This is a genomic window from Frankia alni ACN14a (assembly GCF_000058485.1).
GTDB lineage: Bacteria > Actinomycetota > Actinomycetes > Frankiales > Frankiaceae > Frankia > Frankia alni.
Genome location: NC_008278.1, coordinates 7,124,156 through 7,181,826 on the forward strand (window position 1 = coordinate 7,124,156; position 57,671 = coordinate 7,181,826).

The 57,671-nt window shown below is 73.8% G+C and carries 45 protein-coding genes, 1 tRNA gene and 1 pseudogene (1 of these 47 cut by a window edge); 32 read left to right on the forward strand and 15 right to left on the reverse strand.

The genetic code is table 11. The features are described 5' to 3' along the window. Positions 1-912 carry the start of a penicillin-binding protein gene (locus tag FRAAL_RS28565; protein WP_011607586.1) on the reverse strand. It extends 1,827 nt beyond the left edge of the window, so 912 of the gene's 2,739 nt are visible here — the first part of the coding sequence; the start codon lies at positions 910-912; the stop codon falls past the left edge of the window. 552 nt (positions 913-1,464) lie between these two features. Between FRAAL_RS28565 and FRAAL_RS28570 the strand changes: the two genes are divergently transcribed. Beyond that, entirely contained in the window at positions 1,465-1,821 is a 357-nt protein-coding gene (locus tag FRAAL_RS28570) for a WhiB family transcriptional regulator (RefSeq protein WP_011607588.1), read from the forward strand. A 217-nt stretch (positions 1,822-2,038) separates the two neighbouring features. On the opposite strand, the gene bagB is transcribed toward FRAAL_RS28570, so the two are convergent. Then, positions 2,039-3,466, reverse strand: coding sequence for an ArsA family ATPase (bagB, locus tag FRAAL_RS28575; protein ID WP_193790321.1), 1,428 nt, complete (start codon positions 3,464-3,466; stop codon positions 2,039-2,041). A gap of 5 nt (positions 3,467-3,471) precedes the next feature. Next, a complete protein-coding gene (gene bagA / locus FRAAL_RS28580; RefSeq protein WP_011607590.1) occupies positions 3,472-4,539 on the reverse strand; it encodes an ATPase BagA in 1,068 nt (355 codons plus the stop codon). 108 nt (positions 4,540-4,647) lie between these two features. On the opposite strand from bagA, the gene sp36 reads away from it, so the two are divergent. The 5 genes from sp36 (at position 4,648) to FRAAL_RS28600 (ending at position 11,800) form a co-directional block, all read left to right on the forward strand. Further along, complete coding sequence (gene sp36, locus FRAAL_RS32560) at positions 4,648-4,812, forward strand: Sp36 family protein (protein ID WP_011607591.1); 165 nt, start codon at positions 4,648-4,650, stop codon at positions 4,810-4,812. Position 4,813: 1 nt separating this feature from the next. After that, positions 4,814-5,302, forward strand: a complete 489-nt coding sequence (locus FRAAL_RS28585) for a RidA family protein (protein ID WP_011607592.1) — start codon at positions 4,814-4,816, stop codon at positions 5,300-5,302. Positions 5,303-5,442: 140 nt separating this feature from the next. Further along, positions 5,443-6,465, forward strand: a complete 1,023-nt coding sequence (locus FRAAL_RS28590; protein WP_231861406.1) for an NUDIX hydrolase — start codon at positions 5,443-5,445, stop codon at positions 6,463-6,465. Positions 6,466-6,618: 153 nt separating this feature from the next. Next, positions 6,619-7,461 (forward strand): MBL fold metallo-hydrolase, encoded by an 843-nt coding sequence (locus tag FRAAL_RS28595; protein ID WP_011607594.1) that lies wholly within the window; start codon positions 6,619-6,621, stop codon positions 7,459-7,461. A gap of 490 nt (positions 7,462-7,951) precedes the next feature. Continuing rightward, positions 7,952-11,800 carry an AAA family ATPase gene (locus tag FRAAL_RS28600; RefSeq protein ID WP_011607595.1) on the forward strand — a complete coding sequence of 1,283 codons (3,849 nt, stop codon included), beginning with the start codon at positions 7,952-7,954 and terminating at the stop codon, positions 11,798-11,800. Positions 11,801-12,034: 234 nt separating this feature from the next. On the opposite strand, the gene FRAAL_RS28605 is transcribed toward FRAAL_RS28600, so the two are convergent. Next, complete coding sequence (locus FRAAL_RS28605; RefSeq protein ID WP_264761768.1) at positions 12,035-12,736, reverse strand: Crp/Fnr family transcriptional regulator; 702 nt, start codon at positions 12,734-12,736, stop codon at positions 12,035-12,037. A gap of 533 nt (positions 12,737-13,269) precedes the next feature. Beyond that, the gene (locus tag FRAAL_RS28610) at positions 13,270-13,506 is read right to left on the reverse strand and encodes a hypothetical protein (RefSeq protein WP_041939918.1); all 237 of its coding nucleotides are present in this window, start codon (positions 13,504-13,506) and stop codon (positions 13,270-13,272) included. A 146-nt stretch (positions 13,507-13,652) separates the two neighbouring features. On the opposite strand from FRAAL_RS28610, the gene nth reads away from it, so the two are divergent. The 4 genes from nth to FRAAL_RS28630 are packed head-to-tail and all read left to right on the forward strand — an operon-like array spanning position 13,653 to position 16,941. Next, positions 13,653-14,387 carry an endonuclease III gene (gene nth / locus FRAAL_RS28615; protein WP_041939919.1) on the forward strand — a complete coding sequence of 245 codons (735 nt, stop codon included), beginning with the start codon at positions 13,653-13,655 and terminating at the stop codon, positions 14,385-14,387. A 5-nt stretch (positions 14,388-14,392) separates the two neighbouring features. Next, the gene (locus FRAAL_RS28620) at positions 14,393-15,274 is read left to right on the forward strand and encodes an NUDIX hydrolase (protein WP_231861407.1); all 882 of its coding nucleotides are present in this window, start codon (positions 14,393-14,395) and stop codon (positions 15,272-15,274) included. Next, a complete protein-coding gene (locus FRAAL_RS28625) occupies positions 15,271-15,738 on the forward strand; it encodes a plastocyanin/azurin family copper-binding protein (RefSeq protein WP_083866954.1) in 468 nt (155 codons plus the stop codon). The genes FRAAL_RS28620 and FRAAL_RS28625 overlap by 4 nt, the downstream gene beginning before the upstream one ends. Before the next feature lie 18 nt (positions 15,739-15,756). Then, entirely contained in the window at positions 15,757-16,941 is a 1,185-nt protein-coding gene (locus FRAAL_RS28630; protein ID WP_011607601.1) for a MarP family serine protease, read from the forward strand. Between the two features lie 48 nt (positions 16,942-16,989). Here the strand turns inward: FRAAL_RS28630 and FRAAL_RS28635 are convergent, their stop codons facing one another. Both FRAAL_RS28635 and FRAAL_RS28640 read right to left on the reverse strand, forming a co-directional pair. Further along, a complete protein-coding gene (locus tag FRAAL_RS28635) occupies positions 16,990-17,904 on the reverse strand; it encodes an alpha/beta fold hydrolase (RefSeq protein ID WP_011607602.1) in 915 nt (304 codons plus the stop codon). A 197-nt stretch (positions 17,905-18,101) separates the two neighbouring features. Continuing rightward, positions 18,102-18,659 carry a phage holin family protein gene (locus FRAAL_RS28640; protein WP_041939920.1) on the reverse strand — a complete coding sequence of 186 codons (558 nt, stop codon included), beginning with the start codon at positions 18,657-18,659 and terminating at the stop codon, positions 18,102-18,104. Positions 18,660-18,942: 283 nt separating this feature from the next. On the opposite strand from FRAAL_RS28640, the gene FRAAL_RS28645 reads away from it, so the two are divergent. From FRAAL_RS28645 to FRAAL_RS36225, 8 genes and pseudogenes are all read left to right on the forward strand, one after another. Further along, positions 18,943-19,998, forward strand: coding sequence for a hypothetical protein (locus tag FRAAL_RS28645; protein WP_011607604.1), 1,056 nt, complete (start codon positions 18,943-18,945; stop codon positions 19,996-19,998). 460 nt (positions 19,999-20,458) lie between these two features. Next, positions 20,459-21,655 (forward strand): septum site-determining protein Ssd, encoded by a 1,197-nt coding sequence (gene ssd / locus FRAAL_RS28650; protein WP_011607605.1) that lies wholly within the window; start codon positions 20,459-20,461, stop codon positions 21,653-21,655. Next, positions 21,646-22,785, forward strand: a complete 1,140-nt coding sequence (locus tag FRAAL_RS28655) for a TadA family conjugal transfer-associated ATPase (protein WP_011607606.1) — start codon at positions 21,646-21,648, stop codon at positions 22,783-22,785. The genes ssd and FRAAL_RS28655 overlap by 10 nt, the downstream gene beginning before the upstream one ends. Further along, on the forward strand, positions 22,782-24,080 hold the full coding sequence (locus FRAAL_RS28660; RefSeq protein WP_011607607.1) for a type II secretion system F family protein: 1,299 nt from the start codon (positions 22,782-22,784) through the stop codon (positions 24,078-24,080). The genes FRAAL_RS28655 and FRAAL_RS28660 overlap by 4 nt, the downstream gene beginning before the upstream one ends. Positions 24,081-24,157: 77 nt before the next feature. Then, positions 24,158-24,424 (forward strand): DUF4244 domain-containing protein, encoded by a 267-nt coding sequence (locus FRAAL_RS35410; protein ID WP_050997290.1) that lies wholly within the window; start codon positions 24,158-24,160, stop codon positions 24,422-24,424. Between the two features lie 9 nt (positions 24,425-24,433). Continuing rightward, a complete protein-coding gene (locus FRAAL_RS28670) occupies positions 24,434-24,910 on the forward strand; it encodes a TadE family protein (protein ID WP_011607609.1) in 477 nt (158 codons plus the stop codon). Beyond that, on the forward strand, positions 24,907-25,380 hold the full coding sequence (locus FRAAL_RS28675) for an Rv3654c family TadE-like protein (protein ID WP_011607610.1): 474 nt from the start codon (positions 24,907-24,909) through the stop codon (positions 25,378-25,380). Before FRAAL_RS28670 ends, FRAAL_RS28675 begins: the two co-directional genes overlap by 4 nt. Positions 25,381-25,650: 270 nt before the next feature. Then, positions 25,651-25,818 (forward strand): annotated as a pseudogene (locus tag FRAAL_RS36225) (PASTA domain-containing protein); the annotation flags it as partial. Positions 25,819-25,916: 98 nt separating this feature from the next. Here FRAAL_RS36225 and FRAAL_RS28680 read toward each other — a convergent pair. Then, complete coding sequence (locus FRAAL_RS28680) at positions 25,917-26,795, reverse strand: hypothetical protein (RefSeq protein ID WP_157892249.1); 879 nt, start codon at positions 26,793-26,795, stop codon at positions 25,917-25,919. Positions 26,796-26,953: 158 nt separating this feature from the next. Continuing rightward, the gene (gene sftH, locus FRAAL_RS28685; RefSeq protein ID WP_083867062.1) at positions 26,954-29,332 is read right to left on the reverse strand and encodes a DEAD/DEAH box helicase; all 2,379 of its coding nucleotides are present in this window, start codon (positions 29,330-29,332) and stop codon (positions 26,954-26,956) included. A gap of 329 nt (positions 29,333-29,661) precedes the next feature. Between sftH and FRAAL_RS28690 the strand changes: the two genes are divergently transcribed. The 7 genes from FRAAL_RS28690 to FRAAL_RS28720 all read left to right on the forward strand — a co-directional run bounded on the left by FRAAL_RS28690 (position 29,662) and on the right by FRAAL_RS28720 (position 42,332). Continuing rightward, positions 29,662-30,003, forward strand: a complete 342-nt coding sequence (locus tag FRAAL_RS28690; protein WP_009741728.1) for an STAS domain-containing protein — start codon at positions 29,662-29,664, stop codon at positions 30,001-30,003. Positions 30,004-30,045: 42 nt separating this feature from the next. Next, positions 30,046-30,582, forward strand: coding sequence for an ATP-binding protein (locus FRAAL_RS28695; protein ID WP_041939922.1), 537 nt, complete (start codon positions 30,046-30,048; stop codon positions 30,580-30,582). A 567-nt stretch (positions 30,583-31,149) separates the two neighbouring features. Beyond that, positions 31,150-33,489 carry a sodium-translocating pyrophosphatase gene (locus FRAAL_RS28700; protein WP_041939923.1) on the forward strand — a complete coding sequence of 780 codons (2,340 nt, stop codon included), beginning with the start codon at positions 31,150-31,152 and terminating at the stop codon, positions 33,487-33,489. Between the two features lie 483 nt (positions 33,490-33,972). Further along, a complete protein-coding gene (topA, locus tag FRAAL_RS28705; protein WP_041939924.1) occupies positions 33,973-37,209 on the forward strand; it encodes a type I DNA topoisomerase in 3,237 nt (1,078 codons plus the stop codon). Continuing rightward, positions 37,209-39,650 carry a dTMP kinase gene (gene tmk / locus FRAAL_RS28710; protein ID WP_063822669.1) on the forward strand — a complete coding sequence of 814 codons (2,442 nt, stop codon included), beginning with the start codon at positions 37,209-37,211 and terminating at the stop codon, positions 39,648-39,650. The genes topA and tmk overlap by 1 nt, the downstream gene beginning before the upstream one ends. A 30-nt stretch (positions 39,651-39,680) precedes the next feature. Then, positions 39,681-40,934 (forward strand): DNA polymerase III subunit delta', encoded by a 1,254-nt coding sequence (locus FRAAL_RS28715; protein ID WP_011607618.1) that lies wholly within the window; start codon positions 39,681-39,683, stop codon positions 40,932-40,934. Between the two features lie 231 nt (positions 40,935-41,165). After that, positions 41,166-42,332: a PSP1 domain-containing protein gene (locus FRAAL_RS28720; protein ID WP_041939925.1), complete on the forward strand. Its 1,167-nt coding sequence runs from the start codon at positions 41,166-41,168 to the stop codon at positions 42,330-42,332. A 48-nt stretch (positions 42,333-42,380) separates the two neighbouring features. Here the strand turns inward: FRAAL_RS28720 and FRAAL_RS28725 are convergent, their stop codons facing one another. After that, positions 42,381-43,115 (reverse strand): response regulator transcription factor, encoded by a 735-nt coding sequence (locus tag FRAAL_RS28725; protein WP_041939926.1) that lies wholly within the window; start codon positions 43,113-43,115, stop codon positions 42,381-42,383. A gap of 372 nt (positions 43,116-43,487) precedes the next feature. On the opposite strand from FRAAL_RS28725, the gene FRAAL_RS28730 reads away from it, so the two are divergent. Beyond that, positions 43,488-43,559, forward strand: a tRNA-Thr gene (locus FRAAL_RS28730). Between the two features lie 315 nt (positions 43,560-43,874). On the opposite strand, the gene FRAAL_RS28735 is transcribed toward FRAAL_RS28730, so the two are convergent. Further along, positions 43,875-44,414, reverse strand: a complete 540-nt coding sequence (locus tag FRAAL_RS28735; protein WP_041939927.1) for an inorganic diphosphatase — start codon at positions 44,412-44,414, stop codon at positions 43,875-43,877. Positions 44,415-45,147: 733 nt separating this feature from the next. Between FRAAL_RS28735 and dacB the strand changes: the two genes are divergently transcribed. The 5 genes from dacB to folE all read left to right on the forward strand — a co-directional run bounded on the left by dacB (position 45,148) and on the right by folE (position 53,070). After that, a complete protein-coding gene (gene dacB / locus FRAAL_RS28740) occupies positions 45,148-46,629 on the forward strand; it encodes a D-alanyl-D-alanine carboxypeptidase/D-alanyl-D-alanine endopeptidase (RefSeq protein ID WP_011607622.1) in 1,482 nt (493 codons plus the stop codon). Between the two features lie 189 nt (positions 46,630-46,818). Continuing rightward, positions 46,819-47,931: an Rv3626c family coenzyme F420 biosynthesis-associated protein gene (locus FRAAL_RS28745; RefSeq protein ID WP_011607623.1), complete on the forward strand. Its 1,113-nt coding sequence runs from the start codon at positions 46,819-46,821 to the stop codon at positions 47,929-47,931. Between the two features lie 52 nt (positions 47,932-47,983). After that, positions 47,984-49,876, forward strand: a complete 1,893-nt coding sequence (gene hpt, locus FRAAL_RS28750; RefSeq protein ID WP_011607624.1) for a hypoxanthine phosphoribosyltransferase — start codon at positions 47,984-47,986, stop codon at positions 49,874-49,876. Positions 49,877-50,092: 216 nt separating this feature from the next. Continuing rightward, positions 50,093-52,312, forward strand: a complete 2,220-nt coding sequence (ftsH, locus tag FRAAL_RS28755) for an ATP-dependent zinc metalloprotease FtsH (RefSeq protein ID WP_011607625.1) — start codon at positions 50,093-50,095, stop codon at positions 52,310-52,312. Continuing rightward, positions 52,309-53,070, forward strand: a complete 762-nt coding sequence (gene folE, locus FRAAL_RS28760) for a GTP cyclohydrolase I FolE (protein ID WP_041941127.1) — start codon at positions 52,309-52,311, stop codon at positions 53,068-53,070. Before ftsH ends, folE begins: the two co-directional genes overlap by 4 nt. A gap of 110 nt (positions 53,071-53,180) precedes the next feature. Here the strand turns inward: folE and hisG are convergent, their stop codons facing one another. Both hisG and FRAAL_RS28770 read right to left on the reverse strand, forming a co-directional pair. After that, a complete protein-coding gene (gene hisG / locus FRAAL_RS28765) occupies positions 53,181-54,029 on the reverse strand; it encodes an ATP phosphoribosyltransferase (RefSeq protein WP_041939928.1) in 849 nt (282 codons plus the stop codon). A gap of 40 nt (positions 54,030-54,069) precedes the next feature. Beyond that, positions 54,070-54,534 carry a phosphoribosyl-ATP diphosphatase gene (locus FRAAL_RS28770; protein WP_256804488.1) on the reverse strand — a complete coding sequence of 155 codons (465 nt, stop codon included), beginning with the start codon at positions 54,532-54,534 and terminating at the stop codon, positions 54,070-54,072. 148 nt (positions 54,535-54,682) lie between these two features. On the opposite strand from FRAAL_RS28770, the gene FRAAL_RS28775 reads away from it, so the two are divergent. Next, the gene (locus tag FRAAL_RS28775) at positions 54,683-55,498 is read left to right on the forward strand and encodes an HAD family hydrolase (RefSeq protein WP_050997470.1); all 816 of its coding nucleotides are present in this window, start codon (positions 54,683-54,685) and stop codon (positions 55,496-55,498) included. On the opposite strand, the gene FRAAL_RS28780 is transcribed toward FRAAL_RS28775, so the two are convergent. Continuing rightward, positions 55,464-56,555, reverse strand: a complete 1,092-nt coding sequence (locus FRAAL_RS28780; RefSeq protein ID WP_041941130.1) for a helix-turn-helix domain-containing protein — start codon at positions 56,553-56,555, stop codon at positions 55,464-55,466. The genes FRAAL_RS28775 and FRAAL_RS28780 overlap by 35 nt on opposite strands. 53 nt (positions 56,556-56,608) lie before the next feature. After that, the gene (locus FRAAL_RS28785; protein WP_231861411.1) at positions 56,609-56,761 is read right to left on the reverse strand and encodes a hypothetical protein; all 153 of its coding nucleotides are present in this window, start codon (positions 56,759-56,761) and stop codon (positions 56,609-56,611) included. Positions 56,762-57,671: the final 910 nt, after the last annotated feature.

A 57,671-nucleotide genomic window follows, 5' to 3' on the forward strand; every position in this document is an offset into this window, starting at 1 on the left:
CACGTCGACGTTGAAGTAGTGGTTCGACGCGACCTCGATGCCGTAGGCGCCGTCGCCGAAGTAGGCGATGTTCAGATAGCGCTCGAGGATCTCGTCCTTGCTCAGGTGAGCCTCGAGGTAGAGCGCGTACCGCGCCTCCCGCAGCTTGCGCCGCACGGTCTGCTCGGTCGCGGCCTTCTTCTCCTCCGGCGTGTTGGCCGACATCAGCAGAACGTTCTTGACGTACTGCTGGGTCAGCGTGGACCCGCCCTGGGTCACCTCGCCGTTCTCCCGGTTGGTCAGATAGGCGCGGAGAAGGCCTTTGTAGTCCAGTCCGTCGTGTTCGTAGAAACGCGAGTCCTCGATGTCGACGACGGCCTGGCGCATCACCTGCGGAACCCGGCTCAGCGGGACGACCTCGCGGTTCTGCTCGCCGGAGAGGGTGGCGATCTGGTTGCCGCGCGCGTCGAGGATCCGCGACGCCTGCGCGGGCGGGGGAACCGTGAGATTCGCCGGCAGGTTCATGAAGTCGTCGGCGCTGTCCTTGACGGTCAGCCCCGCCGCGCCGACCACCGGCAGCGCGAGCATGCCGACCAGCACGCCGGCCACCACGCTGAGCACGCCCGCGAGGGCCAGCCCGCGAGCCGTCCGCCAGGCCCGGCGGCCTCCGGCTCCGCTCTGCCCGCCGGCACTGCTCTGCTCGCCGGAACCGCCCTGGCCGCCCGAACCGCCCTGGCCGCCCGAACCGCTCTGCCGACCGGAGCGGCCAAGGCCACCCGAACCGCCCTGGCCGCGCCCGGCGAAGCCCGGCCGGTAGAGGTCACCGACCTCGCGGTCCCGCACGGCAGCGGTGGATGCCGGGCCGGCCGGCGCCGGGCGGCGCCCGGGGGGTGGCTGCCCAGGGGGCACCGGGTACCCAGAGGGCGTGGTCATCGGCGGACCTCCGTCCAGCCAGGCTGGGACACCAGTCGGAGCATACGGGCCAACATCTGATCAACCCTCTCCGCCTTGGTGTGGCAGGCCGGTAGAACGACGGCCGGGTGGCCACCCAAGCGCGTCGAAAACGCCGTGACCTGGGACACCGCAATTCCGACGGCGGGTGGCGTGGCCGACCGCCGACGGCGAGCCCCGGACGAGCGTGACGACCTCCACATCACCACGCCCGAGGCGGTCCCGCCATGCCCACCAACGGGCTACCGGATCAGAGGGGGCCTGCGGCGGGAGTTCCCATGTCAGCCGGACGACGGGACCATGGAAGAACTACTCGACCTCCGTGGCGATACTGGAATGTCACGCAAGCGACATACGGTTGTCACAGACCGCACTACTGAGGCGATCCGGATCAATGGCCCGGACTAGTCATTTGGACAACCACCCGTGTGGGGTCTGTGCCGTGGCCACGCCACTCCGTACGGTTTCGGGTCAACGCCACGTCACCACCCGCACGGGCCCCCTGACCCGGACTCGAGAAGAAAGGCAGGTGGCATGACCAGAAGCCTGGCCCCCGCCGTCAGCACGACCCTGCGCGCCAACCCGACCCACCTCGTGGGTTCCACCGTCGACGGCGACTGGACGGCACACGCCGCCTGTCGCGACCTCGACCCGGATGAGCTGTTCGTCCAGGGCGCCGCCCAGAACCGGGTGAAGACCCGGTGCTTCGGCTGCGCCGTCCGCACCGAGTGCCTCGCCGACGCCCTCGACAACCATGTCGAGTTCGGCGTCTGGGGCGGCATGACCGAGCGGGAGCGCCGTGCGCTGCTGCGTCGCCGCCCGGACGTCACGTCCTGGCGCAAGCTGCTCGCCGACGCCCAGGCTGATCATCGATCAGCGTCCGCCGGATAACCCGGACGGGGACGCCCCGCCCACCGATCCGGCCCGGCCCACCGTCCGGCCCGACATCGCGCGGCAGCACACCCGCCCGACCACCGCATGACCGGCACGAGCCCGCCGGCCCGTGACCCGCACCCGATTCCGCCCGAGGACAGCGTCGTCCCGGTTCGGAACGCAGTCCCTGCCGCCGGCCCCGCGGTCCACCGACCCCGCGTCCACCGGCCCCGCGTCAGCCGGCCTGCTCCAGTCGCTCGACCCGAGCCAGCGCGTCACCGATCTCACGCAGACCCGCCAGGTCGTGCACATCCTCGGACAGCGCCTCCACCTCCACCAGCGGGGTGTCGGGATGGGCGCTGGTGAACCGCTCCCGCAGCCGAGCCTCCCGGCTGGCCAGCCGGGCCCGCTCGGCATGGATGCGCAGCACCGCCGCCGCGAGTGGATGCTCCCCGTGCTCGTCGAGGTTCTCGGCGGCCGCCAGGCTGCGTTCGACGGTGAGCGCCTTCGCGTCGCTGTGATGCATCCGGTTGACCACCAGCCCGGCCAGCGGCATCCCCTCCGCGTCGAGGCGGTCGACGAAGTACGACGCCTCGCGCAGCGCCGCCGCCTCGGGCGCGGCGACGACGACGAACGAGGTGCCGGGATCGCCGAGCAGGCGGTAGGTCTCCTCCGCCCGGGCCCGGAAGCCCCCGAACATCGTCTCCAGCGCGGCGACGAACTGGCTGACGTCCATGAGCAGCTGGGCGCCGAGCACCTTGGTGATCACTTTGGTGAACATGCCGAGACCGGCGCCGAGCACCTTCGCGTACGCCCGGCCGCCGGCCTTGGCCGGCGCGAGCAACAGGCGCAGCAGCCGCCCGTCGAGGAAGGTGCCCAGCCGCGTCGGCGCGTCGAGGAAGTCCAGGGCCGACCGGGTCGGCGGGGTGTCGACGACGATGAGGTCCCATTCGCCGCTCGCGTCGAGCTGGCCGAGCTTCTCCATCGCCATGTACTCCTGCGTCCCGGAGAACGACGACGACAGCGACTGGTAGAACGGGTTCGCCAGCAGCGCCTCCGCCCGCTCGGGCGTGCTGTGCGCCAGGACGATCTCGTCGAACGTCCGCTTCATGTCGAGCATCATCGCGTCGAGGCGACCGCCGGCGGCGCCATCGACCCCGGCCACCTCGCGCGGGGTGTTGTCGAGCGCGGTCAGCCCCAGCGACTGGGCGAGCCGGCGGGCGGGGTCGATGGTCAGGACCACCACGTCGCGTCCGCGTTCGGCGGCGCGCAGCGCCAGCGCCGCGGCCGTGGTGGTCTTGCCGACTCCACCCGAACCACAGCAGACGATGATGCGCTCGGTGTCGAGCATCGCGTCGACGTCGAGCAGCGGCGTCCCCACCGGATGCGGCCGAACCGGGCGGCTCGCGGTCCCGGCGGATCGGGCCGCGGCGCGCCCCGCCGACCCGCCGGAGCGGCGGCGCGTGCCCTCGCTCCCGGCTCCGTTCGCGCCGTCGCCCGCCTTGGCCCCGTTGCCGGCCTTCGCGGGGTTGGGCGCCTTCGCGGGGTTGGCCCCGTTGCCGGCCTTCGCGGCGCCGGGCGCCTTCGCCGGTCTCGCCGTGGCCCTGGTCGTCCGCGCACTCTTCTCCGGCTGCGGCCGGTCGTCGCCGGACGTCGAACCCACGGCGCTCACCCCACCATCTGCTGCGCGCGCAGCATCTCCGCAAACCGATAGATCGTGCCGACGTCGACCCCGTCGGCGACCAGCGGTACCTCGTACACCGGGCGGCCGAGCGCGGCGATCTCGGCCCGTTCGGCCGTCTCCAGCGCCACCCGGTCGGCGTGCTGGGCCGCCTCCCAGGCCAGCGCGTCGACCAGGTCACGGGTCGGCTCCAGGCCCGCCTCCTTGATCCCGGCGGCGAGCTCCTCCCGGTCGAGCTCGCCCCGGCGGGCCAGCCGCGACTGGCCGACCTTCAACATCGGTGCGCGGGCCATGTTGACGATCACCCCGCCGAGCGGCAGCCCGACCCGGGTGAGCTCGGCGACGCCGTCCACGGTCTCCTGGACGGGCATCTCCTCCAGCAGCGTCACCAGGTGCACGGCGGCACGCTCGGGCCGCAGCACCGCCATCACGCTGTCGGCCTGGGCGCGGATCGGACCCACCTTGGCCAGCCCGGCCACCTCGGCGGTCACGTTGAGGAAGCGGGAGATCCGCCCGGTGGGCGGCGCGTCGAGCACGACCGCGTCATAGGCGAGACCCCCCGGACGGGTGGCGTCGGGGCGGTTGACGGCCTCCTTGACCTTGCCGGTCAGCAGCACGTCGCGCACCCCGGGCGCCACCGTCGTCGCGAAGTCCACCGCGCCGATCTTGCTCAGCGCCTTGCCGGCCCGACGCAGGTTGTAGAACATCTCCAGGTATTCCAGCAGGGCCTCGTCCGCGTCGATCGCGAGCGCGTACACCTCGCCGCCGCCGGGCGCGCTGGCCACCTTGCGCTCCTGGTAGGGCAGCGGCGGAGTGTCGAACAACTGCGCGATCTGCTGGCGCCCCTCGACCTCGGTGAGAAGGATCCGCCGTCCGCCGGTCGCCAGTGCCACTGCCAGCGCGCCCGCCATCGTCGTCTTGCCGGTTCCGCCCTTGCCGGTGACGATGTGCAGCCGGCGATCCCACGGACCGCTCGCCTCGTCGTCGGAGTCCTCGGTCACCGTGCGCTTGCCGCTCACACGCTCGACCGTACCCGCGCGCCCGGCCCTCGCCATGTCGGAAGCCGTGAGCTCCCCCGCAGGGGGCGGCTGGCGGGCCGCGCGACCCCCGTCGTCCCCCGAGGTGTCCGGGGCGGCCGGACCGATGCTCTAAGGTCCGGTGTCATGCAGACGAAGTGGGAGTACTTCACGGCCCCGTTGCTGATCCACAACACCAAGCAGATCCTCGACACCTTCGGCGAGGACGGGTGGGAGCTGGTTCAGGTCATCCCCGCTCCGACGAACCCCGAGGGCCTCGTCGCCTACTTCAAGCGGCCCAAGGGCGCCTGAGATGCCCAGCCCGAGCGCCCGCCTGGCCGGGCTGGGACTGACGCTGCCGCCGGTGGCCAGTCCGGCGGGCGCCTACGTCCCCGCGGTCCGCGACGGCGATCTGGTCTGGACCGCCGGGCAGTTGCCGCTGGTCGACGGGCGGCTGGTCGCCACCGGCCTGGTCGGGGAGGCGGTCGACGCCGAGCGGGCGGCGCAGCTGGCACGCATCGCGGCGCTGAACGCGCTGGCGGCCGTCGCCGCGCAGGCCGGCGGCCTGGACGGGATCGTCCGGATCGTGAAGGTGGTCGGGTTCGTCGCGAGCGCCGCCGGGTTCACCGCCCAGCCCGCGGTCCTCAACGGGGCGAGCGAGCTGTTCGTCGACGTCTTCGGCGACGCCGGCCTGCACGCCCGGTCGGCGGTCGGGGTCGCCTCGCTGCCGCTGGGCGCGCCGGTGGAGGTCGAGGTGGTAGCCCGGGTGGCGGCCCCCGCCCGGGACCGAGCCGAGGCCTGAGCCACCCACCCGAGGCCTGAGCCACCCACCCGAGACCTGAGCCGACCCACCCGAGACCGAGCGGACCCGCCCCGGTCCGGGCGGCGAGGTCCGGCCTCGATCGGCAGCGGCCGCCGGTGGTGCTCACTAGCATCGGGCCCATGGTCGATCACAAGGCTGCCCTGCTCGCCCGGCTGCAACGGTCGCTGGTCGTCGTCCGCGATCCCGCTGGTCGCCCCGGCCCCGGCCCCGGTGGCGGGACGGGGTCGCCGCAGCCGGCGGCGGGCTCGTCGGCGCCCGTGCGCGACGCCGCCACGGTCGTCCTGCTGCGCGACGCGCCGGGCGGTCGCGGCATCGAGGCGTACCTGCTGCGGCGGGTGACGGGGATGGCGTTCGCCGGCGGGATGTACGCCTTCCCCGGCGGCCGGGTGGATCCCACCGACATGGGACCGGACGTGCCCTGGGCCGGGCCGCCGGTCACCGAGGTGATGCACGCGCTCGACGCGGACCCCGCGCTCGCCCGCGCGCTGGTCTGCGCCGCGGTGCGCGAGACCTTCGAGGAGTGCGGCGTGCTGCTGGCGGGCGCCGTTACCCCGGCCCCGGCTGGTGGGACGGCCGGGGCGGTCGGTGGGACGGCCGGCGCGCGCAACCTCGACGAGACGGGCCGCGCCGCGGCCCGCCGGGCCCTGGAGCGCCACGAGCTCGGACTGAGCGAGCTGCTGCGCCGGCACGACCTGGCGCTGCGGGCCGACCTGCTCGCGCCCTGGGCCCGCTGGGTCACCCCGGAGATCGAACCGCGGCGCTACGACACCCGGTTCTTCGTCGCGGCCCTGCCCGACGGGCAGTCCCCCGAGCAGCCCTCCCGGGAGGCCGACCGGATGGAGTGGATGCGGCCCGTCGACGCGCTCGAGCGTCACGCCGCCGGCTCGCTGGGCATGCTGCCGCCCACCGCGTTCACGCTGGCCGAGCTGTCCGAGCACGACGACGTCGCGTCGGTCCTCGCCGCCGCCCACGCCCGCGACCTGTCCCCGATCATGCCGAAGATCCTCGTCAGCGGTGGGGAGGCACACCTGCTGTTGCCGCACGACGAGGCCTATGACGGCCCGTCCGCCGACAGCCTGGCCGCCGACAGCCCAGCCGCCGACGGCCCGTCCGCCGAAAGCCCGGACGGCGGCGTCGGCTGAACCGTCCGACATACCGACATCCGCGGGTTGCGGCACGCTCGGCGCGATGTCCCGGTGCGGGACCGTGCGGAACGCACCGCGCAGACGGCAGGCGAGCCTGGTGGCGTACCGGAGCGCGCGACAGTGGGCGGGAACAGCGGTAAGGGTGCTTTCATGACGACTCCTCGACAGGTCACCCCGCTGGCCGCGGTGCTGCTCGCGCCGAACCCGGGTCCAATGACGCTGGACGGCACCAACACCTGGCTCCTGCGCGCCGCCGGCGAACAGGGATGCGTGGTGGTCGATCCCGGGCCCGACGACGCGGGGCACCTGGCCGCTGTGGCGGCGGCCGGGCGCGTCGAGCTGATCCTGCTCACCCACGGACATGCCGACCACAGCGCCGGCGCCGCCGCGTTGCACCGGCTCACCGGCGCCCCGGTCCGCGCGCTGGACCCGGCGCACCGCCTCGGCTCGGAGGGGCTCACCGCCGGCGACGTGATCGCGACCGCGGGGATCGAGCTGCGCGTGCTGCCCACCCCGGGCCACACCTCGGACTCGCTGTCGTTCCTGCTCAGCGGCGACGAACGCCCGGCGCCGGCCCTGCCCGCGGACGCCGCCGGCACCGCCGGCCTGCCGTCCGGGCCGGGGGTCCTGACCGGGGACACGATCCTCGGCCGCGGCACGACCGTCGTCGCCCACCCGGACGGGCGGCTCGGTGACTACCTCGACAGCCTGCGGCTGCTGCGCGAGCTGGGGGAGACCACGGTGTTGCCGGGACACGGCCCGGAGCTGCCCGCCGCCGGCCGTGCCGCGGAGCACTACCTGGCCCATCGGCGCGACCGGCTGGAGCAGGTCCGCCGCGCGCTGGTGGACGCCGGGGTCGACGCGGCCGAGGCCGATCCCGCCGACGTGGTCCGCCGGGTGTACGCGGACACCGACCGGGCGCTGTGGTTCGCGGCCGAACTTTCCGTCAGGGCCCAACTGGACTACTTGCGGGAACATCCCGACATCCCCTGAACGAGCCAGGCACTTCGGGTTGGTCCCCATGGTCGCGACCCGTGACATATCCTCACGGCGGCCGTGAGCCGGGCCACCCGTTCGCCACCCGCGGGCCAGCGGCCCCGGCCCGGTCTCCGCCAGCCCACTGCGGGCCGCTGACCAGGCAGAACAGGCGTCCGGCCGCGGCGGAACGGCAACCGACCGAGCCTCGCCGCGCCCGGCCACGCGGGGCTGGACAGCCCCGGTACCACCGGGAGGCACCCACGCGGCCGCGGTCGGTCACCCGACAGGAGGGGATGCCGGGAAGGAGACCCAGACCACTAAACTCTGGCGCGGAGGGAACCGATCGTGCGCAGGATGACGACTTCGACCAGCCGGCAGCCGAACGACCGGTCCGGGGCGGCCCAGGGCCACCCGGTCGGGCGAGACGCGGCGCCGATGATGCCCCTACCCCGGGAGGCCCGCAGATGAGGGTGCCCGCGCGATCCCCACGCCCCGGGCGGCGACCATGGTGATCACCGCACCGCACATCGGGCCGCTGCGCTGCCCCCGATGCGGCTCGGCGGCGGTCCCCGGCGGGCGGTTCTGCTACCACTGCGGCCTGGAGTTCACCCAGGCCGAGGCCCCGGCGTCCGAGGTCCCGGAACGGCGTGTGGTCACCGTACTGTTCGGCGACCTGTCCGACTTCACCGGCTGGGCCGACAACCGCGACCCGGAGCGCGTGGGCGAGATGACCGACCGGGTGCTCGCCGCGCTGGCCCACGAGATCGACGAGGTCGGCGGGCGTGTCGACAACCTCACCGGCGACGGCATCATGGCCGTGTTCGGCGCGCCCACCGCCCACGAGGACGACCCGGAGCGCGCCGTGCGGGCCGCCGCCGCGATGCAGGAGACCGTCCGCCGGCTCGTGCAGGACACCGCGGGCGACAGCGCGGAGGGCCGCCTCGGCCTGCGCGTCGGGATCAACACCGGCGAGGTCCTCGCCGGGGTGCAGGCGGCCATCTCGTACACGGTGATCGGCGACACGGTGAACACCGCGGCCCGGCTGTCGGCCGCGGCCACGATCGGCACCGTCTACGCGGGCCGTGAGACGGTGCTGGCGACCCGGTCGGTGGCGAGCTGGCGCGAGCTGCCCGACCTCACCCTCAAGGGCAAGCGGGAGCCGGTCCCGGCGTACGAGCTGATCAGCCTGCGCCCCTCCAACGTTGCCCGGCCGGGTCTCGCCGACGACGCGCCGTTCCTCGGCCGCGACGCGGAGCTGGCCGTCCTCGAGACGCTCTTCGCCGAGGTCGTCACCCGGCGCTCGCCGGAGGTCGCGCTGATCGTCGGCGAGGCCGGGATCGGCAAGACCCGGCTGGCCAGCGAGCTGGCCGACCGGGCCGAGCGGACGCCCGGCACGGTGGCGCTGTGGGGACGCACCGTCCGCCACGGCGACGGCCGGGGCCTCGCGCCCCTCGTCGACGTCGTGCGCAACGCCTGCGGCGTCACCGACGGCGACTCGCTCGACCGGGTGGCCGACCGGGTCCGGCGCACCGTGGCCGGGCTGTCCCACCCCCTCACCGGGGCGCGGCTGCCCGCCGGCATCGCCGACCGTTTACTCCTTCTGCTCGGTGTGCCCCTGGACCGGCGCGCCACCATCCCGGCCACCACCCCGGGCGACCCGGCGGCCCGCGCCTCCCACATCGAGGAGGCCGAGCAGCGTGCCGTGGAGGCGACGGTGGAGGCCGTTGCGCTGCTGCTCAGCGCGCTGGCGCGGTCCGGGCCCATCCTGGTGCTGATCGACGACCTGGAGTGGGCGACGAGCCAGCTCAGCGACGCGATCGGCCGGCTCGCCTCGCGCCTGTCCGGGCCGGTCCTGCTCGTCCTGCTCGACCGGGCCGGGCCGCGTCTGGCCACCCTGCCCCGGATCCGGCGCATCGACCTGCAGTCGCTGAGCACGGAGGCGTCCGGCCTGCTGCTGCAAAGCCACCTGCGGGGCAAGACGCTGGAGCCGCACACCCGCGACGACCTGCTCGCCCGGGTGCACGGCAACCCGTTCTTCCTCGTCGAGCTGCTCAACCTCCTCATCGACCGGCGGCTGCTGCACCCGGGCGACGGCACCGGCGACGGCGACCAGGCCGAGCTGGTGCTCGACGGATCGTTGGCGGAGACCCCGTTGCCGGCCGGCGTGCAGTCCGTGCTCGCCGCCCGCATCGACGATCTCGACCCGGTCGCCAAGGCGGTGCTGCGGGCCGCGGCGGTGCTCGGCCGGCGTTTCCCCGCGGAGGCGCTGCCGATGGTCGACGAGCGGCCGGCCGAGGAGGTCACCCGGGCGCTGGAGGTCCTGACCGAACGCCAGCTCGTCCGCCCGCCGCGAGCGGCCGAGACCCGCTGGCGCTTCGTCCACCCGATGGCCCGGGACGTCGCGTACGCCGGCCTGCCGAAGGTCGAGCGGGCCCGCCGGCACGCCACCGCCGCCCGCTGGGGCGTCACGGCGATGATCGGCAGCTCCCGCTCCGTGTCGACCTTCGTCGCCGGCCACGCCCTGCGCGCCTACGACCTGGCCGCCTCGATGGGCCTGCCGCCGAGCGACCCGGCCTGGTCGTCCCGGATGTCCGGGTTCCACGCGCATGTCCGGCTGGCCCGGGCGGCGCTCGCCCGCGACGACCACCGGACCGCGGCCGATCTGCTCGCCAGTGCCCGCCGGCTCGGCCGAGGCATGATCGACACGCAGGAGGACAACGTCGTCCGCGTGCTGCACGCCGAGGCCCTGGTGGGGCTGCGCCACCTCGAGGAGGCCGAGCGCACCCTGCGCCCGGCGCTGCGGGCCGGCGCCCCCGCCCGCCGGGCCGCCGCCTTCTCCGTGCTCGGGGAGCTGCGCCAGAAGCAGGGCCGGACCGAGGAGGCGGCCCAGTGCCTGCTCACCGCGCTGGAATCGGCCCGCCGGGCCGGGGACGAGCGGGCCACCGCCGCCGCGCTGCGCCGGCTAGGCATGCTGGAGTACAACGCCGGCCGGATTGGCGCGGCCGAGGACCGGTACCTCGAGGCCCTCACGATCGCCCGCCAGGTCGACGACCCCCGCGGCGTCGGCTGGGCGCTGCAGCACCTTGCCTGGAGCGCCACCACCCGCGGGGACTACCCCCGGGCCGAACGGACGCTGCGTGAGGCGTCGGCGGTGTTCGAACGGCTGGAGGACACCGGCGGACTCGGCTGGTGTCGGGGCACCGAGGCACTGGTGCTCCTGCTGTCCGGCCAGCTCACCCGCGCCCGCAAGCTCACCCGCGAGCTGATCGAGATCGCGGGTTCCGTCGGCGAGCAGTGGGGCATGGGTGTCTGCCTGACCGTGGACGCGATCGCCGCCGCGGAGCTGGGGGACATCGCCGCCGCAGAGTCCCACGCGCAGCGGGCCACGGAGCTGTTCGAGAATTCCGAGTACACGTGGGGATCGATGCTGGTGCTCGTCGCCCGGGGCCTCGCCGCCCGCGGCGCTGGCGAGCCGGCCCGCGGGGCGAGGTACCTCGAGCAGGCCTGCGACCAGGCCGCCGAGCGCGGCCACGTGGTCGTCGGCGCCCTGGCGCGGGTGCTGCTCGGGCTGACCCTGCTCGACGCCGGCGAGGTCGACCAGGCCGCGCAGGCCGCCGAGATCGCCCTCACCGACCTCGAGCATCTGGAGCTCCACCCGCACGCCCAGCTCGGAGCAAAGGTGCTCGTCGCCCAGATCGCCCGCGCCCGCGGGCGGACCAGCGCCGCGCTGGACCTGCTGCGGGAGGCGCTGTCGGCGAGCGAGCCGGCGACGCTGATGTTCCCCCGCCGGCAGGCGTACGCGCACCTCGCCGGCATCCTGCTGGACGCGGGCCAGCCGGCCGAGGCGCTCGAGGTCGCCCGGCGGGCGGTCGCCGTGGACGCCGAGGACGTGCGCGCCCAGGTGCTGGGCTACCGGGCGCTGGGCACAGCGCTCGTGGCCAACGGCGATCTCGAGGGCGGCCGCGGAGCCTACCTGCGGGCGCTCGCGGCGGCGACCGCCACCGGCGCCGTCAGCGAGGCGCCGCAGACCCGCCGGCTGCTGGCCAGCCTGCCGCCCAGCGGGGGCCCCGCCGGGGCCGGCAATCCCGCGGGCAGCGGTGGCGGTCCAGCGGGCAGCGGTGGCGGTCCGGCCGACGGCGCGGGACCCACCGTTGTCCCGGACGCGGGCGGCCCCGGCGCGGGCCTACCGGAGGCGGGTGTCCCCACCGCAGCGGACGCGCGGTCCCGGCGCGGGGCGCAGCCGGCAGCGGCACAGGCACAGGCACAGGACCTCACCCTGCCGGGGACGACCGGGGACGCCGATCACGCGCGGACAGCATCCTCGCCGGCCGCGGTCGCGGGCAGCGCCGGCTGACCCGCGCAGGGCCATGGGGTGACGTCAGGGGCCGGCGGGCGGGTCGTCCATCGGGGGCGACCCGCCCGCCGGCACGGTGTGCGGGCGTATCGCGGGGCGCGGATGTAGGGCTGTCGGGCTGGGCGCGGGCGTGCCGGTGGAGACGAGTGGCTGACTGCACGGGCAGGCGGCTGGGCGCACGGGGCTCCGGGCCGTCCGGGCGGATCCGGAACGGCGCGTGACGAGCGCCGGGAACTAGCGGGCTCGGCGGGACAGCCGTTCGCGGTCGAGCAGCACGACGGCACGGGAGTCCAGGCGAAGCCAACCGCGGGTGGCGAAGTCGGCAAGCGCCTTGTTCACCGTCTCCCGGGAGGCGCCGACCAGCTGGGCCAGCTCCTCCTGGGTGAGCCCGTGCTCGACCCGGACACCGGCCGCCTCGTTGCCCGGCTGCGCCGGCTCACCGAACCGCTCCGCCAGGTCGAGCAGGGCTTTCGCCACTCGACCCGGAACGTCCGTGAACACCATGTCCGCGACGTTGTCATTGGTGCGACGGAGCCGACGGGCGAGCACGCGCAGCAGCATTGCGCCCGCCTCGGGGCGGGAACGCAGCCAGGGCCGCAGCGCGGTGTGCTCCAGCGACAGCAACGACGCATCCGTGACCGCGGTCGCGGTAGCCGTGCGTGGGCCGGGGTCGAACAACGAAAGCTCCCCGAAGAGGTCACCAGGACCCATTACGGACAGCAGGTTCTCCCGGCCGTCGGCCGACTGACGCCCTATCTTCACCTTTCCGGACAGGACCACGAAGACCCGGTCACCGACGTCTCCCTCTCGGAACAGCACGTCCCCGCGGGTGACGTCCTGCCGATCAAGATGGTCGGAGAGGGCCAGCCGATCCTGCTCGGAGAGCCCGACGAACAGCGGTACGCGGGCAAGCAGATCCTCCACGGTCCTGAGCATGCCAGGACTATCGGTGGAGGGCACGGGCAGGGACCCCCAGCAATCAAATTGCTCCACGGAGGTGAACGTGGAGCGACCAACCGTGTGCCGTTCGCGAGAATCCGCCCTTGATCAGGCACTTCCGGATGCCACGTCCGGGTGTTTTAATCCCCACCACCGCGCCCCGCCACGGGCGGCGGGAGCCGTCTCGCCCGGACGGGCCAGATGTGTACCGGGTCGATCGGCCCGGTCGCCGATGGGCCGATGGACCCGGTGCAGGCGCCTGGACGGATGGCCGGGGGCCGCCAGGGCCTTCGGCCCGGGGCCCGGGGGGCTCCCCGCCCGGCGCCGCTCCCCCACTGTGCCCGCCGTCCGAACCCGCCACCTGCGGCAATGCCCGCGGGCGCCGAAACCGACAGAAAAGCAATCGGATGCGCCACCCGCCGCGCACCTGTACCCGGACCGTTGTTGGCGCGCGGCGGGCGACATGTGATATACGCCAGGACCGGCCATCCACCCGACACCGAGAGAACGGCGGCAGGCGTGCCGGGGCATCAGGCCGCCCGATGCTTGCCGGGCGAGCCTCGGCGCAGCCGGCGCCGGTACCGCTCGAGCGCGGCGGGCAGGCCCTGCTGGACGAAGGTGTCGACCTCGTCAGGTTGGGCGTTGTCGAGGAAGCCCTCCAGTCCCTTGCCCGTGTCGGCGGCGTTCAACGGGCGTTCCACCCGTTCCATCGCCAGCAGAAGTCCGAGAAGCACCAGAGGAAAGAAGATCGCGGCAATGACAAACATGACTCCTCCATGGTGGCCGACGAGCGATCGGCAGCCGCACCGGGGGTGGGTGTGTCGCGGATCGGGTTGCCGGCATCGGTCATGACCACACGGCACGCCCACCGGTGCCACCAGGGCCGGATCGGCCGGCGGATACGCTGCGGGACATGCCCGCCGCCGTCGACACCGCGACCGAGACACCACTCGCGAGGACCCGGCGGGCCCGGCGGATCGTGCGTCTGCTGGGCGAGGTCCACCCGGATGCCCGCATCGCGTTGCACTTCGACAACGCTCTCGAGCTGCTGGTCGCCACGGTGCTCTCCGCCCAGTGCACCGACAAGAAAGTCAACGAGGTCACGCCGGCGGTGTTCGCCAGGTATCGGTCGGCAGCGGACTACGCGGCCGCCGACCGGGCCGAACTCGAGACGCTGCTGCGGCCGACCGGGTTCTTCCGCGCGAAGGCGAACTCGGTGATCGGCATCGGCGCGGCACTCACCGAGCGCTTTGGCGGCGAGGTCCCCCGCCGGCTCGACGAGCTGACCACCCTGCCCGGCGTGGGCCGCAAGACCGCCAACGTCGTCCTCGGCCACGCGTTCGACACCCCGGGCATCACCGTGGACACTCACGTCGGGCGCCTGGCACGCCGGTTCGGGCTGACCGGCGAGACCGATCCGGTCCGGGTCGAGGCCGACCTCGCCGGGCTCATCGAGCGGCGGGACTGGACGATCGCCTCCGACCGCATGATCTTTCACGGCCGGCGGTTCTGCCACTCCCGCCGGCCGGCGTGCGGCGCCTGCGCCCTGGCCCGCCTGTGCCCGTCGTTCGGACTCGGTCCCACGGAACCGGACGAGGCCGCCAAACTCGTGCGGGGAACACGCGGCGACGTCGAAGCCTTGCGGTGAGGGAGATGTCCACGCCTTCGCCCGCTTCCCCCGACGCACCCTTCCCCGGTCCCGCCAACGCCACCGCATCGCCCCCCCACATCGCCGCTCCGGCCGAGGTCGCCAGCCCGGTCGAGGTCGCCCGTCCCGGCGAGATCGCGCACCCCCCCGCGGTGCCGCGCCCGTCGGATCCCGTCGACACGGCGAGCCTGAGCGACACGGCGAGCCTGAGCGACACGGCGGCAGGCCGCTCCGCGGCACCGGCATGGTTGCGCAGCCTCGCCGGCCACCTGGGCGATGCGCTGGTGACCGGCCGAACCCGCCCGGGCCCGCGCGCCGCCGACGCCCGACCGGCGGCCGTCCTCATCCTGTTCGGCGACGGCCCGGACGGCCCGGACGTCCTGCTGCTCGAACGGGCGGCCGAGCTGCGCAGCCACGCGAGCCAGCCGGCGTTCCCCGGCGGCGCCGCCGACGCCACCGACGCCGACCGGGCGGCCACCGCGCTGCGAGAGGCCGCCGAGGAGGTCGGCCTCGACCCGGCGGGCGTCGAGGTGCTGGCCGTCGCCTCGCCGCTGTACCTGCAGGCCAGCCACTACCTCGTCACCCCGGTGCTCGCCTGGTGGCACACCCCGTGCGCGGTCGCACCCGTCGACCTCGCCGAGACGTCGTTCGTCTCCCGGGTCCCGCTGGCCGAACTCGCCGACCCGGTCAACCGGGTGATGCTGCGCTACGCCCAGGGTGGCCTGCTCAGTCCGGCGTTCCAGGTCCACGGCATGCTGGTCTGGGGCTTCACCGCCGGCATCCTCGACATCCTGCTGCGGCTGGGCGGATGGGAGCGCCCGTGGAACCACACGGCGGTGGTGGACTACCCGCCGAACGCGCCCCGAGACGAAAGGCACCACCGTTGACATCCTCCCCCGCGGACCGCGACCAGGCGGCCCGCCCGGCGGACCCGGGCTCACCCGGCCGGCGAGCGTCCCGCGCCGCGGCGCTGCTCGGGCTGGTCCTTGCCGTGCTGCTGGGCGTCGCGGGCTGCGGCGGCGACGGCGGCAGCAGTCCGTCCGCCGGCCCCACGCTCAGCGCCACCCAGGGGACGGACGGCGTCCAGGTGTTCGCGGTCACCGGCCTGCCAAGCATGAAATTCTCCGCCACGGAGCTGCTGGCGAAGCCCGGGAAGATCCGCGTCGACTTCTCCGTGGCGCAGGGCTCGGCGCCGCACAACTTCGTCGTCCCGCGCATCCCCGCCGCGCACACCAGCATCGTCTCCGCCGGAGAGTCGCAGAGCGTCACCTTCACCGTGACGGAGCCGGGCGACTATCCGGTGGTCTGTACCCTGCATCCCAACATGACGGCCACGCTGAAGATCACCTGAGTCCGGGTCGACCCCGCCGTGCCCAATGTGCTCGACGTCGTCCTGTTGGTGGTCGTCGTCCTCTTCGCGGTCTCCGGCTACCGGCAGGGCTTCCTGGTGGGTGCCCTGTCGTTCGTCGGCTTCCTGGGCAGCGGAGTGCTCGGCGCGAAGATCGCAAAACCGTTCACCGAGCTGATCGGTCAGCAGGGCCATGGTGCGCTGGTCGGCCTGCTCGTCGTGCTCGGGCTCGCCCTGGTCGGCCAGGTCGCCGGCACGGCGCTCGGCGTCGCGCTGCGTGAGCGGCTGACCTGGCGGCCCGGAAGGGCCGTCGACGCCGCCGCCGGGGCGGTGCTCTCCGGCGTCTCGGTGCTGCTCGTCGCCTGGCTGCTCGCGACCGCCGTCGACCGCTCCCCCTTCGAGTCCCTCGCCCGGTCGGTCCACGACTCCCACGTGCTCGCGGCGGTGGACGCCGGCATGCCCGACGGGGTCCGCGAGACCTTCGCCGACCTGCGCCAGATCGCCGACGACACGGCCTTCCCCGAGGTCTTCGCCGGCCTCGGGGGCGAGCGGATCATCGCGGCCGGCCCGCCGGACCCGGCCACCACCCAGGCCGCCGGGGTACAGGCCGCCGCGGCGAGCATCGTGAAGATCCGCGGCGTCGCCCGGTCCTGCGACCAGCGGGTCGAGGGCTCCGGCTTCGTGATCGCCCCCCAGCGGGTCATGACCAACGCGCACGTCGTGGCCGGCGTCCGTCACCCGACGGTCGTGCTGTCCACCGGCACCCTGCCGGCCGAGGTCGTGGTGTTCGATCCGGACCGGGACGTCGCCGTGCTGCGGGTGCCGGACCTGCAGCGCCCCCCGCTGCGGATGCGGGCCAGCCCGCCGGCCGCCGCCGAGGAGCCGGCGGTCATCGCCGGATATCCCCAGGACGGGCCGTACACCACCGTGGCTGCCCGCGTCCGCAACCACCAGCGGGCCCGCGCGGCGAACATCTACGAGCACGGCACCGTCGTGCGCGACATCTACTCCGTTCGTGGCCAGGTGCTGCCGGGGAACTCGGGCGGCCCGCTACTCGCCCCGGACGGGACCGTGCTCGGCGTGGTGTTCGCCGCGGCGATCGGCGACGACGACACCGGCTACGTGCTCAGCTCCGCCGAGGTTGCGCAGCCCGCCGAGGTCGGCAGCGTCGCGGTGACGCCGGTCAGCACGCAGGGCTGCGACTGACGGCCGGCCGGGATCGTCCGTGGGTCGTCCCGGACGTCATCCGGACGGTCAGGAGTCGAGCCAGGCCAGCAGCTCGGCGTTGACGAGGTCCGGGACCTCCTCGTGCGGGAAGTGTCCGACCCCGCCGTGCAGCTTCCAGGTGTAGGAACCGCTGACGTAGCGCCCGGACCCCTGGGCGGTGGACGGCAGGAAGCAGCGATCGGCCGCACCGTGGATCTGCAACGTGTCGACGTGCAGGGAGCGCCGCAGCACGCCGGCGAACCGCGCCCCGTCCGGCCGGAACAACGAGCGGAACACCCATCGGTGGTACTCCAGGGAGCTGTGCGCCACACCGGGGATACGCATCGCCGAGCGGTAGCGCCCCTCCGCCTCGGCGTCGGGATACCCGGGACCCCCCCACGCGCGCAGGAGGACCGCAACCCGGAGGGCATCCCTGGCGACCAGGGACCGTTCGGGGCGCCACGGCAGTTGGAAGCCCGCCAGGTAGCGGCTCGCGGCGCCCTGGCCCCGTGGGTCCGCCGCGATCTGGTGACGCAGCCGCAGCGGGTGGGGCATCGCCAGGACGGCGAGGCGGCGGACGACCATCGGATGGCGGGTCGCCGTCGTCCAGCCCAGCAGGCCGCCCCAGTCGTGGCCGACGATGACCGCGTCCTGCTCGCCGAGCGCCCGGATGAGGCCCGCGATGTCGTCGGACAGGGTGAACGCGTCATAGCCGCGCGGCGGCTTGTCACTCGCCCCGTATCCGCGCAGGTCCGGGGCCACGACGCGGTAGCCCGCCGCGGACAGCGCGGTGAGCTGGTGGCGCCAGGCCCACCAGAACTGCGGAAAGCCGTGCAGCAACAGGACCAGCGGGCCGCGGCCGAGCTCCGCGACGTGCAGCCGGGTGCCGTTGGCGGACACGTCCCGGTGCCGCCACGGCCCGTCGATCAGGACGCTGGCGGGCTCGGGAACGGTGTCCTCCATCGCCTGCCAGAATGGCAGACCGCCCCCCGCAGTGGGCCGGCGGTGGGCCGGTCAGGACGGGGCGTGACCGGCCCGGCGGCCGCCGCGGCGCAGGGCCGCGGGGAGTCCTCGCCGGCGCCCCCGCGACCCGGCCAATCTGGCAGCACCGGCCGATCTGGCAGCCCCGGCCGGCCTGGCAGCCCCGGCCGACCCGGCGATCAGGGGTGGAGGCCGTGCGGGGCGAGCACCGCCCCGCCGGGCCCCGACGGAGCGGAACCCCGCGGATCACCTGGTGCGGCCGGCCCCGCGGAGGTCGTCCCGGATGCCGGGTTCGGCGGGGCGGCCGATGCCGGTGCCGGTGCCGGTGTGCCGGTCGGATTGCGCAGCCAGGAGATGTCGTCCCGGACGGTCTGGATGGTCCGTTCGGGCGGGGAGAGCCGCCGGAACCTGCGGATCGCGAACAACGCCAGCAGACCGGCGATCACCAGGTACCCCGCCGCGGTGAGCAGGTACGACCAGAACCGCTCGACGCCGGCCCAGGTGATCAGCTCTCCCAGGAAGATCGTGACGGCGATCAGGGCGCACAGCCCGAGCCCCGCCGCCACCGCCAGGAAGGCCACTCCGAGCGCGGCCGAGACGGCCTGTCGGGTCAGCTCTGCCTTGGCGAGGTCGATCTCCTGACGGACGAGCAGTGAGATGTCGCGGGTGGCCAGCGCCACCAGCTCGCCCAACGAGGGCTCTCGGCCGTTGCGGGCCTTTCCGGCAGTAGTCGACACCCTTCGTCCTCTCTCTGGCCCGCGACCGGACCGGTGTGGTCGGTCGCGAGGCCCATCGCCCCGACCAGGGTGGTCCGCGCCGGCGGCGGACCGCCAGACCCGGCCGCGGATCCCCGGCCCGGACCTCTCGCCAGCCGCCCCGCCGATGCTTCGGCGAACCGGCACGCGGTCCGCCGCTCCCTGTCCTGATGCGCAGTGTCCCCCGGGCGGACGCTCCCAGGGTGAGAACGACGCGGTTGTGCTCGTGTGACGCCTCCGACGGCCGGCCGCTCACCGACTCCGGATGGCGCGGACGGGTAGCGTGCCAACCGTGAACCCCCGCCCGTCCGGATCAGTCCTCGCCGCCGACCCGCTGGCCCGAGTGGCCGCCCTGCCCGGCGTGCGCGAGGCGGCGGACAGCGCCCGCGCGTCCGTCGACGCGCTGCTGCGGCACCGCATCCTGCGCCGGCAGAGCGCCGACGTGACCGCAGAGGCGTCCCTGCGGGCGGCCCGCGCCTCGGCCGCCCTGGAGGGTCACGAGATCAGCCTGGACGGGCTACGCGACTACCTCGCCGGCGCTGGCACCGACGCGCGCCGCACCCCGGCGGACGAGGACCTCGCGGCGCCGGACCCTGCGGCGCCGGACCCTGCGGCGCCGGAGGCGGCGGGCCTGACGTTCCCGCCGGCCGTCGACGTTCCGGCCGACCTTCACTCCGCCGGCTCACTCGGCTTCGCCTCCACCGATCCGCCCTCCCCCGTCGTCCTGGGAACGGTCCGCCTCTATGCCGAGCTCGGGGTGCTCGGGCCGGCCTGGGAACGGGCGCCCCGCCAGGCCCTCGCGCGGATGCACGTCCTGGTCGGGCGCGGTTGCCTGCCCGACGACCTGCTCGGCCGGCCGCGCGCCGACGCCGGCACCCGCGAGCTGCTCGACCCGCTCCGGCTCGGTCCGCCCCCGCATTCGGTCGAGACCTCCGTGCGGCTGGATGGCCTGACCGGGCTGCTCGTCGCGCCGACCACGGCACCGGCCGTCGTGGTGGCCGCCGTGGTGCACGGGGAGCTGTTGGCACTGCGGCCGTTCGGTGCGCTGGACGGCGTCATCGCCCGGGCCGCCGCCCGGCTGGTCCTCATCAGCCGCGGGCTGGACCCCAAGGCCCTGACCGCCACCGATGTCGGACATCTCGAGGTCGACCAGATCGACGGCCAGGAAGCGCCGGTCCTCGGTTACCGCGACGCCGCCGCCGCCTACGTCGGCGGTGGGGCGCAGGGGGTCGCGGCCTGGGTGCTGCACTGCGCGAAGGCCCTCGAACTGGCTGCCCGGGAGTCCCTGGCCGTCTGCGAGGCGCTCGCTCGCGCCACCTGATCGGGTCCCGCGGCCCGTCGCCCGGCTCCCCACTCGGGGGATGCGTTCCGCGATCGACGGGCACGCCCGGAATTCGCACGACGGACGGTTTCACTCTGGCGCTCTCGGGTATTTCCCGCCATGTCGGACCTGGTGGCCCTGAGGCCACGAGACCCGGCCCGAGACGGGCAGCCCCCATACGGGCCATGTCCCGAGGCGACCCCCGCACTCCCCCCTGTGGGGGTCGCCTCCCCCAGACCGTGCCTCTCCGGTTCTGACGTCGGCTCCCGTTCCGACGTCGGCTCCGTCGCGTCCCTGCGGTCGCCGACCGACGCGGCCTCGGGTAGCGGCGAGCCGCCGGCATCAGGCGAAATCTTCCATGACACCACGGCAAAGCCCTGTGGAGAGCGCTCCATCCACAGGCCGGCCGCGGCGCATGGTGGGCCACGTCCTCCCCACACGACCGGGAAACGAGCTCACCATGCCCCCCGCCCCGCCCCTGCTCACCCCCGCTGCCGGCCGCGACGCGAGACCGCTGATCGTGACCGGTGTCCCGGACCTGCTCGACGACCTCCTGCGTCTGGCCGCCGCCGCCGGCGTCACGACGACCGTCGCCACCGAGCCGGGCGCACTGCGCCGCGCCTGGGCGGCGGCGCCGCTGGTCGTCGTCGGCATGGACCGCGCCGAGGCGTGCATCGCCGCCGGCCTGCCGCTGCGCCCGCACGTGGTCCTGGTCGGCGGCCACGTCGAGGACGGCCGAGTCTGGTCCGCTGGCACCCGCATCGGCGCCGATCACGTGATCTTCCTGCCGGAGGCCGAGCTCTGGCTGATCGACGCCTTCCGCGATCTCGACAGGTCCGACCCGCGCGCATCGGTGACGATCGGGGTGGTCGCCGGCCGGCGCGGCAGCGGCGCGTCGACGCTCGCCGTCTCGCTGGCGTTGGCGGGCCTGCGCCACGGCCTGCGCACGATGCTGATCGATGCCGACCCGCGGGGCAGTGGGGTGGCGCCCGGCTTCGCCCGGCTCCTGCCCACCGCGGCTGATCCCCCGCCGGGGGACGTCGATCGACAGTCGACGGTTCCCCCCTCTTCGCCGGACGCGGTGTCCCGACGCAGGCTCGGTGCGGCGCCGCTCCCCTCCTGGCCGGGTCCGCCGGCGGGGCCCGGTGACCTGGCTGTGGTCTCCTGGGATCTCGAGGTCGGGCCCGAGGTGCCGGTGGGAACGATGGTCACGCTGCTCTCGACGGCCCAGGCCACCTCGGACCTGGTGGTCGTCGACCTGCCCTGGCAGCAGGACCCGGCCGCCGCCCTCGCGCTCGGCTCCTGCCGGACGGCGCTGGTGGTGCTGCGGGCGGATCTGGCGTCCGTCCTGGCGGCCGAACGTGTCTGCGCGATGGTCGGGCGACGCTGCCCGGACGTGCGAGCGGTCGTGCGGCAACGCCAGTCGGCCGGGCTCGCCCCCGTGGCGGTCAGCGAGATGCTCGGAGTGCCGCTGGCCGGGGTGATCGCCGATGCCCGCCAGCCAGGGGCCGCCACGTCGGCCGGCGCCGACGCCCCACGGGACGCCGATGCCCCGGGCCCGCTCGGCGACCGGCTGCTGGCCCGGCTGGGGCTGCGGCGGCCGAGCACCCCGCAGGAGCCGAACGGTCCGAGAGCGGATCCTCAGCCATGGGCGTGACGGCCCGGCGCAGTGGTGAACCACCGGCCACGGAGCCCCGCGGCGCCGCTCCGCCAGGCGCCGGCCCTCTTGAACCCTTCCTCGCCGATCCGGACGTCACCGACGTGCTGGTGAACGCCCCCGACGAGGTCTGGGTGGAGCGGCGGGGCCGGCTGACGAGGACGCCGGTCACCTTCGCCGACGAGGATGCGGTGCGCCGCCTCGCCGTCCGGCTCGCGGCGGCCAGCGGCCGGCGGTTGGACTCCGCCATGCCCTTCGCCGACGTCCTGCTCGGCGACGGCACTCGGATGCACGCCGTCCTCGCGCCCACCGCCGTACGCGGCACCTGTCTGTCCCTGCGGCGCCCTCGGCGCCGGCCGTTCACCTTCGACGAGCTCGTGGTCGCCGGCACGCTGAGTCCCGCGGTGGCGGCGGTGCTCCACGCGGTCCTGCACGCGCGGCTCGCGGTCGTCGTGACAGGCGGCACCGGCACGGGCAAGAGCACGCTGCTCGCCGCCCTGCTGGGCGCGGTGCGTCCAGGCGAACGCATCGTCCTCGTCGAGGACACCGCCGAGCTCGCGGTGAGCCGGCCCGGCCTGGTCCGGCTGGAGGCCCGGCCCCCCAACATCGAGGGCGCCGGCGAGGTGACCCAGCGCGAGCTCGTCCGGCAGGCGTTGCGGATGCGACCGGACCGACTCGTCGTCGGCGAGGTCCGCGGCCCGGAGGTGCTCGACCTTCTCGTCGCCCTCAACACCGGGCACGAGGGAGGCCTGAGCACCGTGCACGCCAACGACACCGGCGCGCTGCCCACCCGGCTGGAGGCGTTGGCCGCCCTCGCGGGGCTGTCCCGGGCAGCGGTGCACAGCCATGTCGCCGCGGCTCTGCACGCGGCCGTCCATCTGCACCGGGATGCCGACGGTCACCGGCGGGTCCGGGCGGTCGGCGTGTTCCGCCGGGCGCCCGACGGTCTGGTGCACGTTGTTCCCGCGCTGGTGGCGCCCCCGCTCACGGGCCGGCGGGCAGGGCCGTGGCGCGCGCAGGCGCCCGTGGCCGCGGAGGGGCTGCCGCTGCTGAGGAACCTGCTGGACGTCCGTGGGGTGAGCCTGCCGGGGTTCGTCGACGCCGCGCCGCCCGCGAGGAGTCGGCCTTGATCGCCGCGCTGGCCACCGCCGCACGGGCTGGCACCATGCTGGGCATCGTCGCGGTGGTGGCGGTCACCGCCGGGCCCGTCGCCGCGGCGACCGTCGGCGTGGCGCTCGGCTGCCTGGCACGAGCCGTCCGGCGGGAGCGCGCACGGCGGCGGCAGGCGAGGGTGCGGGCCTGCGCGGAGGACTTCCTTGCGGCCTTCGCGGCGGAACTCGACGCCGGCGGTCCGCACGGGCACGCCCTGCGCGCGGCCGCACGCGGCATCGACGATCTCGGTGCCGCCCCCGGGCAACACCCTGACTGGATCCCGTTGGACCGGCTGGCCGACACGCTCGCGGGACCGGAGGACCCCGCGGTCGCACTGTGCCGTAACGAGGCCGGCGGGGTCCGCCAGCTCGGCATCGCCTATCAGGTCTGCACGATGGTCGGTGCCCGGCTCGCTCCCGCCACGACCATGCTGGCCACGCTCGCCAGGGCCGATGCCGTGCGGGCGGGGGAACTGGCCGCGGCGCTGGCCGGTCCGAGGTCCTCCGGGCGGCTGGTGGCCGCCCTCCCGTTGGCCGGGATCGCGCTGGGCTCGCTGGCCGGCGCCCAGCCGCTGCACACGCTGCTCGCAACCCCCGCCGGCAACGCCTGCCTGCTCGCGGGGGGTTTGGCGGACCTGGCGGGACTGCGCTGGCTGCGGTCCTTCGCGGACCGTGTCGAACGGCGGGTGGCCCCGGTGGCGATGGACGCCGCCCGGACCGGTGGCCCGACCGGCGTCGCCGCCGGGCGCGAGCGGCTGCTCGCCGACCTGCCGCTGGCCCTCGACCTGATCGCGGCCTGCCTGCGGGGCGGCGGGACGGTTGTCTCGGCCATGGAGGCCGTCGGCGCCGCCAACGGTGGGGTGCTGGGCCGCGAGCTGCACCGCGCCGCCGAGGACCTGGCGGCGGGGGCCGACGCGACCGCCGCCTGCGACCGGCTGATCGCTGCCACCGTCGCGAACGGCCGCGCGGCGCGGCTGGCGCGGCTGCTGCGACTCGATCCGCGCGCGTCGCCGGGATCACGCTGGACCTCGATGATGCGGGCGGCCGTCGCCGCCTTCGACCGGGCCCAGACGTCCGGGGCGAAGCCGGCCGCCGCCCTCGTCCGACTCGCCCAACGGGCCCGGGACGAGGCCCACGCGGAAAGCATCGCCGCTGCCCGCCGGGCCGGCGTGCTGGCCGTCGCGCCGCTCGGGCTCTGCTTCCTACCGGCCTTCCTGCTGCTCGGCGTCGTTCCCGTCGTGCTCGGGTCCCTGCCGCATCTTCCGCCGGCATGACCGCGTCTGCTGTCGGCGCAACCGCCCAGGCACCCACCGAGAAAACCCACCCTGCCCCGTCTGCGGAGGTGTCCCCGATGTTCCCGTCGAGAATGTTCCTGTCCCAGCGCCGCCTGCCCCGTCTGGCCCGCGGTCCGTTCATCCGGGCCGCCTGCCACCGGCTCCTCGCCGGCCGCCGCGGCGGCGCGGGCGGCCGCGACCTGGGGATGTCCACCGCCGAGTACGCGGTCGGCACGCTCGCCGCAGTCGCGTTCGCCGGTGTCCTCTACGCGGTCGTGTCGAGTTCCGCGACCCGCTCGCTGGTCTCGTCGGTCGTGCAGCGCGCGCTGACCGTCTCGTTCTGAGGGGGTCCGGTGCGATGGTCCGGGACGGCGCCGCGCGGGCGCCGCGCACGTCCCACCTCCCACCCACCGGCTGTCGCCCGACGCCGGCGGGAGGTCACCGACGGGGCGGACAGCGGTCAGGCGACCGCCGAACTCGCCATGGGCCTTCCCTCCCTGTTCGTCGTCTTCTTCCTCGCGGCCTGGATGGTCTCGGCGGTCGGTGCGCAGGCCCGGTGCGCCGACGCGGCACGGGTCGGGGCCCGGCTCGCGGCCAGGGGCGAGGCACAGGCGACCGTCTCCGCCGCGGTGACCCGGGCGGCACCTCGTGGGGCGACCCTGCGGCTGCACCGCGATGCCGACCTGCTGGACGTCGAGGTCTCGGCGCCGGTCGGCGCCGCCGGCCTCGGGCGGCTGGTGCCGGCGCTCGTCGTGACGGCGCACGCCGTCACTCCCGTGGAACCGGCCGCCTGCACGGCGCCGGACTGCGCTGCGCCGGGGCCACCGTGACCGCGGGTGCTCGCCATCCACAGTCCGCGGGACTCGCCACCCCCGCGGCGACCGGGGAGCTGCGAGACGGCGGATCGGCGACGGTGTGGCTGCTGGCCGTCCTGTTCGCGCTGATGTCGCTGGCCGGCCTCGTCTTCACCGTGACGGTGATCGGCGCGTCGCGGCAACGGGCCGCAACGGCCGCCGATCTCGCGGCGCTCGCCGCGGCGGCCCTGCCCCCGACCGACGAGCAGGCCGTGTGCGCGCGGGCCCGGGAGATCAGCGCCGCCAACGGGACCCGCCTGGTGGACTGCCGCACCGTCGCCGACGCGGTGGAGATCGCCGTCAGCGTGCGGCTGCCGGCGGTGATCGGCATGCTGGGCGATCTGAGCGTCCACGCTCGAGCCGGCCCTTGGGGCGGCGCGGCCGGCGCCTACCTGCCGACGCTCCAGGAGGCGGACGGCCAGGAACGGGCCGCGGATCCGTCCTGAACGGTCTGGGCGGCGCCGTGCCGGAGGGTGTCACCTTCACGACAGGCCTGCCCCGTCTTCGCAACCGACGGGGATCGCCTCCCGTCGATGACTCCGGACGTCGTCGGACGCGGCGCCGATGCGGCGGAGGCGGAACTACGCGCCGCCGGGTTCACGAACATCACCAGAAACCCGTGGCCGTGGCGCGATCCTGACCGACCACGTCGGGCACCGCGACCTGGGGGCTCACCACCGTGATCGTGACCATCGTTCCCTAGGCGACTCGGTCTCGACGTCGTCGAGGGGCCCCGGCAGGGAAGCGAGGCACCGGGGACGGTCGTCTCCCAGCGGCCCCCGGGGGGCGTCGTCGCCCGCGGCTCGACGATCACCATCGTCGTCGCGCAGGCGAAGGCACCCGACCAGACCCCGGCCTCCACCCCGCCGGCGTCCCCCTCCTGACCGCAGTCCCCACCATGCACCAGCACGTCCCCGGCCGGGCCACCCCCGTGGCGCGGCCCGGCCGGCGCCCGGCCGCCGACGTCCCAGCAAGCGCATGGTCAGGAGCGGGCCCCCGCGCTGTCCTGGACGGTCTGGTCGGCCGAGTCGCGGTCGCCGGTCTCCCGCCGGCCCAGGTCCGCGACGCGAGCCACGATCCGGTCGCCGCGTCGCGGATGGGTGTTCGTCCGCACCGGCGCGCTGGAGCCGGCGGACGGCGGATCGGCCGGCGGGTTGTTCGAGGTCGGGGGGTTGTTCGAGGCCGGCGGCGTCGACGGGGTGGGGACGCGCACGGCGGACCGCACCGGCGCGGATTGCCGGCCGTCGCCGGACCAGGTGGGCGAGGTGTCCGCGCCGTGCGCGGGGACGGTCTCGGCGGCCGGACGGGGCTCGAAGACCGGGCGGGCATCAGCAGCCGGGCGGATCTCGGTAGCCGGGCGGGCCTCGGTAGCCGGGCGAGCGTCGGTAGCCGGGCGAGCGTCGGTGGCCGGGCGGGCGCCAGAAGCCGGGCGGGCCTCGGCGGCGGGCTGCTTCGCCAGCGTGGGGCGCTTGGCGAGGGTGGGGCGCGTCCGCCTGGGACCGCCCGGGGTCCGCTCGTCGGCCCCAGTCGGGCGCGTCGCCGCGGCCACGGGCGCGAGCGGCGCGGCGCCGGCGGGTACCGCCGCGGCAGGCGCCGGCGCGGTGCGGATCGCCGCCAGCTCACGGGCCCGCTGCCGCTCGACCCGCCGGCGGTGCCGGTCCCGCGCCAGGCCCTGCAAGGTCAGCTGCACTCCCGCGACGACCAGCACCCCGGCGGCGAGACCCAGCACGAACAGGCCCCAGATATCGAAGGAGAGGGACTGCCCCATGATCATTACATCTGTGTGGCCGCCGTTCTCCAGCACCAGATCGGCGGTGAAGACCCCCGCTACCAGCAACAACACGACACCGACGGTTACCACCGGTACCTCCAGAACCATGGACGTGGGCGAAACTGGCCGCGAAGAGCCGATGGGCTTCGGCCTACCCGTCTTTGGTCGAGGCGGAACCGTTCGGGCGCAGTGTGATCCGTGGAATCCACGGAGTTCACGGGATCCGTGTGATCCGTGTGATCCGTGGTTCAGCCGACGGCGGCGGTCACCGCGGCGAGAAGGCGCCAGGCGGCGGCCTTGTCGAGCGGCTCGTTGCCGTTGCCGCATTTCGGCGACTGCACGCAGGACGGGCAGCCTGCCGGGCATTCGCACGCGCCGATGGCGTCCCGGGTGGCGGCCAGCCAGTCCCCGATGCGCAGGAACCCCCGTTCGGCGAATCCCGCGCCGCCGGCGTGGCCGTCGTAGACGAAGACGCTGGTCCGGCCCGTGTCCGCATGCAGGGCGGTCGACACCCCGCCGATGTCCCAACGGTCGCAGGTGGCGAACAGCGGAAGCAGGCCGATGGCCGCGTGCTCGGCCGCGTGCACCGCGCCGGGCACATCCGCGGACTCGACGTCGGCGCCCGCGAGCAGGGCGTCGGTGACGGTGTACCAGACGGCGCGGGTCCGCAACTGTCTCGGCGGCAGATCCAGCGGCTCCTGGCCGAGCACCTCGCCGGTCGCGACGAGCCGACGCTGGTAGCCGACGACCTGGCTGGTGACCTCGACCACCCCGAGGTGCACCTCGACGTCGGGCAGGACGCGCGAGCGCGTCGACTCGACGATCCGGATGTCGGTGTGCTCGCGCGCGACCGTCGTCCACTCCGGGGACTCCTCGTGCACGAACGCCACGGCTTCGGGCAGGTCCAGGTCGTCCACGACGAAGCTCGAGCCCTGATGGAGGTAGACCGCACCGGGGTGTACCGCGGAGTGCGCGGCGGCCGCGTCGACCGTGCCCAGCAGGCGCCCGGTGGCCGTCTCGACGATGCGGACCGGCGGGCCGCCGGCCCCCCGGATGTCCACCTCCGGACGACCCCGCTGGGTCCAGAACCAGCCGGTGGGCCGGCGGCGCAACCGCCCGCGGCGCACCAGGTCGTCGACGACGCGCGCCGCCGCCGGGCCGAACAGGCCCAGGTCGGCCTCGGTGAGCGGCAGCTCGGCGGCGGCGCACTCCAGCTGCGGGGCGAGCACATAGGGGTTGTCCGGGTCGAACACGCAGGCCTCCACCGACCGGCCAAACACCGCCTCCGGATGGTGAACGAGGTAGGTGTCCAGCGGGTCGTCCCGCGCGACCAGCACCGCCAGCGACCGCTGCCCGTCCCGACCGGCCCGGCCGGCCTGCTGCCACAGCGAGGCGAGGGTGCCCGGAAAGCCGGCGGTGACGGTGGCGTCCAGGCCGCTGATGTCCACGCCCAGCTCCAGCGCCGACGTCGTCGCGACGCCGAGCAGGTCCCCCGCGCGCAGTCGCCGTTCCAGCTCACGGCGCTCCTCGGGCAGGTAGCCGGCCCGGTAGGCCGCCACCCGCTCCGCCAGGTCCGCACCGATGTGGCCCAGCTCGCGGCGGGCGGTGACCGCCACGACCTCCGCCGAGCGCCGGGACCGGACGAACACCAGGGTGCGCACGCCGTCGGCGACGAGATCGGCGAGCAGGTCGGCCGACTCCGCGGTGACCGACCGCCGGACCGGCGCGCCGTTCTCACCGACACCGTACTCACCGACACCGTTCTCGCCGGCACCGTTCTCGCCGGCACCGTTCCCGCCGGCACCGCGCGGCTCGCCCGAGGCGTCGGACCCCTCCCGCTCGGCCGGCCGCCGCCACAGCAGCGGGGGCTCGTAGAGCACGAAGTCCATCGGGCCTCGGGGGGCGCCGTCGTCGTCGATCACCTCGACGTCGACCCCGGTCAGCCGGCCGGCAGACAGCCCCGGGTCGGCGGTGGTCGCGGACGCCAACAGGAACACCGGCTGCGACCCGTAGCGGGCGCAGACCCGCCGCAGCCGCCGGATCACCGCGGCGACGTGGGCGCCGAACACCCCGCGGTAGCCGTGGCACTCGTCGATCACGACGAACCGCAGGCCACGCAGGAACTGCGCCCACCGCCGGTGTTGGGGCAGGATCCCGCGGTGGAGCATGTCGGGGTTGGTCAGGACGAGGCCGGCATGGGCCCGGACCCAGTCCCGCTCGGCCGCCGGCGTGTCCCCGTCGTAGGTGGCGGCCCGGACCCCGGTGAGCCGCAGTGCCCGCACCGCCCGGAGCTGATCATGGGCGAGTGCCTTCGTCGGCGACAGGTAGAGCGCGCGGGCACCGGGCTGGGCGAGCAGCCGCGACAGCACCGGCATCAGGTATCCCAGCGACTTCCCGGAGGCCGTGCCGGTCGCCAGCACGACGCTGCGGCCGGCATGGGCGGCGTCGGCTGCGGCCGCCTGGTGCGTCCACGGCGCATCGATCCCGGCGGCGACCCACCGCCCTCGCAGCACCGGGTCGACCCACTCCGGCCAGGGCGCCCGCCGCCCCGGCCGGGCGGCGACCGGCTCGACATGCGTCATGCACTGCGCCCGCCGCGCGTCGCGGCGAAGCCCGGCGAGGACCATGTCCGCGCCGCCGATGTCCGCCGGCGAACCCACGACCGTCGAGGATATGCGCCGCGGCGCCACCGCCTGCAGGACGATGGGCGATCCACGGGCCACCACCCGACGGACCACCCGGCACGCAACCGCGACTCGGCGCGGCCGACCAGCCCCGCACAGACAAGATCAGGGATAGATTCCAGCAGACGTCATCGACCACGCCGCCGGAATGCCGGGGGCACCGCGATCTGTGTCGCGGCCCACCGGATTGATCCTCCTCGTGGGAGGGTAATGGCGCCGTGATGTCGGTCGCCCGAAGCGCGGGACGGCCGGAGGCACCCCAAGGAGGATCCGTGGACCTGTCCCTCACGACTCGCCAGGAAGGCAACCACACGGTCGTCGTGGTGGGCGGCGAGATCGACGTGTACACCGCACCGAAGCTGCGCGAGCAGCTCATTGATCTTGTTTCCGGGGGCTCGTACCACCTGGTCGTCGACATGGAGGGCGTCGAGTTCCTCGACTCGACCGGCCTCGGCGTCCTGGTCGGCGGCCTCAAGCGGGTGCGTGCGCACGAGGGTTCCCTGCGGCTGGTCTGCACCCAGGAACGCATCCTCAAGATCTTCCGGATCACGGGTCTCACCAAGGTCTTCCCGATCCATTCCTCCATCGAGGAAGCGCTCGCCGCCAGCGAGTGAGTGAGCCGGACATCACGCCTTCGGAAAGGCAGGCACCGCCGTATGCCCACCGTTGAGCTGCGGTTCGCCGCCCTGAACGGACACGTCCGCACGGCGCGGATGATCGCCACGGCGGTCAGCCGCCGGGCCGGGGTTCCCGCCGGAGCCGCCGACGAGATCAAGTTGGCGGTCACGGAGGCATGCGCCCGCGCGGTGCGGGTGAACCGCCGGCATTCGCCGGAGTCGCCGGTGCATGTCGCGCTCATCGACACGCCCGAGACGTTCACCATCACCGTCGCGGACTGCGGGCGCACCGGTGACGAGGTCGCGCCGGGTCCCGACGGCGGCCTCGTCACCGCCTCCACGCTGCTGGACCTCGAACCCGAGGACGCCGACCCGCCCTGGTGGTCCGAGTCGTCCGACGACGACTCGGCCGAGGACAGCGCGGGTTTCCCGCCGGGCCTCGGGCTCGCCCTCATCGAGGGCCTGGTCGACGAGGTCGAGATCAGCCGCGGGCCTGACGGGGTGGGCACCGTCGTGGCGATGACCTGGCACACCGGCGTCGGCATCGAGGCCGCGCCCTACAAGACGGCCCGCTGACCGTCGCTTCATCCCGAAGCTGACGGGTGGAGCATCCCGTCTGCCACGTCGTGGTCGGCAGGATCGTCGGCGCCGGGTGGATTCCCGCCTCGTGGCGCGGCGTCGGGGCCACTGCGGTCCTGCCCGCGTTCCACGGGCGTTCAGGGTCTGCGCCGGTCCCGGCGGCGCCCCGGCGCCGCTCGGCGCAAGGATTCCCACCGCTGATGCGCGGCCGCGGCTTTCATGCCATACCGGGCTAAACATGAACCAATACGCGAGTTCGCCTTAGGCGTACGAACGCGACGACCCGGCCGGCGACCACAGAAAAAGCAGCGCACGTCACAGTCGTGTGGATAGACTCCGCCGCATCTCGCGGACGGTTGATCCAACCGTCGGAGATCCACTTGTGCTCCCCGTGAGCCCTGCCGGAAAGCGTCGAATTCGGGACGAATCCGGCCGAACTCACTCCGGGTGCCGTCAGATGCGGCGCTCGACCGCCACCGTCTCCATGCCCGGGTGCCCGCCGAAACCGGCACCGACGAGCCAGCGACACGCGCGGAGGGTGCACGGAGTAGACCGGGAGGAGCCATGTCCCCGACCCGCGCCCTGCAGTCCCAGGGCACTGGAATCGACCTTAGCGGCAACGCCCTCGGCCTGGTCGCCGGTGTGGCGATAATCGCAGCCCTCGCCCTGCTCGTTGCCGGCTACCTGGTACGGGAGGTGTTGGCCGCCAGCCCCGGAACCGCGCGGATGGTGGAGGTCGGGCAGGCGGTCCAGGAAGGCGCGGCCGCCTACCTCAGGCGCCAGTTCAAGACGTTGGCCGGTTTTGTCGTCGTCATTCCCTTTGTCCTGCTACTCCTTCCGGCCGACGACACCGGCGCCAAGGTCGGCCGATCGGTCTTCTTCGTCGTCGGCGCGCTGTTCTCGGCGCTCGTCGGCTTTGTCGGAATGTCGCTGGCAACCAGGGCCAACACCCGGACAGCGGCCGCGGCGATGAGCCAGGGCGAGAAGGCCGCGGTCCGCATCGCCTTCCGGACGGGCGGCGTCGTGGGCATGTTCACGGTCGGGCTGGGCCTGCTCGGCGCCGCCGTCGTCGTGCTGGTCTTCCGGGACACCGCGCCGCAGGTCCTGGAGGGATTCGGCTTCGGGGCCGCCCTGCTCGCGATGTTCATGCGGGTCGGCGGTGGCATCTTCACCAAGGCCGCGGACGTCGGAGCCGACCTGGTCGGAAAGGTCGAGCAGGGAATTCCGGAGGACGACCCGCGGAACGCGGCGACGATCGCCGACAACGTCGGCGACAATGTGGGCGACTGCGCCGGGATGGCCGCGGACCTGTTCGAGTCCTACGCGGTGACCCTGGTCGCCGCACTGATCCTCGGGGTGAGCGCCTTCGGCGAGCGGGGGCTGGTGTTCCCGTTGCTGATCCCGGCCGTCGGGGTCGTCACGGCGGTCATCGGCATCTTCGCGGTGTCGCCACGGGCCGGCGACCGCAGCGGGATGGCGGCGATCAATCGCGGCTTCTTCCTCTCCGCGGTGGTGTCGGCGATCGGCGTGGTGATCGTCTCGGTGCTCTATCTGCCGACGGACTTCGCCGGGTTCCCGGGGCTCGAGGCCAGCACCCAGTCGGGCAATCCGCGCCTCATCGCGATCAGTGCCGTTCTCATCGGCATCGTGCTCGCCGCGGCCATCCAGGTGCTCACGGGATACTTCACCGAGACGACCCGCAGGCCGGTGCGCGATGTGGCCCAGGCGTCGCTCACCGGTCCGGCGACGAACATTCTCGCCGGCATCGGAGTCGGCCTGGAATCCGCCGTCTACTCCGCCCTGCTCATCGGGGCCGCGGTCTTCGGTGCCTACCTGCTCGGTTCGGGCAGCGTCACGATCGCGCTGTTCGCGGTCGCGCTGGCGGGAACCGGACTGCTGACCACGGTCGGCGTCATCGTCTCGATGGACACCTTCGGTCCGGTGAGCGACAACGCCCAGGGCATCGCCGAGATGTCCGGGGAGATGGACGAGGCGGGCGGCGCCATCCTGACCTCCCTCGACGCCGTGGGCAACACCACGAAGGCCATCACGAAGGGCATCGCGATCGCCACCGCCGTGCTGGCCGCGACCGCGCTGTTCGGGTCGTTCACCGACACGGTCACCAACGCTCTCGGTGATGCCGGGGCCCGACCGGAGACCGGCCGGGGGACGGTCGGTGGACTGAACATCGCGTATCCCGACGCGCTGGTCGGGCTCGTCATCGGCGCGGCTGTCGTCTTCCTGTTCTCCGGGCTCGCCATCAACGCGGTGGGCCGGGCGGCCGGACGGGTCGTGATGGAGGTGCGCAACCAGTTCCGCACCAGGCCCGGAATCATGACCGGCAGCGAGAAGCCGGACTACGGCGCGGTCGTCGACATCTGCACCAGAGACTCGCTCCGTGAACTGATTACGCCGGGGACGCTGGCGGTCCTCGCACCGATCGCGGTTGGCTTCGGCCTCGGTTACCCGCCCCTGGGGGCGTTCCTCGGCGGGGCCATCGCCGGCGGCGTTCTGATGGCCGTGTTCCTGGCGAACTCCGGCGGCGCATGGGACAACGCGAAGAAACTCGTCGAGGACGGGAACTACGGGGGGAAGGGCTCGGAGGTCCACGCCGCGACGGTCATCGGCGACACGGTGGGCGACCCGTTCAAGGACACCGCGGGGCCGTCCATCAACCCGCTGCTCAAGGTGATGAACCTGGTCAGCCTGCTGATCGCGCCGACGGTGGTGAAGTACTCGGTCGGCACCGACCGCAACACGCCGCTGCGGGTCGGCGTGGCCGTCGCCGCGGTCGCCGTCATCGTGGCGGTGATCGTCGTGTCCAAGCGACGCAGCTCGATGATCGACGGCAGTCCGCCGGTCACGCAGCCGCCGGCCCCCAGTCCGCAGAAGATCAACGTCTGACGGCAGCTCGATCCCGCCGGCCGGCCGGCACAAGATCCCTTTTGTACCCGCCGGCCGGCGGGATCCGGCGGGCCCGGCGGGGCGCCGCCACGAACCGCCGACATCGATCGCTCGGCGTGACATCGACGCGCCTGAGATCGCGGCTTCATACCACCATGGCGCACCCTCGTGCGGGCCCGGTCGGGCCGTCCAGGCGTCATCGGGTGAGCCGTGGGTAAGCGTCGGGCTACCGGGGTCATACCCGGACGGGAAGCTCCGCGGAATCCGACAGCGGCGTACGGTGCTCCGAGGCACCGCTTGCACACCGGCGGCCGCCGCTCGCCCGATCAGCGCCCGCCGGACGACCGTTCGCCGGGCCACGCCAGATCCAGCACCGAGCTCCGCCCGAGCAACATCCGCCATATCCGGGACCTACGCTCCGGAGGGGCGCCCTACGCTTCGCCCACCGGTCATCGCACCGAGCACGCCGCACCGAGGAGAGAAGTGCCACCGCGCACGAAGACGACGACACGGACGACCGCGCGGTCAGCCGCGCCGGTCGCCGAGCCCGGCGAGCCCACCGGGACCGGCTCCACGCCGAGCCCGGGCGCGAGCGCGGCCCCGACCGAGGTGCCCGCCACGCGTCCGAGCAGCCGGGCGGCCGCCGGCCGAGCCGCCACGGGTCGCCGGCCGACCAGCCGGTCGGCGACCGGTTCCGGCGGCTCCACCGGGGCCGCCGCCGAACCGACCCCCGGCTCGGGCACCCGCCTGGTGATCGTGGAGTCCCCGGCCAAGGCGAAGACCATCGCCGGCTACCTCGGGCCGGGCTGGCAGGTCGAGTCGAGCATCGGCCACATCCGCGATCTGCCGCGCAGCGCCGCCGATGTCCCGGCCGCGCACAAGGGCAAGCCCTGGGCCCGGCTCGGCGTGGACGTCGACAACGACTTCGAGCCGCTCTACGTGGTGACGCCGGACAAGAAGCTGCAGGTCAGCAAGCTCAAGGCGTTGGTGAAGGAAGCCAGCGAGCTCTACCTCGCGACAGACGAGGACCGCGAGGGCGAGGCGATCGCCTGGCACCTGCTCCAGACGCTCAAGCCGACGGTGCCGGTGAAGCGGATGGTGTTCCACGAGATCACCCCGCAGGCGATCCGCCGCGCCGTCGACAACCCCCGCGAGATCGACGAGAACCTGGTCAACGCGCAGGAGACCCGGCGCATCCTGGATCGCCTCTACGGCTACGAGGTCTCCCCCGTGCTGTGGAAGAAGGTCATGCCGAAGCTGTCGGCGGGCCGCGTCCAGAGCGTGGCGACGAGGGTCCTGGTCGAGCGGGAGCGGGCCAGGATGCGCTTCCGCGCCGCGGAGTACTGGAACATCGAGGGCCTGTTCGGCGCGACGGTCGCCCGCCAGGCCTGGCCGGCCGGAACCGACGGGGCCGACGCGGACGCGACCGGCGGCGGCGTGGAACGGACGCCGCTGCCGGCGACACTGGTCGCCCTCGACGGCAATCGGATCGCCACCGGCCGGGACTTCGCGCCGACCGGCGAGCTGACCACGTCCGGCGTGACCCGACTGGACGAGGCGGGCGCGCGGGCCCTCACCGACCGGCTGGCGCAGGCCGCGTTCGCGGTGCGCTCGGTGGAGACCAAGCCGTACCGCCGCTCGCCGTACCCGCCGTTCATGACCTCCACGCTGCAGCAGGAGGCGGGCCGCAAGCTGCGGTTCTCCAGCCAGCGCACCATGCAGATCGCGCAGCGGCTGTACGAGAACGGCTACATCACCTACATGCGCACCGACTCGACGAACCTGTCCGAGACGGCGCTCGCCGCCGCCCGCAGCCAGGCGGAGAGCCTCTACGGGCCGGAGTACGTCCCGGCCAGCCCGCGTACCTACACCAAGAAGGTCAAGAACGCCCAGGAGGCGCACGAGGCGATCCGGCCCGCCGGCGACCACTTCCGCACCCCCGGCGAGGTGCGCGGCGAGCTCGACGTCGACTCCTACCGGCTCTACGAGCTGATCTGGCAGCGCACCGTCGCCAGCCAGATGGCCGACGCCCGCGGCACGAGTGCCACGATCCGGCTCGGCGCCACGTCGTCGACCGGGGAGGACGCGGAGTTCTCGGCGTCCGGCAAGGTCATCACCTTCCCCGGCTTCCTGCGTGCCTACGTCGAGGGCGCCGACGACCCCGACGCGGAGCTGGAGGACCGGGAGCGGCGCCTGCCCGACGTGCGCCAGGGCGACCCGCTGGCGGTCCGCTCGCTGACCCCCCGCGGGCACACCACCAGTCCGCCGGCCCGCTTCACCGAGGCCAGCCTGGTCAAGACGCTCGAGGAGCTCGGGATCGGCCGGCCGTCCACGTACGCCTCGATCATCGGCACGATCCAGGACCGCGGCTACGTGTGGAAGAAGGGCTCGGCCCTCGTGCCGAGCTTCGTCGCCTTCGCCGTCGTCGGCCTGCTGGAGGACCACTTCGGCCGGTTGGTGGACTACCGGTTCACCGCGACGATGGAGGACGACCTCGACGACATCGCGGCGGGGACGTCGGCGTCCACCGACTGGCTGACCCGCTTCTACTTCGGCACCGGGGACGGCACCGACCCGGCGACCGCGGCCGGGCTCAAGCACCTCGTCAGCGAGCGGCTCGGGGAGATCGACGCCCGCGAGGTGAACTCGATCCCGCTCGGCAAGGCCGACGACGGCACGACGGTCGTGGTGCGCGTCGGACGCTATGGCCCCTACGTGCAGCTCGGGGAGGGGCGGGCCAGCGTGCCCGACGACCTGGCCCCGGACGAGCTGACCGTGGCCCGCGCCCTGGAGCTGTTGGCCGCCCCGAGCGGGGACCGGGTGCTGGGCGTGGACGCCGCGACCGGCGCGACGATCACGGCCAAGGCCGGCCGGTTCGGCCCGTACGTCACCACGGACACCGATCCGCCGCGGACCTCCAGCCTGCTGCGCACGATGTCGCTGGAGACGCTGACCCTCGACGACGCCGTGAAGCTGCTGACGCTGCCCCGCACCCTGGGCGCCGGTGCGGACGGCGAGGAGGTGACCGCGCAGAACGGGCGGTACGGCCCCTACGTGAAGAAGGGCGCCGAGAGCCGGTCGCTGGAGTCCGAGGACCAGTTGTTCACGGTGACGCTCGAGGAGGCGCTGGCGCTGCTCGCGCAGCCCAAGGCGCGCGGACGCCGCCAGGCCGCCCAGACCCCCCCGCTGCGCGAGCTCGGCAACGATCCGGCCAGCGGCAAGCCGATGGTCGTCCGGGAGGGCCGGTTCGGGCCCTACGTGACCGACGGCGAGACCAACGCCAGCCTTCGCAAGGGCGACGCCGTCGAGTCGATCACGGACGCGCGCGCCGCGGAGCTGCTCGCCGACCGCCGGGCCCGCGGTCCGGCCCCCGCGAAGCGAGCCGCCCGAGGCACCGCGAAGACGACGGCCACGAAGACGACGGCCACGAAGACGACGGCCGCGAAGAGCAGCGCCGCGAAGACGACGACGGCGAAGTCCACGACGGCGAAGACGGGCGCGGCGAAGTCCACGACGGCCAAGACGGCCGCCAAGTCCGCCACCACCAAGTCCGCCACCACGCGTGGCGCGGCGGCGAAGTCGGCCACGACCAGGTCCGGGACGAAGAGCAGCACGGCGAAGAAGGTCGGCGAGGAGTCGGCGGCCACCGGGTCGTCTGCTCCGGACGACGGCGGTGGCGCCGCGGAGGCGGCCTCCGGTGGCACCCGTCGGACGGACTGATGGCCTCGCCGATCCGGCCGACTCACGGGCCGGTCGACGCGGCGGGGGACGGCACGGTGGCGGCGAACGGATCCGCCACGGTCGGCTCCACGACCACCATCCCGGCTTCCCCCGCCGTCACCGCGTCCCCCGGAACCCCGGCCCCGGCGAGCACGACTCTCCCGCCTGCGGATGACCTGCCGGCCGACGAGCACCGCGCCGACCGGCAGGGGGCCGATGCCGACCGGCAGGAGGTCACGGACCGCGGCGTCGAGCGGCACGACGATGACGGCGGCGCGGGCCGCGGTGGCGGCCGGCGGCTGCGGCTGGGGCGTATGCCGGGTCGGCATCCGGTCACGACGGTCCCCTCCCCGCTTCCCAGGGCAAGCAGCACGGCCGGCGACGACAGCGACATCCGCGCCGTGCTGCGGATCCCCGAGTTCCGTCGGATGTGGATCCAGCTCAGCCTGTCCAGCCTCGGCGACTGGATGGGCCTGCTGGCCACGACCGCGCTGGTCACCCAGCTACAGAACAGCTTCTCGGGGCAGGCGTACGCGATCGGCTCGCTGCTGATCGTCCGGCTGATGCCGGCCCTGATCCTCGGGCCGCTCGCCGGCGCGCTCGCCGACCGGCTGGATCGCCGGCTGACGATGGTCGTCACGGATGTGATCCGCTTCGGGCTGTTCGTCTCGATCCCGCTCATCGGCACGCTCGAATGGCTGCTCATCGCGTCGTTCCTGGTCGAGGCGGTCACCCTGGTCTGGGCTCCGGCGAAGGACGCCAGCGTCCCGCACCTGGTTCCGCGGGAGCGGCTGGCCGCGGCGAACACGCTGAGCCTGATCATGACCTACGGCACGGCCCCGCTCGCCGCCGCCATCTTCACCATGCTGGCGACGATCTCGCGGACGCTGGGTTCCAGCGTGTCGTTCTTCCGGGACTCCTCCGTCGATCTCGCGCTGTACTTCAACGCGGCGACGTTCCTCGGCTCGGCCATCGTGATCTGGGGGCTCAAGGGCATCGGCCGGGCCGCCCGCCCGGAGACCGGTCCCGAGCCCGGTTTTCTGGCCTCGATCACCGAGGGCTGGCGTTACGTCGGGCATGACCGGCTGGTCCGCGGGCTGGTCATAGGCATTCTCGGCGGCTTCGCGGGGGCCGGGTGCGTGATCGCCCTGGGCCGGCTCTACGTCGAGATCCTCGGCGGCGGTGACTCCGCCTACGGAGTTCTGTTCGGAGCGGTGTTCATCGGGCTGGCCGGTGGGATGGCGGCCGGCCCGAAGCTGCTCGGAGACTACAGCCGGACCCGCCTGTTCGGCGTCTGCGTCACCGGCGCCGGCATCACCCTGGTCGTCGTCGCCATCATCCCGAACCTGGTCATCGCCTGCATCCTGGTGGTGGCCGTGGGGGCGTTCGCCGGGGTCGCCTGGGTGACCGGCTACACGCTGCTTCAGGCCGAGGTCTCCGACGAGCTGCGGGGGCGGACCTTCGCCCTGGTGCAGTCGCTGGTGCGCATCGACCTGCTGGTGGTGCTGGCGGCGGCCCCCGCGCTCGTCGGCCTGATCGGCACGCACGGCATCCACCTGTGGGGCGACATCACCGTGCGGGCGGACGGCGTGACCGTCGTCCTGCTCGGCGGGGGCCTGCTCGCGGTGGCGGTGGGGCTGTTCGCCTACCGCCAGATGGACGAGCGAGTCGGGGTCGCGGTCTGGCCGGAGCTGTGGAACGCGATGCGCGGCCGGAAGCCGATGCCGACGCGACCCCGTCACGCCGGCCTGTTCGTCGCGGTCGAGGGGGCCGAGGGCGCTGGGCGATCCACCCAGGTCGAGTTGCTGCGGACCTGGCTGGCGGCCAGCGGGCGCGAGGTCGTCGTGACCTCCGGTTCCGGCGGCACGACGACCGGCGCGCGGCTGCGGGAGCTGCTGTTCGACCCCTCGACGCGCCTGCACGCCCGCACCGAGGCACTGCTCGCCGCCGCCGACCGGGCCGAGCACGTGAGCCGGGTGATCGAGCCGGCGCTCGCCCGGGGTGCCATCGTCATCACGGACCGCTACGTCGATTCGTGGATCGCCTTCCAGTGCGCGAGCCGGTCGGTCGATGCCGCGGAACTGGCCGTGCTGGCCCAGTGGGCCACCCATGCCCTCGTTCCCGACCTGACCGTGCTGTTGGACCTGTCCGCCGACCTCGGGATGCAGCGCAGGCCGGCCGGCGAACCGGCCGCGGAACCGGCCGAAGAATCGGTTGACGAACCGGCCGAAGAATCGTTCCGCGAGCCGGTCGACGAGGCAGGAGCCGAGCTGCTCGCCTACCGCAGCCGGGTACGCGACGGGTTCCTCCGGCTCGCCCAGGGGGAACCCGCGCGCTACCTCACCGTCGACGCGAATCGCCCCCGGGAGGAGATTCACGCCGAGATCCGCGCCGTCGTCGCCAGCCGGGTGGAGCGCCGGGCCGTGCCCCTGGGCGTCTGAGCCGGGCGGCGGGCGGGGCATGATGAGCCCGTGACGGTCTGGGAGACGCTGGTCGGCCAGGAGGCGGTCGTCGCGACGCTGCGTGCGGCCGCGGTGGCGGCCTCCCCCGGCCTCCGCGCGGGCGCGGGCGGTGGTGGCGGCTCGGCCGGGGTTCGCTCGGGCATGACCCACTCGTGGTTGTTCACCGGCCCGTCCGGCGCGGGGCGGCAGGAGGCGGCGCGTGCGTTCGCCGCCGGGCTGAACTGCGAGCGGGAGCCGCCCGGCTGCGGGGAGTGCACCGGCTGCCACACGGTGCTCACCGATACCGCCACCGACCTGCGCACCGTCACGCCGGAGGGGCTCTCGCTCGGCGTCAAGGACGTCCGCGCCCTGGTCCGGGACGCCGCCAGCGCCCCCACCGCCGGCCGCTGGCGGATCCTGCTGCTCACCGATGCCGACCGGCTCACCGAAGCCGCGGCGAACGCGCTGCTCAAGGCGTTGGAGGAGCCGGCGGAACGCGCCGTGTTCCTCCTGTGCGCGCCGTCGATCGAGGATGTGCTTCCCACCATCCGCTCCCGCTGCCGGACGGTCGCGCTGCGACTGCCCTCCGCTGCGGACGTGCGCGACATGCTGCTGCGGGAGGGGATCGACGAGCAGCTGGCGCAGACGGCCGCCCGGGCCTCGCAGGGGCACCTCGCGCTGGCCCGCCGCCTCGCCACCGACGAGGCCGCCAGGGCCCACCGGGCGGCGGTCCTGCGCATCCCTGGCCGCCTGGGGCGCGTCGGGGACTGCCTGGCCGCCGCCGCCGACCTCGTGGGCGCCGCGAACGCCGATGCGGAGGCCGCGAACGCCGAGCGGGACGAGGTCGAGACGGAGGCGCTGAAGACGGCCCTCGGCGTCGGTGCGACCGCCACCGGCGGGAAGTCGAGATCCGCGCGGGCGCCGAAGGCGGGCGCCAAGGCACGCTCGATGGTCGTGCGGGGCGCGGCCGGAGCGCTCAAGGAGCTGGAGCGGAACCAGAAGAGCCGCGGGCGGCGCACCATCCTCGACTCCCTCGACCGGGCCCTGGTCGACCTCGCCGGCCTCTACCGCGACGTGCTCGCCGAGCAGCTCGGCGCGCCGGTCGATCCGATCCATGCCGACCACGCGGTCGAGGCCGCGGGCCTCGCGGCGGCCTCGACCCCGGAGCAGACGCTGCGGCGGCTGGAGGCCGTGCTCGCGACCCGGGCAGCCCTCGCCGACAACCCGGGCCTCGTCCCGCTGCTCGCCGTGGAGTCCCTGACCCTCGCCCTGCGCGACGGCTGACGGCGGCCGCGTCCGCCCGGCGCGGTGCCGCCGGTGGGGTCGGAATGGCCGAAACGGGCGGCCAAGCCGCACCTGGCGGCATACTGTGACGTGCGACGCAGATCACGCTGGCGGGCGACTCCGGCACGCCCCGCCCGACCCGGCGCTGCCGCGCATCGGGCCCGCCTCCCACGCGGGCCCATCGTTGCGGCCGGCCAGCCGGCCCGCGGGCCAGGGAAGGTGACGGGCCGGATGCCGATGATGTGCGCGGTGGCGTTCTCCCCCCGCGGGAAGCTTTACTACGCCGATCCGGGTGCCCACACCCCCCGGGTCGGCGACCAGGTCCTCGTGCCCACCGACGACGGTCCCGAGGTCGCCACCTGCATGTGGGCACCACAGTGGATCTCCGAGGACATCGGCGGCCTGCCCGTGCTGGCGGGGCTGGCGCAGGCGGCAGACGTGCAGCGGGCCGAGCTGTCCCGACGCCGGCGGGCCCGGGCTCGGGTCGCCGCCCGGCGGCTGGCGCGGGAGCACAACCTGCCGATGAAGATCGTCGGTGTCGACCATGTGCCGGACACCGGCGGATACACGATCTACTTCAGCGCGGAGGGCCGGATCGACTTCCGGGAGCTGGTCCGCGACCTGAACCGGACGCTGGCCGCGCGGGTGCGGCTGCGGCAGTTGTCGGCCCGGGACAGCGCCCGGGTGCAGGGCGGGATCGGCTCGTGCGGGCGTGACCTGTGCTGCGCGACGTTCCTCACCGACTTCGAGCCGGTGAGCCTGCGCATGGCCCGCGACCAGAACCTGGCTCTCAACCCGATGCGGATCAGCGGCGCCTGCGGACGGCTGATGTGCTGCCTGCGCTACGAGCACCCGCTCTACGAGGAGTTCGCCGCGGCTGTGCCCGCCGTCGGGGAACGAGCCTGCACTCCCCAGGGCGAGGGCCGGGTCGTCCGGCATGACGTGCCCCGTCAGCAGGCTGTCGTGGTGCTCGACGGCGGCGGGCGGACCTCCTGCGACCGGGCCGACGTCTGCCCGTCCCGGCAGGCGCACGAGGCCGCCTACGCCCCGCCGAGCCCAGCCCCGCCGAGCCCAGCAGCCCCGCCGAGCCCAGCCGCGCCGAGTCTCGAGCCCCGCCCGGAGCCCGACCCCGCGCCCGTCGACGCCGACCAGCCCGGCGATATCCAGCCCGGCGATGTCCAGGCGCGCGATGTCCAGGCCGCCCCCGACCAGACCGGCGTTCACCAGGCCGGCGACGACCAGATCACCGCCGGCCACGAGAGCGGGGCACACCGGGGCACCGACCGCCGCGGCCCGGCGGGCGAGGCGCCGGCACAGGGCGGACCGGCGCACGACGGCGGGACAGGCGGCGATTCGGAGCGCGCCCGTCGGCGCTCCCGGCACCGCCACCGGCCCTGACCGGTCGTCTCGGTCAGCCCGACCCCGCGCGCCGCCGTTGCCCGCGGCTCACGGGTCGAAGCGGTAGCCCATCCCGCGCAGGGTGGTCACCAGCCGCCGCTGCGGTGGGCGGCCCTCCACCTTGGTGCGCACGCGCCGGACGTGTTCGGTGACGGTGGCGGGGTCCTGGAAGCGGGTACCCCAGACCTGCTCGAGCAGCTCCTCGCGGCTGAACACCCGTCGGGGGTGGCGCGCGAGGAAGGCCAGCAGCTCGTACTCGCGCGCGGTCAGGTCGATCCGCTCACCGGCGACGGCGACCTCGCGGGCGCGCAGGTCGATGGACACGTCGCCGTACACGAGCGGATCGTTGCCGTCCCCGGTGCGCTGGGGCGGCGGCTCGGCGGGCCGGCGGCGTAGCCGGGCCCGCACCCGCGCGACCAGCTCCCGCAGCGAGTAGGGCTTCACGACGTAGTCGTCGGCGCCCAGCTCCAGGCCGACCACCCGGTCGACCTCCTCGGCTCGCCCGGTGAGCATGATCACCGGCACCTCGCTCGTCTGGCGTAGGCGGCTCAGCACGGCGAAGCCGTCCATCCGCGGCATCGCGACGTCCAGGACGACCAGATCGATCTCGGTCGTCTGGAACAGCCGGAGGGCAGCTTCGCCGTCCGCCGCCTCCAGCACGCGATAGCCGAATCGTTCGAGGCTGCGCGCAAGTGCCACGCGAGATGCCTCATCGTCCTCAGCGACGAGGAGCGAGGCTCCTCGTGTCGCCGCTGCAGGTGCAGCGTCCCCGGCCCCGGTCATGAAGCGAAACCCTACGCATCCTCATCGGAACAACTGCAACCGGGGTAGCGGTTTACGTCGTTCGACGGGCCAGGAGCCGAAAATTGTGACAAGATCCGGATTACCCGCAAACCGATTGTCACGTCCGTGGCCGCCTTCCTGGGTGCCCATGACAGCCTGATGGGGTGGGATCGCCGGATCGTTCTCTTTCCCGGCACCCCGGCCTCGCCGGATCGGCGCGACGGTGGGCCGGAATCCCGCTCCGGCCACGAGTCCAGGCCGGGCAGGCGGTGGCCGCGGCACCGCGCGGCGCGCAGCCGGCCGAGTACCCGCGGTCGGCACCGCGCGGGCATCTGGCATACTCGACCCGGGCCAGTGCGATCCTGGCCGATCGCCGGAGTAGCTCAGTGGCAGAGCAATCGCCTCGTAAGCGATAGGTCGCGGGTTCAATCCCCGCCTCCGGCTCACTCCCTCGGCACGGCCCCTCACCCGCACGGTGCGGTGCCGTGCGGTGCCGCGCGGTGCGACAGGCGGGCACGCTCGAGGCGGCGTGGGCGGCATCCACGGGTATCACAATCGGCCGCATGACCGCGGACGGCACGATCCCCTCGTACGGCGTGCGTAACCGGGTGGAGCGCGCCGGGCCGGCGATCCGGGCCGCGCTCGACCCCGAGCAGCGCGGCAAGGGCCACCGCAAGACCGGCACGAGGGGCGCCTCGTCATCCACGAAGCCCGCGGGCCCGTGCATGAAGAGGCGCCGCCACCGCGCCGATCGGCTGATCACGCAGACCTGGGCTCGGCCTCCTGCTCGTGCCCGTCCACCCCGGCGCCCTCCGCGTCGCGCAGCCGCTTGATCGAGGCGAGAATCTCCCGCTCGGCCTCCTTGCGGTCCACCCAGGAGGCGCCCTCGACCGACTTGCCGGGCTCCAGGTCCTTGTAGACCTCGAAGAAGTGCTGGATCTCCAGCCGGTCGAACTCCGGCAGGTGCCGCAGATCCCGCAGGTGCTCCTGGCGGACGTCGGCGACCGGGACGCACAGGACCTTGTCGTCCGGGCCCTTCTCGTCGGTCATCTCGAACATGCCGATCGTCCGGCACCGCACCAGGCAGCCCGGGAACGTCGGCTCCTCCAGCAGGACCAGCGCATCCAGCGGATCCCCGTCCCGCCCGAGGGTGCCCTCGATGAACCCGTAGTCCGACGGGTAGTGGGTGGAGGTGAACAGCATCCGGTCCAGCCGAATGCGCCCGGTGTGGTGATCCATCTCGTACTTGTTGCGCTGACCCTTGGGGATCTCGATGGTCACATCGAACTCAAGGTCCACTCCGCTCCCTGTCTCCTTCATGCTCAGGCCGGCCCGGTCCGCGCCGGTCGGCCACCACGTGTGAACTCACTCGTCGGTCTCCGGCGGATGCCGGGGGTCGCCTGCTCCGGCGGCTGCCGGGGCAGCGCGGCCGGGTGCCGCGCGCCGCGGCCACGCGCCGGGACACGCGCCGGAACACCTGACGGACACGGCGAAGTGTCGCGGACGACGACCGCCGCCCTCCCAGTGTCCCGGAAGCCACCCCCTGCCCGAGCCACCCGGTCGGCAACGCCACTGCCCGGGCGTCGCCGCCACCGCCGCCCCACGGCCGGTGCCGCCGGGCCACGTCCGCCTCCCCGTGCCCACCGACCTCGTGCCGCCGGGCGACGGCGCCGCGGTGCGGACCATCACGGAACACGGACGACGAACCCGGACGACGAGCGGGGTCCGCCTCGCAGGCAGATGTTCCCCCACCGGCCGCCGCGACCCGCCACGCAGGCGGGAAAGCTCACCGGACGACGAACGGACGGACCCTCCCGCGGGTCATGTGGACCGACCCGGGTCGGCGCACGGCTCGCGGCATACGGTGACACAGCGGCAGGCGACATGCCACCTGGGACGCCCACGCCCGGACGACCGCACATCCGATCCCCGGCGGCCAGGCCCGGCGTTGCGACGCCCGCCGGGGGCCCGCGCCTGCCGGGGCAGGCGGCACCGTCGGCGGAACGCACCCGCCTTGCGTAGTGTCCGGCAGGTGACGTCAGCCGCGCCGGTCGCTCGGACAGGGGCGCTCACCGCCCTCGTCAGCGCCCTTCTCGCCGGCTCCCTGTCCACCGGTCCCGGCGCCGACCGACCCGTACCGCCGGTCTCCGGGTCGGGCCGGGCGGGGGCCGCGGTCCTCGCAGGTCTGGACCCGGCCGCGCCCGCGCCCCAGCCCGCGTCGGTCGCCGCCCGCCTTGCCGGGCCGCTCGGCGACCCCGTCCTCGCCGGGCCCGCCGCCTTCGTCGTCGACGCGTCGACCGGTCACGTGCTGCTGGACGATCGCGCCCGCACACCGGCCGTGCCGGCGTCGACGCTCAAGACCGCGGTCGCCACGGCGGCCCTCGTCACCTTCCCGGATACCCGGCTGCGCACGTCGGTCCTCTACAGCCCCCCGCCCAACAGCCAACCGCCCGCTACCCGACCGCCCGGCAGCCGACCGCCCGGCAGCCGACCGGCGGGTGCCGCCGGCCAGGCGCCCGGCGGCACGCTGTGGCTCGTGGGCGGCGGTGACCCGACGCTGACCGCCGCGCCCGGCACCAACGGCTACCCGGCCTTCGCCCGACTCGCCGATCTCGTCGCCCAGGTCCGGGCGGCCGGCATCACCTCGGTGGCTCGAGTGGTCGGCGACGGGTCGCTGTTCGTCGGCCCCGACCGGGCGCCTGGATGGCGTGACAACTACGTGACGGACGGCGACGTCACGCCGGTCTCCGCGTTGGAACTCGACGCGGGTCGTTCCGCTCCAGGCGCCGAGGGCCCGCGCAGCCCCACCCCCGCCGCGGCGGCGACGGCCGCGTTCGCCGGGGCGCTGACGGCGGCCGGGATCCCGGTCGGCGCGATCGGCACCGGGACCGCCGAGGCGGGGGCGACCCGCGTCGCCTCGGTGGACAGCCCGCCGGTGCGGGTACTCGTCGAACGCATGCTCACCGAGTCGGACAACGACCTCGCGGAGAGCCTGGGCCGGCTGGTCGCCCTGCGCCGCGGCCTGCCGCCCTCGTTCGCCGGGGCCGCGAAGGCCGTGACCGACACGGTCACCGAACTCGGCATCCCCACCGCGGGGATGGCCCTCAACGATGTCAGCGGGCTGTCCACCGCCGATCTGATCGCGCCCGCCACCCTCGTGGCGCTGCTGCGAGCGGCGGTCCTGCCCACCCGACCCGCCCTGCGCACCGTGCTGACCGGGCTGCCGGTGGCCGGCTTCTCCGGCACCCTGAACGACCGTTACGCCACCGCGGACACGGCCCCGGGCGCGGGCGACGTCAGGGCCAAGACCGGCACCCTGCGTAACGTCAGCAGCCTCGCCGGCCAGCTCGTCGACGCCGACGGGCGGCTGTTGCTGTTCGCCTTCCTGTCCCCGGCCGAGGAGGGGGGCGGCACCAAGGCCGCGCTCGACCGGGTCGCGGCGGCGCTCGCCGGCTGCGGCTGTCCCGCGCCGGCACCGGTCGCCCGCGCGGCGCCGACCGGCCCGGTTCGCTGAACCGGCCGCGATCGGCGGGAACGACTCGCCGTGGCCCGTGGCCCGTGGCCCGTGGCCTGTGGCCGGCGCCGCGCCCGTGACGGCCGCGTCGTGACGAGGGTGTCAGTGAGGCGCCCCTGATGCGGCGGCGAGGCGGCGGCGGGGGCGACGTGGGAGCAGAGCGCCGGCCGGCCCGGTACGCTCGGATTCGTGGACGCCGAGCTGGTCGACTGGGAACTCGCCGTGACGACGGCGAGAAGGCTGGTCCGCCCCGGCCCGCAGATCACCCGCGAGCAGGCCGGCGAGGTCGTCGCCGAACTCCGCCGCCTCGCGGTGGACGCCGAGCGGCACGTGGAGGACTACACCCACCTGGCCCCGGCCGGTGCCATCACCCCCATCAACGTGGTCGACCGGCCCGAATGGGTCCGTTCCAACGTCGCCGGCCTGCGGGTGCTCACCACCCCGCTGCTCGGCAAGCTGTCCGACCAGCAGCGCGGCACCTTCTCCACGGCCGTCGGCCGGCGGGTCACCGGCATCCAGCTCGGCACGGCGCTGGCCTACCTCGCCAGCAAGGTGCTGGGCCAGTACGAGGTGTTTCTGCCGCCCGAGGAGTACCTCGCCGGCCCCGACGGGTCGGCCACGCCGGACGCGGTCGGCCGGCTGAGCCTGGTCGCGCCGAACATCGCCCACGCGGAGGCGACGATGGGCGTCGTGCCGCGTGACTTCCGCATGTGGGTCTGCCTGCACGAGCAGACGCATCGGACCCAGTTCACCGCGGTGCCGTGGCTGCGGTCCCACCTCGAGTCCGAGATCACCGCGTTCATCGAGGCCACCGATCTCGATCCGGACGTCCTCGCGGACCGGGTCCGCTCGGCGGTGGCCGCGGTGCGCGGGGCGGTGTTCGACCGCGGCGCCGACAGTCCGAGTGTGGTGGAGGCGCTGCAGACTCCGGCCCAGCGGGCCGTGCTCGACCGGCTCCAGGCGATCATGACGTTGCTGGAGGGCCACGCGGACCAGGTCATGGACGCCGTGGGTCCCCGGGTGGTTCCCACTGTCGCCGACATCCGGTCGAAGTTCGAGGGCCGCCGCGACGGCGGCTCCCCGCTCGACCGGTTCATCCGCCGGTTGCTCGGCCTGGACCTCAAGCTCCAGCAGTACCGCCAGGGCGGCGCCTTCGTGCGGGCCGTCGTCGCCGAGGCCGGGGTGGGGGGCTTCAACACCGTCTGGGAGTCGCCGACGACGCTGCCGACCCGCGCGGAGCTGGCCGATCCCACCGCGTGGATGCAGCGCGTCCTGGGCAGTCGCCCGTCGATCTCGGCGTGACGGTCGTGGTCCGCGGGGCGCTCACCGGCGCGGCCGGCCACCGGCCCACGCGGTGACCCGTTCCGCCGCCGGCAGTGACCACCACGATGCGGCGGCCGGGCCGGCGGCCGGCGGCCCACACGACCAGGCGGCACGGACGGCGCGGCCCGGTCGGGCGCCGGATCCCGCCGTGGCCGCGGTCCGGTTCGCGGTCCGCAACGCGGTCGCCGATCTCGACCCGGGCGCGCTGGTGCTGGTCGCCTGCTCCGGCGGGCCGGACTCGATGTCGCTCGCCGCGGCACTCGCCTTCGTCGCCCCCCGCCGGGCCCTGCGGGCCGGTCTGCTGGTGGTCGATCACGGCTGGGATCCCGCGTCGGCCGAGCGCGCGCACGGCGTCGCCGAGCGGGGGGAGGCCCTCGGGCTGCGTCCCGTGGAGGTGCTCACCGCGCACGCCCCTCGCTCGGAGGGCGCCGCACGGGATGCCCGCCGCGACGCGCTGCTGGCCGCGGCGGCCCGGCTGGGCGCCCGGGCCGTACTGATCGGTCACACCCTGGACGACCAGGCCGAGACGGTGCTGCTACGGCTCGCGCGGGGCTCGGGGGCCCGCTCGCTCGGCGGGATGCGCCCGCGCGACGGCCTGCTGCGCCGCCCCCTGCTGGGCCTGCGTCGCGAGCAGACCCGGGCTGCCTGCCTCGCCGAGCGGCTGCCGGTCTGGGACGATCCGACCAACGAGGATCCGGCGTTCGCCCGGGCCCGGGTGCGCCACCGGGTCCTGCCGCTGCTGGAGGCCGAGCTCGGGCCGGGCATCGCGGAGTCGCTGGCCCGCGGGGCCGAGTTGTTGCGGGCCGACGCGGATGCGCTGGACGCGACCGCCGCCGACGCCTACGCCTCGGCCGGCACCGCTGCCCACGGCGGCCCGGTCGCAGGTCCGGCCGCGGGTCCGGCGGTGGGTCCGGCGGTGGGTCCGTGGACCGATCCGATGCACGCTGCGGGCCCCGGGCCACGGCCCGCCGGGGCCCCGGGCCCGACCGGCGGCGAGGTCGGCTTCGCGGTGGCGACGCTCGCCGCGCTTCCCGCCGCGATCCGCGGGCGGGTGCTGCGCCGGGCCGCCCTCGACGTCGGCGCCTCGGCGTCGGCGCTGCGCGCCGAGCACGTCTGGGCGGTGGAGGAACTGGTGACGCGGTGGCGCGGCCAGAAGCCCGTGCCGCTGCCGGGCGGTGTCCTCGCCCGGCGCTGGGCGGACCGGATCACACTCACCGGACCGGTGGCTCCGCCGTGGCCACCCGCCGGACCCGCCGACCGCGGGCCGGATCTCGCCGCAGCGGCGTACTTCGAGGAGGACGATCAGGTGAGCCAGGCCGCGACGACGACGCCCGATGCCGGCAGCCCCCACGAGGGCCCGCGGGCGGCCACCACGCATCCCGACATCGACGAGGTCCTCGTCACCGCCGACGAGATCGCCACGAAGATCGCGGAGCTGGCGGCCCGGGTCGACGCCGACTACGCCGGCCGGGAGATCCTCCTGGTCGGCGTGCTCAAGGGCGCCGTGATGGTGATGGCGGATCTCTCCCGGGCCCTTGCCGTGCCGCTGACCATGGAGTTCATGGCGGTGTCGTCGTACGGGTCGTCGACCTCCTCCTCCGGGGTGGTACGCATCCTCAAGGACCTGGACCGCTCGATCGAGGGCCGCGACGTGCTCGTCGTCGAGGACATCATCGACTCCGGGCTGACCCTGTCGTGGCTGCTGAAGAACCTGCGTTCGCGCGGGCCCGCGTCGCTCGAGGTGCTGGCCCTGTTCCGCAAGCCGGAAGCGATCACGGTCGACGTCGACGTCCGGTACGTCGGGTTCGACATTCCCAGCGCCTTCGTCGTCGGGTACGGCCTCGACTACTCCGAGTACTACCGCACGCTCCCCTTCGTCGGCACCCTGACGCCTGCGGCGATCGAGCGCGGGGCCCCGGCCTGAGCCGGCCGGCGAGGCCGCGCGGCACCGCGCCGCGGCGTACACCCCCGCGCGGCACCGGTTCGTCCGGCCCGGAACAGTGCGGCCCGCCGGTCCGTTGGTCGGATGTACGCGCGGTGAGATGCGCGCACCGGCGGTACCCTCGGCACAAGGGAATCCCGATCGAGGGCAGTACACACGTCAGGAGGGTGGAGCGCTCGTGTCCGGCGCTCCAGACAGATGACTCCAAGAAGAATCTTCCGCGGCTGGGTGCCACTGCTGCTCCTGGTCCTGTTCGTGATCATCCTCACGACGGGCGTCCTCTCGGGTCCCAGTGAGTACGGCAAGCGAGACCTGAACTTCGTCCAGCAGCAGATCGACGAAGGCCAGGTGACGAAGGCCAAGATCGAGGACTCCAAGCAGCTCATCCAGATCACGACGAAGGACGGCCGGAAGTTCGAGTCGTCCTATGTCACCGAACAGGGTGTCGTTCTGGCCAACGAGATGCGGAACAAGCGCGTCGCCTACGACGTCTCCGTCGATCGCGGAAACATCCTGGTCTCCCTCCTGCTGAACCTGCTGCCCGTGCTGCTCGTGGTCCTGCTGCTGTTCTTCTTCATGAACCAGATGCAGGGCGGCGGCAACCGGGTCATGAACTTCGGCAAGTCCAAGGCCAAGCTGGTGAGCAAGGACACACCGAAGACGACGTTCTCCGACGTGGCCGGCGCGGACGAGGCGATCGAGGAGCTCCAGGAGATCAAGGAGTTCCTGGAGAACCCGAGCAAGTTCCAGGCGATCGGCGCGAAGATCCCCAAGGGTGTCCTGCTCTACGGGCCGCCGGGTACCGGCAAGACCCTGTTGGCCCGGGCCGTCGCCGGCGAGGCGGGCGTGCCGTTCTACTCGATCTCAGGTTCCGACTTCGTCGAAATGTTCGTCGGGGTCGGTGCCAGCCGGGTCCGGGACCTGTTCGAGCAGGCCAAGGCGAATGCGCCGGCGATCATCTTCGTCGACGAGATCGACGCCGTCGGCCGCCACCGCGGGGCCGGCCTCGGCGGTGGGCACGACGAGCGCGAGCAGACCCTCAACCAGCTCCTCGTCGAGATGGACGGGTTCGACGTCAAGGGCGGCGTCATCCTCATCGCGGCGACGAACCGGCCCGACATCCTCGACCCGGCGCTGCTGCGACCCGGCCGCTTCGACCGCCAGATCGTCGTCGACCGGCCGGACCTGCTCGGCCGCGAGGCCATCCTGCGGGTGCACGCCAAGGGCAAGCCGATCGGTCCGGACGCCGACATGATGGTCATCGCCCGGCGCACCCCCGGCTTCACCGGCGCGGACCTGGCCAACGTGCTCAACGAGGCCGCCCTGCTGGCGGCCCGGTCCAACCTGAAGTTCATCTCCTCGGCGCTGCTGGAGGAGTCGATCGACCGGGTGATGGCCGGGCCGGAGCGCAAGACCCGGGCGATGAGCGACAAGGAGAAGAAGCGCATCGCCTACCACGAGGGCGGGCACGCCCTCGTCGCGCACGCGCTGCCGAACTCCGACCCGGTACACAAGGTCACGATCCTGCCCCGGGGCCGCGCTCTCGGCTACACGATGCAGCTCCCGCTGGAAGACAAGTACCTGTCGACCCGCTCGGAGATGCTGGACCGGCTCGCCGTGCTCCTCGGGGGCCGCACCGCCGAGGAGCTGGTGTTCCACGACCCCACCACGGGCGCCAGCGACGACATCGAGAAGGCGACGCAGATCTCCCGGGCGATGATCACGCAGTACGGGATGAGCGACAAGCTCGGCGCGATCAAGTTCGGCACCGAGAACAGCGAGGTCTTCCTCGGCAAGGAGGTCGGGCACCAGCGCGACTACTCCGAGGAGGTCGCCAGCGAGATCGACGTCGAGGTCCGCCGGCTCATCGAGGCCGCGCACGACGAGGCGTGGGAGATCCTGGTCACCTACCGCGATGTCCTCGACAACCTCGTGCTGCGGCTGATGGACACCGAGACGCTGAGCAAGGACGACGTCGCCGAGGTGTTCGCGACCGTGCAGAAGCGGCCGGTGCGGGGCATCTACACCGGTGTCGGTCGGCGCATCCCGTCGGACCGCCCCCCGGTGCAGACCCCGGCCGAGCTGGGGCTGGTTCCCACCGGCGTCGCCGACCTGGTGAAGGACCCCGGTCACGGCAACGGAGCAACCGGTCGCTCGGGCAACGGTGCGCCGGGAGCGCCCGCGGCGGATCCGGCCGGGCACGCCAACCCGGTCGGTCCCGGCGGAAACGGGAATGGCAGCCCGGGTGGGCACGGTTACCCCCAGGGACAGGGTTATCCGCAGGGGCCGAGCAGCTATCCGCAGGGGCCGGGTTCACCGGCTCCGACCGGTGGCGAGAGCCCGCCCGAGGGGCCGCGCATCGCCAACCCGTGGGCCCCGCCGAGCTGGCCGAACGACGACGACAGGAGACGCCGTTGACGTCCGATTCCCCCGAGGTGTTCACGGATGAGCGGGTGAGTTCCGGCGCGTCGCCAGAGGTGAACGCCACCGAATCGGACGGCTTCGGTGTTCCCGACCCCAGCACACTCGGCAGCAGCGCGACCACCACCACGGCGGCTCCCCTGGACGGGCCGATCCGGGATCGTCGCAGGCCACAGCAGGTGCGCCCCTTCGACCACGACCGGGTGGCGCGCGCCGTGCGCGAGCTGCTCATCGGGATCGGCGAGGACCCGGACCGAGAGGGCCTGCGCAAGACGCCGGACCGGGTCGCCCGCGCCTACCGGGAGGCGGTGGAGGGCCTGGGGCGGGAACCGTCCGAGGTGCTGACGACCGTCTTCGACGAGGGCCACGACGAGATGGTCCTGGTGCGCGACATCGACTTTTCGTCGCTGTGCGAGCACCACCTGGTGGTGTTCTCCGGCCGGGCGCACGTCGCGTACATCCCGAACAACCGGGGTCAGATCACCGGCCTGTCCAAGCTGGCGCGCCTGGTGGATCTTTACGCCCGCCGGCCGCAGGTGCAGGAGCGGCTGACCTCCCAGATCGCCGACGCCCTCGTCGACGTCCTGGAACCGCGGGGCGTGATGGTCGTCGTCGAGGCGGAGCACCTGTGCATGTCGATGCGAGGGGTGCGCAAGCCGGGGGCCACGACGGTGACCTCCGCGGTGCGCGGTCAGTTTCTCAGCACGGCGACGCGCAGCGAGGGCATGTCGCTGATCCTCGGCAGCCGGCGCTGATCCACCGGTCACCCGGCTCCGGCCCCTCGGGCCACCGGGTGACCGCCCCCGGCGGCGGCCGGCCGGAGTCGGCCGGCCCCGGGGATCGAGCGCACTTGCTTCGAGCGGCGTTACAGCCGGCAGGCCTGGATGCCGGAGACCAGGATCCCGCGGGCGCCCAGATCCCACAGGTCGTCCATCGTCCGGTTGACCTCCACGCGGGGCACCATCGCCCGCACGGCGACCCAGTCCTCCCGCTGCAGCGGTGAGATCGTCGGCGATTCGTAGCCGGGCGTGATGTCACACGCCTTCTCCAGCACCGCGCTCGGCACGTCGTAGTCCATCATCACGTAGCGCCGAGCGACGAGGACGCCCTGCACTCGGCGCAGCAGCCGCTCGTGCGACGTGGACAGCTCCGCCCCCCGCTTGGCGATGATGATCGCTTCGGACCGTAGGACCGGCTCGCCGAGCAGCTCCAGCCCGGCGGCCCGCAGCGTGCGGCCGGTCTCGACCACGTCGGCCACCGCGTCCGCGACCCCGAGCCGCACCGCCGTCTCCACCGCGCCGTCGAGGGTCACGATGCTCGCCGGGGTGACACCGCGGCCGGCCAGGTCCGCCCGCACCAGCGCCGGGAACGAGGTGGCGATCCGCCGGCCCTGCAGCTCCGCCACGTCCGCGAGCGCGCCCTCCGGGGCGGCGTAGCGGAAGGTGGCATGCGCATAGCCGAGCGGCAGCAGCTCCGCCGCGGCGGCGTTGCTGTCGAGGAGCAGATCGCGACCGGTGATGCCGAGATCGAGGCGGCCCGAACCGACGTACACGGCGATGTCGCGCGGGCGCAGAAAGAAGAACTCGATGTCGTTCTCGACATCCGTGATCACCAGCTCCGCGGACTCGCGCCGGGCGTTGTAGCCGGCGTCGGCGAGCAGCTGGCTGGAGGCCGCGGACAGCGACCCCTTGTTAGGAACCGCAATACGAAGCATTGTCACTACTCAGCGTCTACGGGAAAGGACAGGGACGTGATCACAGGTGGGAGTATACGTCGTCCAGGGAAAGACCCAGGGAAACCATGAGGAGCTGACTCCAGTACAGCAACTGGGAGATCTCCTCAGCCGCCCTCTCCCGACCTTCGTACTCGGCCGCCATCCAGGCCTCGGCGGCCTCCTCGACGAGTTTCTTACCGAGATGATGAACGCCCTTGTCGAGGGCGGCGACCGTACCCGAACCGGGCGCCCGGCGCTGCCATTTGTCGGCGACCTCGGCGAAGAGTTCGTCAAATGTCTTTCCGCTGGCTGTATTCGCGCCGACAGCGGTGGGGGGGCTGCCGATCGCCGCGCCGGGATCGCCGGCGGCCCCGACGGGACGGTGCGCATCGCCGTCCGCCCCGGGTCGGGAGAGACGCCCGGACGGCGGCGACCCGGGCCGATCGGCAGGAACCATGTTCGGCATGCTACCTGTCACCGGGCCGTCGGCCGTCCCGCCGAACATCGTCACCGGTCGAGGACACCGATGACCACGCTCGTGAGGTGGGCACAGCGCGCCGACGCCGCCCCTCGGCCGGCGCACGATGCTGTGGCGGATCACGATGCTGGCGAATCACGATGCTGGCGGATTGCCCGGTCCGTGCGGCGCGTTGCTGGTTGACTGGGACATTGTGTTCCCGCCTGCCCTCGTCGCCACCGATCTGGACGGGACGCTGATCCGCAGCGACGGCACCGTCTCGCCGCGCACCCGAGCGGCCCTGCGGCGGGTGGAGCGCTCCGGCGCGACCGTCGTGTTCGTCACCGGGCGGCCGAGCCGGGTGATGGCGGGCGTCGTCGCGCAGACGTCGGCCTCCGGCCTCGCCATCTGCGCGAACGGGGCGCTCGTGTTCGACCTGGACACGGGCGTCCCGGTCAGCCACCGGTTTCTCGAGCAGGCCACGGCGCTGCGGTTGGCCCGCGCGATCCGCGCCGCGGTACCGGACGCCGTGTTCGCCGTGGAGAGCGGCGTCCGGTTCGGCCGGGAACCGGCCTTCGAGACGATGTGGCCGGATCCCGAGGAACTGGTCGCGGCGTTCCCCGAGCTGCTGGTGGCCCTGCCGGCGACGAAGCTGCTGGTCCGGCGACGTGGTCAGCCGTTCACCGAGGTGTATGACGCGATCGTCGAACTCGCCGGAACGGACGCCGTCGTCACGACGTCGAGCGTGGGCCTGGTGGAGATCGCCGGGCCGGGGGTGTCGAAGGCCGTGGCCCTGGCCGAGCTCGCCGCCGAGCGCGGAATGACCGCCTGCGACGTCATCGCCTTCGGCGACATGCCGAACGACCTGCCGATGTTCGCCTGGGCCGGCTACTCGGTCGCCGTCGCCAACGCCCATCCGGACGTCCTCGCCGCCGCCGACGAGGTCACCGCCTCGAACGACGAGGACGGGGTCGCGATCATCCTGGAGCGGCTGTTTCCGGCGGCGGGGTGAGTTCCCCGCCCGGGGTCGGGTTCCTGCCCGAGGTGGGTTCCCCAGCCGACGGGGGTTCGCCCGGCGCGACGGCGGCGCTCGGGGCGCCGGAGTTGCCCACGGTGCCGGCGCTGCCGGCGGTGCCGGCGGTGGGGCGGCGGGGCGCGAGGAGTTCGGCGTAGCTGCGCGTGTACCCCGCCAGAATCCCGTCGAGGTCGGGCGCGGTCAGCGCCGCATACTCCTCGAAGATCTTCGCGTAGATCCGGACCTGGTCCGGATGGCTGAATCCCGTGGCCTCCAGCGTCTCCACCACGACCAGGCTGTCGTCCAGAATCGTGAATCCCTGCACGTGCGGATACTCCAGCTCGGCCGAGCTCGGCACGATCCGTACCGTGACGTTGTCCAGCTCCGCCACCGCGGCAATCCGCTTGATCTGTGCGATCATGTACTCCGGCGGCGCGAAACGGTTACCGAGGACCGACTCCATCAGGATGAACTCGAACCGCCGGGTCCCGTCGTAGAGCAGATTCTGCCGCCTGATCCGCAGGCTGACCTTCTCCGCGGTCCGCTGGTACCACGCGCCCTCGTCGCCGCCGATGGTGATGCGGTGATAGCCGTTCACCACCCGGCGGGCATATTCGCTGATCTGGATCAGCCCGGGCAGCAGGATCGGTTCGAACTCCCGGATGAGGGTCGCCTCCCGCTCGGCGTCGAGGATCTCCTCCTGGTCGAGGCTGACGCCCTGCCGCCGGGTCTCCACGCCGGTGACGGCGCCGCGGCGGCGCGGCGCCCGGCGCGCGGCGGTCGACTGCAGCCGCTCCGCGAGGTCGACGAGATGGCGGACGAGCTCGGGCGGGGCCTGCAGGGTCCGGGCGATCCGCTCGACGTCCGCGGGGTTGGGCCGGAGGAGACCATTCTCGATCTTGGAAATCGTGCTCTGGCTGATGCCGACGGACGAGGCGAGGGCCTGGCCGGTCATCGCCCGGGCATGGCGTAGCTGAGCGAGTTCGACCCCGAGCCGGGCCGGCGGCGTGCCGTCGGGTGCCGTCGCCGGCGGGGGCGCGCTCTCGCCCTCCATGCCCACCTCCGAGGTCGGTCCGTCCCCGCCGGCCACCGCCTGCGCCCCGACGGCTACGCCTGCGCCGGCAGCCCGCGCGCGGCTGCCAGGAACACGCTGCGGGGGATGCGCACCAACGCCTCGCCGGGGGGCACCTCGCCCGTCGGGATCGGCTGGTCCGCCACGGCGTAGCCCTGGACGAAGATGTCCTGATCCTCATCGTTCACATACACCGTGGGACAGTTCGCGCTGGCGCACGACGCACTGGCCACCGGGACGAGCCGCATCGCTCCTACCTCTCTGCACCACTGCACTTCATCCTAGGGATCACTCCCGAGTCAGGACATAGCGCAGTAATAACGATCAGATCTACGGCGGCGACGCGAATATTCCGACCGCTTGGGGCAGATCGGCTCTCAAGCGTGCCGAGCTGACGCCGAGGGCCATAACCGAACGTCACCGCTGCTCGGCAAATCCCATCGTCCAGCAGGCGTAGCCACCACCTCAAGCAATTTCATCACTACAGAGAGTCGCAAGACGCGGTGACACAACGCTGCGCGGGACCACCGCAAATAGTACCGAAACGCGTGAACTAGCAGCTCCTCCGGGCTACCCGTTCACGGGGAGCAGGACCGGAACGTGAGAATGAGGACAGCGGTAGCCCCGACCTTTCGACTACGCCGGGTAGCATCGTGAATATTTTGCGGCTCCGGCGGGAAGCCGGCTCGGGGCGCGGACCGCGTCGCGTCCGCCCGCCGACGACCGGTGGCGTGGATCGAGTCCCGCGTTGCCGCCCCGCGGCCCGACGGCCGCGGACACGTCCCCTCCGAACCCCTGCGTGGAAGTACCCCCACACCGCACCCCAGCGCCGCGTTCCAGCGGCGCCGGCCGCGGGGTCCCCTGCCGGACGCCGGCGAGCCGCAACGATTCTGGCTCGATCATGAATATTCAGAAATTCTCTTGAGATTCGGATGATCGTGCCGGATGATTCGGACTGGAGCATCCCGTCGGCCGACACCCCAACGCCCCCGGGGTGGTCCCCCGTCACCACCGGGTCCACGGCGGCGAAGCGGCGCTCAGCGGTGGTTGCGGTGCGGCGGGTACAGATTCTCGCTCAAACCGTGCATTTACACCCAA

Coding starts and splice junctions, on each gene's coding strand:
- FRAAL_RS28570 (WP_011607588.1), top strand. CDS start 1,465: ATGACCAGAAGCCTGGCCCCCGCCGTCAGCACGACCCTGCGCGCCAAC.
- bagA (WP_011607590.1), bottom strand. CDS start 4,539: ATGGCGAGGGCCGGGCGCGCGGGTACGGTCGAGCGTGTGAGCGGCAAG.
- sp36 (WP_011607591.1), top strand. CDS start 4,648: ATGCAGACGAAGTGGGAGTACTTCACGGCCCCGTTGCTGATCCACAAC.
- FRAAL_RS28585 (WP_011607592.1), top strand. CDS start 4,814: ATGCCCAGCCCGAGCGCCCGCCTGGCCGGGCTGGGACTGACGCTGCCG.
- FRAAL_RS28590 (WP_231861406.1), top strand. CDS start 5,443: ATGGTCGATCACAAGGCTGCCCTGCTCGCCCGGCTGCAACGGTCGCTG.
- FRAAL_RS28595 (WP_011607594.1), top strand. CDS start 6,619: ATGACGACTCCTCGACAGGTCACCCCGCTGGCCGCGGTGCTGCTCGCG.
- FRAAL_RS28600 (WP_011607595.1), top strand. CDS start 7,952: ATGGTGATCACCGCACCGCACATCGGGCCGCTGCGCTGCCCCCGATGC.
- FRAAL_RS28605 (WP_264761768.1), bottom strand. CDS start 12,736: ATGCTCAGGACCGTGGAGGATCTGCTTGCCCGCGTACCGCTGTTCGTC.
- FRAAL_RS28610 (WP_041939918.1), bottom strand. CDS start 13,506: ATGTTTGTCATTGCCGCGATCTTCTTTCCTCTGGTGCTTCTCGGACTT.
- nth (WP_041939919.1), top strand. CDS start 13,653: ATGCCCGCCGCCGTCGACACCGCGACCGAGACACCACTCGCGAGGACC.
- FRAAL_RS28620 (WP_231861407.1), top strand. CDS start 14,393: ATGTCCACGCCTTCGCCCGCTTCCCCCGACGCACCCTTCCCCGGTCCC.
- FRAAL_RS28635 (WP_011607602.1), bottom strand. CDS start 17,904: ATGGAGGACACCGTTCCCGAGCCCGCCAGCGTCCTGATCGACGGGCCG.
- FRAAL_RS28645 (WP_011607604.1), top strand. CDS start 18,943: ATGGCGCGGACGGGTAGCGTGCCAACCGTGAACCCCCGCCCGTCCGGA.
- ssd (WP_011607605.1), top strand. CDS start 20,459: ATGCCCCCCGCCCCGCCCCTGCTCACCCCCGCTGCCGGCCGCGACGCG.
- FRAAL_RS28655 (WP_011607606.1), top strand. CDS start 21,646: ATGGGCGTGACGGCCCGGCGCAGTGGTGAACCACCGGCCACGGAGCCC.
- FRAAL_RS35410 (WP_050997290.1), top strand. CDS start 24,158: ATGTTCCCGTCGAGAATGTTCCTGTCCCAGCGCCGCCTGCCCCGTCTG.
- sftH (WP_083867062.1), bottom strand. CDS start 29,332: ATGGTCCTCGCCGGGCTTCGCCGCGACGCGCGGCGGGCGCAGTGCATG.
- FRAAL_RS28695 (WP_041939922.1), top strand. CDS start 30,046: ATGCCCACCGTTGAGCTGCGGTTCGCCGCCCTGAACGGACACGTCCGC.
- FRAAL_RS28700 (WP_041939923.1), top strand. CDS start 31,150: ATGTCCCCGACCCGCGCCCTGCAGTCCCAGGGCACTGGAATCGACCTT.
- tmk (WP_063822669.1), top strand. CDS start 37,209: ATGGCCTCGCCGATCCGGCCGACTCACGGGCCGGTCGACGCGGCGGGG.
- FRAAL_RS28720 (WP_041939925.1), top strand. CDS start 41,166: ATGCCGATGATGTGCGCGGTGGCGTTCTCCCCCCGCGGGAAGCTTTAC.
- FRAAL_RS28725 (WP_041939926.1), bottom strand. CDS start 43,115: ATGACCGGGGCCGGGGACGCTGCACCTGCAGCGGCGACACGAGGAGCC.
- ftsH (WP_011607625.1), top strand. CDS start 50,093: ATGACTCCAAGAAGAATCTTCCGCGGCTGGGTGCCACTGCTGCTCCTG.
- hisG (WP_041939928.1), bottom strand. CDS start 54,029: ATGCTTCGTATTGCGGTTCCTAACAAGGGGTCGCTGTCCGCGGCCTCC.
- FRAAL_RS28770 (WP_256804488.1), bottom strand. CDS start 54,534: ATGTTCGGCGGGACGGCCGACGGCCCGGTGACAGGTAGCATGCCGAAC.
- FRAAL_RS28780 (WP_041941130.1), bottom strand. CDS start 56,555: ATGGAGGGCGAGAGCGCGCCCCCGCCGGCGACGGCACCCGACGGCACG.